The 55,440-nt window shown below is 63.4% G+C and carries 55 protein-coding genes and 1 tRNA gene; 34 read left to right on the plus strand and 22 right to left on the minus strand.

Going from position 1 to position 55,440, the window contains the following annotated elements; all coding sequences use genetic code 11:
• Positions 1-117: 117 nt before the first annotated feature.
• The 3 genes from MU516_RS03110 to MU516_RS03120 form a co-directional block, all read right to left on the minus strand.
• Positions 118-600 (minus strand): hypothetical protein, encoded by a 483-nt coding sequence (locus tag MU516_RS03110; RefSeq protein ID WP_260275748.1) that lies wholly within the window; start codon positions 598-600, stop codon positions 118-120.
• 362 nt (positions 601-962) lie between these two features.
• The gene (locus MU516_RS03115; RefSeq protein WP_260275749.1) at positions 963-1,211 is read right to left on the minus strand and encodes a hypothetical protein; all 249 of its coding nucleotides are present in this window, start codon (positions 1,209-1,211) and stop codon (positions 963-965) included.
• Positions 1,208-3,460, minus strand: a complete 2,253-nt coding sequence (locus MU516_RS03120; protein WP_260275750.1) for an acyl-CoA dehydrogenase — start codon at positions 3,458-3,460, stop codon at positions 1,208-1,210. Before MU516_RS03120 ends, MU516_RS03115 begins: the two co-directional genes overlap by 4 nt.
• Before the next feature lie 1,048 nt (positions 3,461-4,508).
• On the opposite strand from MU516_RS03120, the gene MU516_RS03125 reads away from it, so the two are divergent.
• Positions 4,509-5,159 carry a prolipoprotein diacylglyceryl transferase gene (locus MU516_RS03125; RefSeq protein ID WP_260275751.1) on the plus strand — a complete coding sequence of 217 codons (651 nt, stop codon included), beginning with the start codon at positions 4,509-4,511 and terminating at the stop codon, positions 5,157-5,159.
• 633 nt (positions 5,160-5,792) lie between these two features.
• Here the strand turns inward: MU516_RS03125 and MU516_RS03130 are convergent.
• Both MU516_RS03130 and MU516_RS03135 read right to left on the minus strand, forming a co-directional pair.
• A complete protein-coding gene (locus tag MU516_RS03130) occupies positions 5,793-5,978 on the minus strand; it encodes a site-specific integrase (protein ID WP_260275752.1) in 186 nt (61 codons plus the stop codon).
• 1,318 nt (positions 5,979-7,296) lie between these two features.
• Positions 7,297-8,199, minus strand: a complete 903-nt coding sequence (locus MU516_RS03135) for a LysR family transcriptional regulator (RefSeq protein ID WP_260275753.1) — start codon at positions 8,197-8,199, stop codon at positions 7,297-7,299.
• 110 nt (positions 8,200-8,309) lie between these two features.
• Between MU516_RS03135 and MU516_RS03140 the strand changes: the two genes are divergently transcribed.
• From MU516_RS03140 to MU516_RS03170, 7 genes are all read left to right on the plus strand, one after another.
• Complete coding sequence (locus MU516_RS03140; protein ID WP_260275754.1) at positions 8,310-8,540, plus strand: hypothetical protein; 231 nt, start codon at positions 8,310-8,312, stop codon at positions 8,538-8,540.
• A gap of 20 nt (positions 8,541-8,560) precedes the next feature.
• Positions 8,561-9,100: a GNAT family N-acetyltransferase gene (locus MU516_RS03145; protein WP_260275755.1), complete on the plus strand. Its 540-nt coding sequence runs from the start codon at positions 8,561-8,563 to the stop codon at positions 9,098-9,100.
• Positions 9,093-9,851, plus strand: coding sequence for a gamma-glutamylcyclotransferase (locus MU516_RS03150; protein ID WP_260275756.1), 759 nt, complete (start codon positions 9,093-9,095; stop codon positions 9,849-9,851). The genes MU516_RS03145 and MU516_RS03150 overlap by 8 nt, the downstream gene beginning before the upstream one ends.
• Positions 9,848-10,912 (plus strand): dipeptidase, encoded by a 1,065-nt coding sequence (locus tag MU516_RS03155; RefSeq protein WP_260275757.1) that lies wholly within the window; start codon positions 9,848-9,850, stop codon positions 10,910-10,912. Before MU516_RS03150 ends, MU516_RS03155 begins: the two co-directional genes overlap by 4 nt.
• Entirely contained in the window at positions 10,912-11,658 is a 747-nt protein-coding gene (locus tag MU516_RS03160; protein ID WP_260275758.1) for a gamma-glutamylcyclotransferase, read from the plus strand. Before MU516_RS03155 ends, MU516_RS03160 begins: the two co-directional genes overlap by 1 nt.
• A gap of 608 nt (positions 11,659-12,266) precedes the next feature.
• Entirely contained in the window at positions 12,267-13,256 is a 990-nt protein-coding gene (dusA, locus tag MU516_RS03165; protein WP_260275759.1) for a tRNA dihydrouridine(20/20a) synthase DusA, read from the plus strand.
• A 48-nt stretch (positions 13,257-13,304) separates the two neighbouring features.
• Complete coding sequence (locus MU516_RS03170) at positions 13,305-14,114, plus strand: sulfite exporter TauE/SafE family protein (RefSeq protein ID WP_260275760.1); 810 nt, start codon at positions 13,305-13,307, stop codon at positions 14,112-14,114.
• Positions 14,115-14,130: 16 nt separating this feature from the next.
• On the opposite strand, the gene mazG is transcribed toward MU516_RS03170, so the two are convergent.
• Positions 14,131-14,946, minus strand: coding sequence for a nucleoside triphosphate pyrophosphohydrolase (gene mazG, locus MU516_RS03175; protein WP_260275761.1), 816 nt, complete (start codon positions 14,944-14,946; stop codon positions 14,131-14,133).
• A 64-nt stretch (positions 14,947-15,010) separates the two neighbouring features.
• Here mazG and MU516_RS03180 point away from each other — a divergent pair, with 64 nt between their 5' ends.
• The 11 genes from MU516_RS03180 to ggt all read left to right on the plus strand — a co-directional run bounded on the left by MU516_RS03180 (position 15,011) and on the right by ggt (position 24,611).
• On the plus strand, positions 15,011-16,177 hold the full coding sequence (locus tag MU516_RS03180; protein ID WP_260276240.1) for a M20 aminoacylase family protein: 1,167 nt from the start codon (positions 15,011-15,013) through the stop codon (positions 16,175-16,177).
• A gap of 136 nt (positions 16,178-16,313) precedes the next feature.
• Positions 16,314-16,646 (plus strand): preprotein translocase subunit YajC, encoded by a 333-nt coding sequence (gene yajC, locus MU516_RS03185; RefSeq protein WP_260275762.1) that lies wholly within the window; start codon positions 16,314-16,316, stop codon positions 16,644-16,646.
• Positions 16,647-16,676: 30 nt separating this feature from the next.
• Positions 16,677-18,341, plus strand: coding sequence for a protein translocase subunit SecD (gene secD, locus MU516_RS03190; protein ID WP_260275763.1), 1,665 nt, complete (start codon positions 16,677-16,679; stop codon positions 18,339-18,341).
• A gap of 1 nt (position 18,342) precedes the next feature.
• Positions 18,343-19,323: a protein translocase subunit SecF gene (secF, locus tag MU516_RS03195; RefSeq protein WP_209056342.1), complete on the plus strand. Its 981-nt coding sequence runs from the start codon at positions 18,343-18,345 to the stop codon at positions 19,321-19,323.
• Complete coding sequence (locus MU516_RS03200; protein WP_260275764.1) at positions 19,323-19,676, plus strand: Mth938-like domain-containing protein; 354 nt, start codon at positions 19,323-19,325, stop codon at positions 19,674-19,676. The genes secF and MU516_RS03200 overlap by 1 nt, the downstream gene beginning before the upstream one ends.
• Positions 19,673-20,302, plus strand: coding sequence for a heme ABC exporter ATP-binding protein CcmA (gene ccmA, locus MU516_RS03205; RefSeq protein WP_260275765.1), 630 nt, complete (start codon positions 19,673-19,675; stop codon positions 20,300-20,302). The genes MU516_RS03200 and ccmA overlap by 4 nt, the downstream gene beginning before the upstream one ends.
• Before the next feature lie 163 nt (positions 20,303-20,465).
• Positions 20,466-21,122 (plus strand): heme exporter protein CcmB, encoded by a 657-nt coding sequence (ccmB, locus tag MU516_RS03210; RefSeq protein ID WP_260275766.1) that lies wholly within the window; start codon positions 20,466-20,468, stop codon positions 21,120-21,122.
• A gap of 41 nt (positions 21,123-21,163) precedes the next feature.
• On the plus strand, positions 21,164-21,889 hold the full coding sequence (ccmC, locus tag MU516_RS03215) for a heme ABC transporter permease CcmC (RefSeq protein WP_260275767.1): 726 nt from the start codon (positions 21,164-21,166) through the stop codon (positions 21,887-21,889).
• Positions 21,886-22,035, plus strand: coding sequence for a heme exporter protein CcmD (ccmD, locus tag MU516_RS03220; RefSeq protein WP_209056347.1), 150 nt, complete (start codon positions 21,886-21,888; stop codon positions 22,033-22,035). The genes ccmC and ccmD overlap by 4 nt, the downstream gene beginning before the upstream one ends.
• Entirely contained in the window at positions 22,028-22,570 is a 543-nt protein-coding gene (locus MU516_RS03225; protein WP_209056348.1) for a DsbE family thiol:disulfide interchange protein, read from the plus strand. The genes ccmD and MU516_RS03225 overlap by 8 nt, the downstream gene beginning before the upstream one ends.
• Positions 22,571-22,799: 229 nt before the next feature.
• Positions 22,800-24,611 carry a gamma-glutamyltransferase gene (gene ggt / locus MU516_RS03230; protein WP_260275768.1) on the plus strand — a complete coding sequence of 604 codons (1,812 nt, stop codon included), beginning with the start codon at positions 22,800-22,802 and terminating at the stop codon, positions 24,609-24,611.
• A 320-nt stretch (positions 24,612-24,931) separates the two neighbouring features.
• Here ggt and MU516_RS03235 read toward each other — a convergent pair.
• Positions 24,932-25,021 (minus strand) — tRNA-Ser (locus MU516_RS03235).
• 99 nt (positions 25,022-25,120) lie between these two features.
• On the opposite strand from MU516_RS03235, the gene MU516_RS03240 reads away from it, so the two are divergent.
• The 4 genes from MU516_RS03240 to MU516_RS03255 all read left to right on the plus strand — a co-directional run bounded on the left by MU516_RS03240 (position 25,121) and on the right by MU516_RS03255 (position 30,737).
• Entirely contained in the window at positions 25,121-25,993 is an 873-nt protein-coding gene (locus MU516_RS03240) for a hypothetical protein (protein WP_260275769.1), read from the plus strand.
• Positions 25,990-27,081 carry an NUDIX domain-containing protein gene (locus MU516_RS03245; protein WP_260275770.1) on the plus strand — a complete coding sequence of 364 codons (1,092 nt, stop codon included), beginning with the start codon at positions 25,990-25,992 and terminating at the stop codon, positions 27,079-27,081. Before MU516_RS03240 ends, MU516_RS03245 begins: the two co-directional genes overlap by 4 nt.
• Before the next feature lie 94 nt (positions 27,082-27,175).
• Positions 27,176-28,207 carry a cysteine synthase A gene (locus MU516_RS03250; protein WP_260275771.1) on the plus strand — a complete coding sequence of 344 codons (1,032 nt, stop codon included), beginning with the start codon at positions 27,176-27,178 and terminating at the stop codon, positions 28,205-28,207.
• Positions 28,208-28,220: 13 nt separating this feature from the next.
• Positions 28,221-30,737 carry a DUF3772 domain-containing protein gene (locus MU516_RS03255; RefSeq protein ID WP_260275772.1) on the plus strand — a complete coding sequence of 839 codons (2,517 nt, stop codon included), beginning with the start codon at positions 28,221-28,223 and terminating at the stop codon, positions 30,735-30,737.
• Between the two features lie 33 nt (positions 30,738-30,770).
• On the opposite strand, the gene MU516_RS03260 is transcribed toward MU516_RS03255, so the two are convergent.
• From MU516_RS03260 to MU516_RS03280, 5 genes are all read right to left on the minus strand, one after another.
• The gene (locus tag MU516_RS03260) at positions 30,771-31,283 is read right to left on the minus strand and encodes a cell wall hydrolase (RefSeq protein WP_260275773.1); all 513 of its coding nucleotides are present in this window, start codon (positions 31,281-31,283) and stop codon (positions 30,771-30,773) included.
• Positions 31,284-31,383: 100 nt separating this feature from the next.
• On the minus strand, positions 31,384-32,487 hold the full coding sequence (locus MU516_RS03265; protein ID WP_260275774.1) for an AI-2E family transporter: 1,104 nt from the start codon (positions 32,485-32,487) through the stop codon (positions 31,384-31,386).
• A 70-nt stretch (positions 32,488-32,557) separates the two neighbouring features.
• Positions 32,558-35,254: a DNA gyrase subunit A gene (gene gyrA, locus MU516_RS03270; RefSeq protein ID WP_260276242.1), complete on the minus strand. Its 2,697-nt coding sequence runs from the start codon at positions 35,252-35,254 to the stop codon at positions 32,558-32,560.
• A 170-nt stretch (positions 35,255-35,424) separates the two neighbouring features.
• The gene (locus MU516_RS03275) at positions 35,425-35,892 is read right to left on the minus strand and encodes a disulfide bond formation protein B (RefSeq protein ID WP_260275775.1); all 468 of its coding nucleotides are present in this window, start codon (positions 35,890-35,892) and stop codon (positions 35,425-35,427) included.
• Positions 35,889-36,467: a YqaA family protein gene (locus MU516_RS03280; RefSeq protein ID WP_260275776.1), complete on the minus strand. Its 579-nt coding sequence runs from the start codon at positions 36,465-36,467 to the stop codon at positions 35,889-35,891. Before MU516_RS03280 ends, MU516_RS03275 begins: the two co-directional genes overlap by 4 nt.
• A gap of 195 nt (positions 36,468-36,662) precedes the next feature.
• Between MU516_RS03280 and ypfJ the strand changes: the two genes are divergently transcribed.
• Complete coding sequence (ypfJ, locus tag MU516_RS03285) at positions 36,663-37,508, plus strand: KPN_02809 family neutral zinc metallopeptidase (RefSeq protein WP_260275777.1); 846 nt, start codon at positions 36,663-36,665, stop codon at positions 37,506-37,508.
• Between the two features lie 148 nt (positions 37,509-37,656).
• Here the strand turns inward: ypfJ and MU516_RS03290 are convergent, their stop codons facing one another.
• A complete protein-coding gene (locus tag MU516_RS03290) occupies positions 37,657-37,842 on the minus strand; it encodes a hypothetical protein (protein WP_260275778.1) in 186 nt (61 codons plus the stop codon).
• A 69-nt stretch (positions 37,843-37,911) separates the two neighbouring features.
• Here MU516_RS03290 and MU516_RS03295 point away from each other — a divergent pair, with 69 nt between their 5' ends.
• Together MU516_RS03295 and MU516_RS03300 are read left to right on the plus strand one after the other, a co-directional pair.
• A complete protein-coding gene (locus tag MU516_RS03295; protein WP_209056358.1) occupies positions 37,912-38,382 on the plus strand; it encodes a type II toxin-antitoxin system RatA family toxin in 471 nt (156 codons plus the stop codon).
• 18 nt (positions 38,383-38,400) lie between these two features.
• On the plus strand, positions 38,401-38,757 hold the full coding sequence (locus MU516_RS03300) for a DUF4870 family protein (protein ID WP_260275779.1): 357 nt from the start codon (positions 38,401-38,403) through the stop codon (positions 38,755-38,757).
• 14 nt (positions 38,758-38,771) lie between these two features.
• On the opposite strand, the gene MU516_RS03305 is transcribed toward MU516_RS03300, so the two are convergent.
• Positions 38,772-39,362: a TetR/AcrR family transcriptional regulator gene (locus tag MU516_RS03305; RefSeq protein WP_260275780.1), complete on the minus strand. Its 591-nt coding sequence runs from the start codon at positions 39,360-39,362 to the stop codon at positions 38,772-38,774.
• A gap of 120 nt (positions 39,363-39,482) precedes the next feature.
• Here MU516_RS03305 and MU516_RS03310 point away from each other — a divergent pair, with 120 nt between their 5' ends.
• Complete coding sequence (locus tag MU516_RS03310; RefSeq protein ID WP_260275781.1) at positions 39,483-40,673, plus strand: efflux RND transporter periplasmic adaptor subunit; 1,191 nt, start codon at positions 39,483-39,485, stop codon at positions 40,671-40,673.
• A 6-nt stretch (positions 40,674-40,679) separates the two neighbouring features.
• A complete protein-coding gene (locus MU516_RS03315) occupies positions 40,680-43,787 on the plus strand; it encodes an efflux RND transporter permease subunit (protein ID WP_260275782.1) in 3,108 nt (1,035 codons plus the stop codon).
• A 77-nt stretch (positions 43,788-43,864) separates the two neighbouring features.
• On the opposite strand, the gene MU516_RS03320 is transcribed toward MU516_RS03315, so the two are convergent.
• Positions 43,865-44,293 carry an OsmC family protein gene (locus MU516_RS03320; RefSeq protein WP_260275783.1) on the minus strand — a complete coding sequence of 143 codons (429 nt, stop codon included), beginning with the start codon at positions 44,291-44,293 and terminating at the stop codon, positions 43,865-43,867.
• 97 nt (positions 44,294-44,390) lie between these two features.
• Complete coding sequence (locus MU516_RS03325; protein WP_260276243.1) at positions 44,391-45,554, minus strand: deoxyguanosinetriphosphate triphosphohydrolase; 1,164 nt, start codon at positions 45,552-45,554, stop codon at positions 44,391-44,393.
• Positions 45,555-45,635: 81 nt separating this feature from the next.
• On the opposite strand from MU516_RS03325, the gene MU516_RS03330 reads away from it, so the two are divergent.
• Positions 45,636-45,959: a HesB/IscA family protein gene (locus MU516_RS03330; RefSeq protein WP_209056365.1), complete on the plus strand. Its 324-nt coding sequence runs from the start codon at positions 45,636-45,638 to the stop codon at positions 45,957-45,959.
• A 1-nt stretch (position 45,960) separates the two neighbouring features.
• Here MU516_RS03330 and MU516_RS03335 read toward each other — a convergent pair whose 3' ends face one another.
• Positions 45,961-46,557, minus strand: coding sequence for a hypothetical protein (locus MU516_RS03335; protein ID WP_260275784.1), 597 nt, complete (start codon positions 46,555-46,557; stop codon positions 45,961-45,963).
• Positions 46,558-46,624: 67 nt separating this feature from the next.
• On the opposite strand from MU516_RS03335, the gene xth reads away from it, so the two are divergent.
• From xth to MU516_RS03350, 3 genes are all read left to right on the plus strand, one after another.
• Positions 46,625-47,410 carry an exodeoxyribonuclease III gene (gene xth, locus MU516_RS03340; RefSeq protein WP_260275785.1) on the plus strand — a complete coding sequence of 262 codons (786 nt, stop codon included), beginning with the start codon at positions 46,625-46,627 and terminating at the stop codon, positions 47,408-47,410.
• 77 nt (positions 47,411-47,487) lie between these two features.
• Positions 47,488-47,823 carry a hypothetical protein gene (locus MU516_RS03345; protein WP_260275786.1) on the plus strand — a complete coding sequence of 112 codons (336 nt, stop codon included), beginning with the start codon at positions 47,488-47,490 and terminating at the stop codon, positions 47,821-47,823.
• Positions 47,824-47,883: 60 nt separating this feature from the next.
• Positions 47,884-48,573, plus strand: a complete 690-nt coding sequence (locus MU516_RS03350) for a L,D-transpeptidase (protein WP_260275787.1) — start codon at positions 47,884-47,886, stop codon at positions 48,571-48,573.
• Between the two features lie 16 nt (positions 48,574-48,589).
• On the opposite strand, the gene MU516_RS03355 is transcribed toward MU516_RS03350, so the two are convergent.
• The 3 genes from MU516_RS03355 to MU516_RS03370 form a co-directional block, all read right to left on the minus strand.
• Positions 48,590-49,477, minus strand: coding sequence for a cation diffusion facilitator family transporter (locus MU516_RS03355; RefSeq protein ID WP_260275788.1), 888 nt, complete (start codon positions 49,475-49,477; stop codon positions 48,590-48,592).
• A 97-nt stretch (positions 49,478-49,574) separates the two neighbouring features.
• Positions 49,575-49,913, minus strand: a complete 339-nt coding sequence (locus MU516_RS03360; RefSeq protein ID WP_260275789.1) for a hypothetical protein — start codon at positions 49,911-49,913, stop codon at positions 49,575-49,577.
• 125 nt (positions 49,914-50,038) lie between these two features.
• A complete protein-coding gene (locus MU516_RS03370; RefSeq protein WP_425606802.1) occupies positions 50,039-51,898 on the minus strand; it encodes an extracellular solute-binding protein in 1,860 nt (619 codons plus the stop codon).
• A gap of 348 nt (positions 51,899-52,246) precedes the next feature.
• On the opposite strand from MU516_RS03370, the gene MU516_RS03375 reads away from it, so the two are divergent.
• Positions 52,247-53,029, plus strand: coding sequence for a 3-hydroxybutyrate dehydrogenase (locus MU516_RS03375; RefSeq protein WP_260275791.1), 783 nt, complete (start codon positions 52,247-52,249; stop codon positions 53,027-53,029).
• Between the two features lie 186 nt (positions 53,030-53,215).
• Here MU516_RS03375 and MU516_RS03380 read toward each other — a convergent pair whose 3' ends face one another.
• Entirely contained in the window at positions 53,216-53,587 is a 372-nt protein-coding gene (locus tag MU516_RS03380; protein ID WP_260275792.1) for a baeRF12 domain-containing protein, read from the minus strand.
• Positions 53,588-53,636: 49 nt separating this feature from the next.
• Entirely contained in the window at positions 53,637-54,839 is a 1,203-nt protein-coding gene (locus tag MU516_RS03385) for a pyridoxal phosphate-dependent aminotransferase (RefSeq protein WP_260275793.1), read from the minus strand.
• Between the two features lie 177 nt (positions 54,840-55,016).
• Here MU516_RS03385 and MU516_RS03390 point away from each other — a divergent pair, with 177 nt between their 5' ends.
• Positions 55,017-55,322 carry an FAD assembly factor SdhE gene (locus MU516_RS03390; protein WP_260275794.1) on the plus strand — a complete coding sequence of 102 codons (306 nt, stop codon included), beginning with the start codon at positions 55,017-55,019 and terminating at the stop codon, positions 55,320-55,322.
• The last annotated feature ends 118 nt before the right edge of the window (positions 55,323-55,440 follow it).

The raw sequence follows: 55,440 nt of genomic DNA on the forward strand, positions 1-55,440 counted from the left end.
CGATCTGGAAAAAGAGCCGTCTGTTCCCGCACAGTGCCTTCGATGAAACCCGACATGCCGATCTCCCACCACCATGTCTAAGTCTACCATAAGGCCGAGTTTCCACACAGCCTCGGCTCATCTGGAACACCGTGTTCGCCGCATGATTGCCATCGCAGGTTTCGAAGGATGACCGGCGAGGCTGGTCCAATGGACCAGATGGAAGCTGCGATCGATCCCACGCCGCATGGAGGGTTTGGCGGACGAGGCCGGCAGGATGAAGGCGACGATATCGGCGAAGCTCATGGCGTGACGCAGGAAGGCGCGGGCGAGGGGGCCGTTGCGGCCGAAGGGCGGATCGCCGATCACGACGCGACGGCCGGGATGATCGGGTGCCGTGAAGCCGAGGAAAGCCCCGATCGCGATGCCCGGGCCCTCGGGCATGATGTCGATGGCGATCAGGCGTTCCGCCGGAAGATGGGGGCAAAACGCACCGGCACCGGCAGAAGGCTTGATGAACAGGTCGTCAGGCCGCATGCCGTGCACCCGCCACAAGTCGCCGACATATTTTCGGGCCATCGGGCCGGGGGTGTAGAACTTGTCGTGAGCGATCGCCGGCATGTGATGGAGGTTCCTGTTTCTGCCCGCCGATCGAAATATGCAGACATGAAAGTAGAAATCGTTCGGCAGTTTCTTGTTGTGGATTTCTCGGAACCTGAGGAAGGGCAGGGTGGATCACCTGGCGTTCGCGGCCGCCTGGCGGCTGTCTTCACCTTTGGACCGCGCTCCTGGGCTGCAGACGATTCATGTGGGGAACTGCGCCCGACCCGAAGATTGTCTTGCAAGGGCGCGGTCAGTAAGCAGAACTCGACTTCTCATCTGCTGCCGAGATGCCCAGTGCGTGCCGCTGGCGACCGATCTGCGTCCCAATGCGCCCCCTGCGTTGCCAAAATCCATTTCGCCCAGAATGGGAAGCGGTGATGTCATCCTGTGGACGGGCCGGATGTTCCAAGGGTGGTGACGGCCGACAGACAATCGGCGAGAACCTTGACGCAGACAGGCAGCACCACGTCGAAGACGGTGCGATCGAAGGGCCGGCAAACCAGCAGAGGGCAACCAGATTCCACCGCCAGGTCGACGGAAGTGATGGGGGGCGGCCCGCTCTGAATCCTGCGAAAGGGCGGACGCGCGCCATCGACGATAAAGGCGCGCTGGGTGGTATGTCCGCTCATTCCGCGGCCGCCCGTGGGGCGGGGCCGCGATTTGGCGTTCGAACCGGGTACAGCTCGGCCAGCGCCTCGGGCGTGAAGTTATCGACCGCGACCACCTCATTCACCAGCGCCTGCATCGCCTCAATCTGGGCCAACTCGGGCTCGCTGAGGATGCCCGCCTCGACCGCCTCCCGTGGCGGCATCCTCGCATCGCGCAGGCGTTTCATTACCGGGGCCAACTCGACGACCTTGGCGTAGCACTGGTTGAGCACTTGCACGCCGTCGCGGTTGCAACCCTCGAAGACGCGACCGGTGATCCGGTTCCGGGCCTCGGAGGGCTCATAGATCAGCGCGCTCACTGCCTCGGTCAGGCGGTCGTCAGCGCCGCGGCGGGTGGTGCCGGGCAGGGTGAAAAAGCGCAGCACCCATGCGGCCCAACGGGCAGGCAGGTTGGCGATCACCTCGTCCAGCGCGGTCTGGATGCGTTTGAATCCCTCGGCGGCGGCAAAGCGCAGCACCGGCAGGTCGGTCTGCTGGCGGCCCTCATCTTCCCACCGCTTGAGTGCGGCTGAGAGGATGTACATTTCCGACAGGATGTCGCCCATCCGGCCCGAGATCATCTCCTTGCGCTTGAGCTCGCCGCCCAGGGTGAGGAAAGCGAAATCGGCGGTAAGCGCATAAGCCGCCGACCAGCGCGACAGCTCGCGGTAGATCGGCACGGCTGCCCCGGCATCCGGAGCAGGCGCAAATCGACCACCGGTCAGTGCGCGGCTCCAGGCGCGGAATATCGTTTTGGTCGTGTGGCCGACATGGGCCCAGAAGCTCTTGTCAAACGCGTTTAGCGATGTCTCCGGGTCGTCCTCCTGGAGGGCCATCATGTTGTCGAGCATGTGCGGATGGGCGCGGATCGAGCCCTGTCCAAAGATGATCAGCGAGCGGGTGACGATATTGGCGCCTTCCACGGTAATGCCGATGGGCACGGCGCGGTAGAGCGGCTGGAGGTAGTTCGAAGGGCCGTCAATGACCGCCTTGCCGGAGTGCACATCCATCGCATGGTTGAGCGCATCGCGCATCCTGTAGGTGGCATGAGCCTTCATGATCGCCGAGATCACCGACAGCGCGCGTCCCTCGTCCAGTCCGGCGCAGGTGAGGTGGCGCGCGGCATCCATGGCGTAGGCGTCCGAGGCGAGTTGAGCCATGGGGGTCTGGATGCCGCCGAACTTGCCGATCGGCAGGTTGAACTGTTCGCGTATGCGCGCGTAGGCTCCGGTGGTGTGGGCCGAGAGCGCGATGGCCGCGCAGCCCATCGAGGGCAGAGAGATGCCGCGTCCGGCGGCTAGTGCCGACATTAGCATCATCCAGCCGCGCCCGGCATATTCCGGCCCGCCGATGATATTCTCGAGCGGGATGAAAACATCGGTGCCTGTGGTCGGCCCGTTCATGAACATTGTCGAGGAGGGCAGGTGGCGGTTGCCGGTCTCGACGCCCTCGAGGTCGGTGGGAACCAACGCGCAGGTAATGCCGATGTCTTCGATATCGCCGAGCAGCCCGGCGGGGTCGCGTAGCTTGAAGGCGAGGCCAAGAACGGTGCAGACCGGAGCGAGCGTAATATATCGCTTGGCCCAGTTGAGGCGAATGCCCAACACCTCTTCACCGTCCCAACTGCCCTTGCAGATCACGCCCTCGTCGACCATCGCTGAGGCATCCGAGCCGGCCTCTGCACTGGTCAGCCCGAAGGCGGGCAGATCGCGCCCATCGGCCAGGCGGGGCAGCCAGTGGCTCTTCTGATCGTCGGTGCCGAACTGGTGGATCAGTTCGCCGGGACCGAGCGAGTTGGGCACCATCACGGTGACGGCGGCGGCCACCGAGCGGGTCGAGATGTAGCGGATGATCTCGGAATGGGCGAAGGCAGAAAAGCCGAGGCCGCCATGCGACTTGGGAATGATCATGCCGAAGAACTTGTGCCGGCGCAGGAAACTCCAGACCTCGGCGGGCAGGTCGGCGGCCACGTGGTTAATCTGCCAGTCGTCGATCATGTGGCAGAGTTCGCGGCAGGGCCCGTCGAGAAAGCCCTGCTCCTCTGCACTGAGCTGCGGTGCCTTGACGGCGCGGAGTTTCGACCAGTCCGGGTTGCCCGAAAACAGTTCGGCCTCCCACCAGACTTCACCGGCCGTCAATGCTTCGCTTTCGGTCTGGGAAAGGGCGGGCAGCGCCCTCTTGGCCCAACCGTGAATCGGCTTGGTGAAAATCCGAGCGCGCAGTCTTGTCATGCAAGCCCCTCCACTGATCGAACGTCAGTCGACCGGATGGGGTTCCGACGGGCAGGATGACAAGCAAAGCTGTCAAGACTAGCCCGTCAAGGGCAAGAGTATCTGGTCCTTCCTGGCCGGTTCAGATGCCGTGCCACGAGACCGCAACCAGCGAAGGGCGACGGCGAGGTGCCCCAGCGAAACCAGCACCAGCAAGCGGTCGCGAGTGAGCAGGCTCACGGCGAAGATCGCGATTCCGTCTTGCCGGCAGATCTTAGCAAAGCTCTCCTCGCCGCTAAGCCCTTCAGGCACGATCCTGATCTTCCGAATGGTGCTTCCATCTACGCCTGCGGATGAACTTCACAATCAACTTTGCCGTCGGCTACATTTTTCCGAGTTGGCGTCTCAGCTCCACTTCCTGGCGGTTGCGATGAGCCTGATACCCTTGGCTACGAAATCAACTCACACGTTCCAAGAGGTGCTGACCGGGTACATCTGAACCGAATTTCCGCGGTCGTTTTCTTTGGGCTGGCAATCAGGGCTTGGTTGACGCCGCGATAGAACAGGCTGTGATTTCGGGTGCGCTGCTTTGCAAACCCAAATGGTTTGGCCGGGCTTGCGAGATTGGTGTCATCATCGTCTTGCGCACTGACGTCTGCAACCATCTTGGCATCGCGGGCCCCCGGTCCCAAATAGCTGCCAAGGCTAGGAGCCCTTCGCTGGCGGCGCCGATGATCTTGAAGCGCTGGAGTGCCGGCACTGCGAGCCAGCGCCGTTTCACCTCTTTGCAGCAGAATACTTTATCGAAAAGGCGAGTGCGGACAGACACCAGCCGGTTCTCGAACACCGCAGCTAGACCTGCGGACCCGACATAGGTGTCGCCGATCTCGCGGCGCGCGGTCTGGGGGGCGCAAGTTCCGGTCTGGAAAAAGGCGCTAGCAGTCCTGAGGCCTGATCGACCGGCTCTCGACCGGCCGCCGAGGCACGACTGATCTTTGTCTGCTGACGGAACAGATCGGTTCAGCTCGCCGTTTCCCGGGCATCAACTGACATTTCGGGAGGAAATGACATGAAGATGCACACGACATTGATGGCAAGTTGCGCCCTGGCGATCATGGGGTCGGGGGTCTATGCCGACTGCGCCGAGGAACTGGCCTCGCTGACCGAAGACGGCGCCGCTGGCGCCGCGACCCAGGGCATCTCGAAGGACGGATCGCTGGCGCCCCTTGAACAGCCCGCCGAGTCCGAAGATTCTGCGGAAACGGACGCTGCACCTGCAGCGGATCCGAGCGATACGACCGCAAGCGACGGAACCTTGATGTCGAGCGATGGCGAGAGCGCGTCGGGCGAGACAATGGCCGCTACCGACGCTAGCGGCGCCGAGGCATCTGCCACTGGCGATGGAATCTCCAAGGACGGCACGCATACTCCTCTTGAAGGAGAAGCCTCCGGAAGCACGGAGATGAAGGCGATGTCGGGCGAGGACGCCGAGGCGCAGCAGGATGGCGAGCCAACGGCCGCGGAGGAAGCGCAGGCGGACTCAGGTCCAGAAAACCCGGCGATGTCGGAATCCGCTGACGCGGCCGATGCCGCCTCGCGGGGGCCCTCGATGAAGGTCGATGCCGATCGCGAGGCCCTCATGGCCCGCGCCAATCACGCCTTGGCATCGGGAGACGAAGAAGCCTGCATGGCGGCCGTGGAGGAACTCAAAGCCATGTAAGCTGATCCGAACGGGTCGGGTAACGGCCCGCTGGATTGCCGTTTCCATGCGCTGGGGGGGCGGGGGAGCGCAACGCGTGCCTCCAGCCCACCCGACCACGTTAGAGGGTGGGATTCTGGACGCTCTGCAGCACCTCTATCTGTGGCCGATCTTGCGACGAAGGATGGCTTGGTCCTCGACCGACAGCTGCTTTCAGCCGATGTCGATGCATACGTGCAGGCTGACAGTTTCAACACTGAAGGTGGTATCCCGAATCATGGGCATCGAATGGCGTGCTGAAGAACCTCTCGTTTTTCAGTCCAGTCTCAAACGATGTGATTTGTGAACCTCTCCCATCGGTGGCGGAGCTTGGAAGGGGCTTGTGGCGACGGTGTTGGTCAAGGAAGAGGGGCGAAACCTTCTTCCCACTCCACGAAAGCGCTGATGCATTCGTGAGCGCATGGGTCGGGCTTGTGGGCGCATGCCGCGAGGAGAACGAGAGAAAACATGAGAAATCTGGACATGTGGCTTACCTTTCAAACTGATTGAGAGGTAGCTTTCTACGTTGGCCTCTGGAACGTGTCTTTTTGTGCATGGATATCAGCCTTACGTTGAATCGCAGAGCAGATCGGACGCCCGGCGAACACTCTTTGCTCAGGCATCGAAGCCTGTGGCAGCGAAAATCGGAATACGCTGGTCGTTGCCGGTCTTGTTGCGCGGGTCCATTCTGTCGCGGATTATGAGCCTGCGGCGGACGACGTCTAAAGCGGTCCATTCGACGCGGCAGAACTCGTTGAGCCGCATGGCGGTGGACACCGCGAAAATCAGGACGCGTGTCATCGGCCTGGATCACTCCGATATCGATCCCCAGGGTCACCGGGCGCGCACCTTGTTTCGCGCGCATCCTGCCGCAGTCGATCAGCCTCGAGCGGTCGAGGTGTCCGATCTTCTCCTTGCCCAGATCGCGCTTGAGCGTCGTGAGCGAGGCGGCTTTGGCACGCGACGCGGCGGTTTCCCTACCTCGCACATATCGTCTATATGAAGGTCGATGAGGTCGGCAAAGGTCTGAAGACGGGAAACGGACGACTTGTTCGGCGCCAGCCCTTGATCGACCTGGGTCTTCGCCTGGCGGGCACGTCGATGGGCGTCGTCGCGGCTTTGGGCAGTCTCGCTCGCGTAGCGGCCCTTTCGTCTGATCTGGAGCCGGTAGGCACCGGAGGGGAGCTTGGTGATGAAGGCCATTTTCGTGTGCGCCGTGTGTGCAATGAGTCGTCGTAGAGGGGCAAATTCGGGGATATTGTGGCGTATTCCAGCGTAGCAGCATCCCCCGCCAACAGTTTGAAGATACGCAAAAAATGCAAATAAATCAGAATGCTAGATTGTCCACGGCCCCCATGATGGATGGAACGGGTAGTTCGAATTTCCCTTTTTATTCTGAAGGCTTTGCCAGGGCCTGATAGGGCATGTTGTAAAAAATGTTGTAACTTTCGGACGCCGGTTTGCCGGCCCGCTACTCTACTCAGACATGCGAGCGCTTTCGCCTCTGTATCCCTCGATCCTCCGGCCGCTGACCAAGGACGATATAGCGGCCACTTTTTCTGGTGATCGGACCCCAGTGCGCCGCTTCTTCTGGGGCGGTTCTGCACGAGAAGGTACATCAGGTTCCCTGAAGCCGTCGTTCGTTCAAACTGCGACGAATTCGTACTCTGAGCCCGAAGCGGACATGGGCGGTGTCGGGAGCCGTCATGCCTACCACGCAATGCTAGCCTGGTAGTCAGACCCGCACGAGCCCAACCGTTCACTTCTGGTGCGGGAGCTGAGGAAGACAGTGTTGGAAAGGCGACTACTGCCATGGCGATCTCCGAACCCTTCGATACCGCAACTCATCTGGAGCTTGGTCTTATGCAGGGGTTTCCGCCGCCTGCCGGTAAGCGGGTGGATCGCTTCAATGGTGTGTGGGAGCCGCCATTCAATCGGTGGGCCTAGCCATCTACACGACCGGCCGATCTTGCTGCCGTTCAGCCGTATCGACATTCTGCATTGTATTGCACCAGACTAGCTTGCCGCGGTGCTACCGGCAGAGCGATGCGTCGATACACGCGAGCCCCGACTTCCTGTCATTGAATCGTGACATGGTTTTCAGTGACCTGCCCGGACCTCAATTGCGGCTCTTGGGCAAGTTCTCGAGCAGGAAATCCAGCACCATCCGAACCGGGCTTGCGTCACCCACATTGGCTGGCCAGATCGCATAGGTTTCTATGGGACGAAGCGGCACATCTGGAAGAAGACGCACAAGCCTCCCGTCCCGCACATGGTCTTGGACCACATCTTTAGGGATCGCAAGAAAGCCAATCCCTTCGCGCGCGAGTTCTTCCGCCACCAACATGGAATCCAGCGTGGCCGCGATGCGGGGCTCGACACGCTGACCGGCAGGCCTCGGCTCGAGCAGAAAATCGTTCATGCGCAACCCGGGTGGAAACTCGATCCAGTCCCAGGCCGCCAGATCCTCGATTACCTTTGCGGGCGACCGGGCCGTCACATAGTCTGGTGATGCAGTCAGCCAGACTTCAAAGCGTCGAAACAGGCGGGATTTGTAGGTTGAATCCTTAAGACCGGACGTTCCACCCCGGATCGCGAGGTCGAACTGCGATCCCGAGAGATCGCTGAATGCGTCCGTGAAGGTGATCGAAAAGGTCAGTCCGGGAAATCTCTTCAGCAATTGGGCCCAGGCTGCCCCGAACGCGGGGTGTTGTGCGCCTGACGGCAGCGTCACCCGAATGTGGCCGACGGGTTGTGCCTTGCGCATTTGCATCGCCGCCATGCCCTTATCGGCCGCCTGAGTCATCAGACGCGTGCTACGCAGCAGTTCGGCCCCCGCATCGGTTAACGAGATGTTCCGCGTCGACCGATAGAACAAGGGCAGATCGAGCTGCATCTCGAGCTGGCTGACATGGTGGCTGACAACCGATGGCGAAATGCCGAGCCGCTTCGCCGCACCGCGAAACGATCCCGCATCCGCCACGGCCTGAAAAACCGCCATCCGGGCAAGGTGATCCATCATTGTTCGATCATATCGAACACAGAAACCAAAATCACCCGGATAGTGCGCGGCAGATTTCCGTCAGAGGATCAAGCCGGATCAAACACTGCAAGCCTTGAAGGATCCCGATCATGGCCGCCATCGACACCAACCTCGCCTTCGCCCTCCGCCCCGCTGCCTCGCTGCGCCGCGCCGCTGCCCTGCTACGCAGCCTTGCCACGCGGATGTCCGCGCCCGCCGATCCGGACGACGCGCGCACGCGCCGGGACTTCGTTCGTGAGATGACCGCACGCAACCCCGACGCCTTTTCCGGTGATTTGGACGTACAGGCCGTTATGCTGCACTATTCTGGACAGTTCTGATGACGGTGCGGAGTGCTGCCGTGACCCTGACCATCACTCGCGCCGAGACGCCCGAAGACCTCGACGCCGTGCGGGCGTTGTTCCGCGACTTCTTCGCCTGGGCGATGGAGAATTTGGCCAAGGGCGAGAAAGACCCGAACCCGTCGGTCTTCGCCAACCTCGAAGCCGAGCTTGCCGGCCTGCCGGGACGCTTCGGTCCGCCCTCGGGCTGTCTGCTGCTGGCGCGGCTCGACGCGGCGCCGGTAGGTTGTGTCGCCTTCTACGGGCAGGACGCGACGACGATGGAGATCAAGCGCATGTTCGTGCGTCCCGATGGATGGGGTCACGGGATCGGCGCGCAGATGCTGAAAGTGTTGCTGACCGAGGCCGAGGCCGCCGGATACGTCCGCTACCGTTTGTCCACCCATCACGAACTGCATGCCGCGCAGTCGCTTTACCGGCGCGCCGGATTTCGTGACGTGCCCGGCTCACCGGATTTTCCGGGCATCGTCGAAGGCGTCGACATCTGCATGGAAATGATACCGGTCCGCGAGACCAAAGAGGAGAGCCGCCTTGCCTGAACTGACCGACCCTTTTGCCCATCACCCTGAATTGCGCGACCGGATCGCGGACACCGAGACGTCCTACTTTCGAACATTCAACGTTGAGGCGATCATGGCAGCAGACCCCCAACAGGAGGCGTTACGCGACTGGGTCCATTCCGACGCGCAGCGCGAGGCGATCCGGGCCGAGGCGCTGGCCGACCATTCGGGCGATCTGTGGATCTTCGGCTATGGGTCGCTGATGTGGGATCCGGCCTTGCGCTTTGCCGAGGTGCGGCGTGCCCATGTCGCGGGCCATGCCCGCCGCCTGATCCTGGTAGACACCAGGGGCGGCCGCGGCACCGAAGAGGCGCCGGGCCTGTTCGCGACGCTGGATGCCGTCGAAGGGTGCGACGGGTGCGAGGGGCTGGCCTTTCGAATCGCGGCGGCGGATGTCGAAGCAGAGACCGAGATCCTGTTCCGACGCGAGATGATCGCGCCCGGCTACCTCGCCCGGTTTGTCCCGGCCCGGATCGGCGATGCGGATATTCGCGTGTTGACCTTTGTCGCGGACCACGAAGTGCCGGACGTGCGCCCCGACCTGACCTACGCGGAACAGGTCCGCTATATCGCCCATGGGGCGGGCGATCTTGGCACCAGCCGAGATTATCTGGCCAATATCGTCGGGCATTTCACGCATCTCGGGATAACCGATGCGCATTGCAGCGACCTGTTATGCGCGGTGGATGCCCACCTCGCTGCGCTCACAAACAAGGAATCTGCCCAATGACCGCGCCCACTCCCTTTTTCGACGGCCATAACGACTTTCTGCTGCGATTACTGAAAACACCGACCCCACGTGAAGAGACCTGGCTGGGCACAGCTGGCCGCGGTCATCTGGACCTCGCTCGTATGAAGGATGCGAGCTTTGCGGGAGGGCTTTTTGCAATCTTCGTGCCACCCGCGTCCAGCGGCCCACCGCCCGACTTTAAGGTACTGATGGCCGATCCGCCCTACGCCCTGCCGATGCCGCCCGAAATGAAACATCCCCAGGCCCAGCCTGACGCGCTTGCCATGGCGGGGCTGTTGCACTGGATGGAACGCTCGGCACCCAATGACTTCCGCGTTTGCCGATCGGTGGCCGACATCCGCACAGCCATGAAGGCCGGCATCATCGCGGGCGTGATGCATATGGAAGGGGCCGAGGCGATCAGCCCCGACCTTGACGCGCTCTACCTGTTCTACGACATGGGCCTGCGCTCACTTGGCCCAGTCTGGAGCCGGCCGACGATCTTTGGCCACGGCGTGCCGATGGCCTTTCCGGGCAGCCCCGACACCGGGCCGGGCCTCACTGAGGCAGGCCTTGATCTGGTGCGCCTGTGCGATGAATTGGGCATCGTGATCGATCTGTCGCATCTGAACGAAAAGGGTTTCGACGATGTGGCCCGCGTCTCCTCAGCCCCACTGGTGGCCACGCATTCCAACGCTCATGCGCTGTGTGACAGCCCGCGCAACCTGACCGACCGGCAATTGCACATGATCCGCGAGCGCGGTGGCATGGTTGGGTTCAACTTTGCTACCTTCTACTTGAACGCCAATGGCACGGCGGACACAGGCACCGGCTGGGACGTGATGCTGCGCCACCTCGACCATCTGATCGCGCAGGCGGGCGAGGATCATGTCGGGCTGGGGTCGGACTTCGACGGTTGCGTCCTGCCCGACCTGATCGGCGACGTCACCGGCGTACAGCACCTGTTCGAGGCGATGGCCGCGCATGGCTACGACGCCCCGCTGATCGCGAAACTTGCACGCAAGAACTGGCTCGCCTGTCTCGACCGGTGCCTGAACTGATGTCCGGCCTGAAGCATCCGCCCATCGTCCCGACCCTGCGCCTCACGCGCACCCTTGTCGATCGGCTGCCGCCGCGCTTCGATGAACGCGGGCCCGTGATGCTCGAAGATCCCCCGCCGGAGTTCTACCACCGGACCGCTGCCGGGCTCCTTGAGCGGCTCGACACGCAAGGCGCGGTCTGGGTCTTCGCTGCAGGATCCCTGATCTGGAACCCGCGCATGGAGGTTGCCGAACGCCGGGCCGCGCAAGTGACCGGGTGGCGGCGGGCGTTCTGCCTGACCGACCGGCGCTTCCGTGGCTGCCCGTCAACGCCGGGGTTGATGATGTCGCTCGATCGGGGCGGAGCCTGTTCCGGTGTGGTCCTGCGGATGGACACCGGCGACGACCCGCTGAGCGCGCTGGTGAGCCTTCTGCAGAAAGAGCCCCCGGTACCGCCCGAACACGCGACCGCCGAAACCGAGACCGGCCTGGTCGAGGCGATACTCTTCGCCGCCGACCCCGGCTTTCCGCTGTACCGGCCCGAGCCTGCGATGGATGAGCTGGCCGACATGCTCGCCTCGGCCGTGGGGCACATCGGCACGATGGCTGAATACCTGCTGAATACTGTCACCGAACTGGAGCGGGCCGGCGTCCATGACCTGCATCTTTGGCAACTGCAGGAGATGGTGGCGGAGCGTCTGGAACGGCTGCCGGACCCTGTGTGTGCCGCTCTTGACGCTGTTCACGACGTTCACGCTGCAGGCTGAAGCACTTGCCCACCCGAGTAGGCCCGGATGAATATCGCTTTGTCCTGCACCAAACGCTCCGCCCCATCGATATCGACCCACTGTTGACCGCCTATAGCGGCGAGGTTTCGCCCAGAGTGAACGCGCTGGACGAAGCCTTTGGGAAGTGCAGTGCGCGCCGCTGCCGCCTGAGCCATCTGCAGCCTCACCGAGTTCGGCAGGATGGTAACGAGTGTCCGCCTTTAGTGAGGCCGTCGCAAATTTCCGCACCTGCAACATGTTTCGCATCTGCTCCGACCGTCCGCATAGGGGCTGGCTCCGGCCACCTGCTGCTCCGGGCGTGGAAGTCCGTTGAGGGCCGAAAACGCCTAGTATGGTCATTCAAGTGACGGTCTGGAAAGTCTCGCATTCTGACAGTTCACGCGCGGCGCAGCGAATGGCGGCAAACTTGCTCGCACGGATTGGAACCTATCACCCAAAGACGAACGGAGAGGGGTAGGGCCGAGCTACAACATCGCGATTCAGGCGCAACATTTGTTGTAACTTGATCGAAAACGGGCTCGGACGAGCAATAAACGGTCCTGAAACATGCTCTGGCGGGACTGCCCAAGCTGCGATAAACGTCAGCAATGAAAAGAAAATCGCACAATATCGTACCTTGGCGTATGTCGTGCGCACCTATGATGGACTGGACGGATCGGCATTGCCGGTCTTTTCACAGACTGATGTCGCGTCATGCGTTGCTTTACACCGAGATGGTGACCGCACCTGCGATCATTCACGGGGATCGCGCGCGTTTGCTTGACCATGATGCGATTGAGCATCCTTTGGCCCTGCAGATCGGCGGCTCGGATCCGGCAGAGCTTCGGCAGGCGACGCGGATCGCCAGCGAATGGGGCTATGATGAGATCAATCTGAATGTGGGCTGTCCCAGCGATCGGGTGCAGTCGGGCTGCTTCGGGGCCGTGCTGATGAAGCAGCCGGATCTGGTCGTCGATTGCGTGTCGGCGATGCAGGAGGTCAGCCCGGTCGAGGTCACTGTCAAATGCCGCATCGGGGTTGACGATCAGAACCCTGCGACGGTTCTTCCCGACTTCATCTCGCGGCTGCGTGCGGCGGGGACCCGCCGTATCGCCATACATGCCCGCAAGGCGTGGCTGCAGGGTCTTAGCCCGCGCGAGAACCGCGACGTGCCGCCTCTGGACTACCCGCTGGTTCATGCGATGAAGAAGGCGTTTCCCGATCTTCATCTTTCGGTGAATGGTGGGATCACCAGCCTGGACGAGGTGCGCGAGCATCTTGAGGTCATGGATGGCGTGATGGTGGGGCGTGCCGCCTATCATCAGCCATGGGACATACTAGGCAAGGCCGATACGCTTTGGGGGGCGCCGCCGCCGTTCGGGTCGGCCGCCGAGGTCGCCCTTGCGATGCGACCCCGGATTGAGGCGCATCTGCGGGCCGGCGGCCGGATGCACCAGATTACCCGACACATGCTGGGACTGTTTCACGGCCAGCCGGGCGCGCGCGGCTGGAAGCGGACCCTGTCCGAAGGCGCAAGCACGGGCGGGATCGAGGTTTATGATGCGGCCCTGTCGCAGGTGACGCGGCTTGCGGCGTGATCAGGTTGGCACTGGTCAGAAGACCGACATCGCGCTAGTGGCTGCGCCATGAGCGATCTTCTCCTTCCGACCCTGACGCTGCTGGCCACCGGTGCGTTCGCGGGCATTCTTGCCGGGCTTCTTGGCGTCGGCGGCGGCATCGTGCTGGTGCCGGCGTTCCTGTTCGTCTTCACGCAGGCCGGTTTTGGTGGCCCGGATGTCATGCAAATGTGTCTGGCGACGTCGCTGGCCACGATCATCGTGACTTCGCTTCGTTCGGTCATGGCCCATCATCGCAAGGCGGCGGTGGACTGGCAGATCCTGAAGGGCTGGGCGCCGGGGATCGGGCTTGGGGCGCTGGTCGGCGTGCTGACGGTGGGCGCGCTGCGGACCGCGACACTGCAGGTGATCTTTGCCGTGCTGGTGGTGATCATCGCCAGCTATATGGCGATCTCTCGGTCGCATTGGCGGCTGTCGGACCAGATGCCGGCGGGCTGGCGCCGGATCGTGATCTCGCCGTTCATCGGCTTCTTTTCGGTTCTGCTGGGGATCGGCGGTGGCAGTATCGGCGTGCCGCTGATGACCCTGCACGGCCGACCGATCCATCGCGCCGTCGCGACCTCGGCGGGGTTTGGCGTGCTGATTGCGGTGCCTTCGGTCGCTGCCTTTCTGTTGCTGCCGGTCACGAACGCGCCCCCCTGGACGGTCGGGTCCGTCAATTTTCCGGCGTTTCTGGTCACGATCTGCATGACGCTGATCACCGCACCGATGGGCGCGGCGTTGGCCCATCGCACCGATGCGGCCCGTCTGAAGCGCTATTTCGCGATCTTTCTGTTCCTTGTCGCGCTGAATATGCTGCGCAAGGCGCTGATGGGCTGAGATCGGGCGTTGCCGGCTATTCGGCGGCCTTTTCCGCGGCCTTGGCACGATCCCACAGTCGATCCATCTCGGCCAGGTCGCTGTCTTCGGGGCGGCGGCCCTCGGTCGCCAGTGCGGCCTCGATGGCCTGAAATCGGCGGGTGAACTTCGCATTCGCGCGCCGCAGCGCCAGTTCGGGGTCGATCTTCAGATGCCGGGCCAGATTGGCCATCACGAACATCAGGTCACCAAATTCCTCTTCCAGCGCGTCCGGACCAAGCTGGTCCCGCGCCTCGACCAGTTCGGCGGTCTCTTCGGTGATCTTGTCCAGAACGTCGTCCGCGCCTGGCCAGTCAAATCCTACCCGTGCCGCGCGGTTCTGCAGCTTGATCGCGCGCGTCAGCGCCGGCAGTCCCAGCGCAACGCCGTCCAGCGTGCCGCGTTCGGCCTTGCCGGCACGTTCGACCGCCTTGATCGCCTCCCAGTCACGGACCTGCTGTTCTGCCGACTTGTCACGGGATTCGTCGCCGAACACATGCGGATGCCGAAAGATCAGCTTGTCGGCAATCGCCGCGGCGCAGTCGGCGAAATCGAACATTCCGGCCTCGCGCGCCATCTGGGCGTGGAAGACCACCTGCAACAGCAGATCGCCCAGTTCACCGGGCAGCTCGTCCCATGCACGACGCTGGATCGCGTCTTCGACCTCGTGCGCTTCCTCGATCGTATAGGGTGCGATCGACGCGAAATCCTGTTCGATATCCCATGGGCAGCCCGTCGAGGGATCGCGCAGCGCGGCCATGATGTCGATCAGTCGGCTGATTTCGGCGGCCGGATCGCGGGTCGGATTGGTCATTGCAACTTCCCCGTGCAGGGTCCAGATGCAGAACCGAGTGCCACAGCCCGAGGCCCGAGTCCACATGCCCGTCCTGAACCGAATCGCCGATTTCGCCGATGACATGACCGCATGGCGCCGCCATCTGCACCAGCATCCCGAACTGGGATTCGAGTGTCATCGGACGGCGGCCTTCGTGGCAGACCGGCTTCGCGATTTCGGCGTGGACGAGATACACGAGGGTATCGGCCGGACCGGGATCGTCGCGATCGTGCAGGGGCAGGGCGACGGCCCGACCATCGGGCTGCGTGCCGACATGGACGCGCTGCCGCTGGAGGAAACAAGCGGGGTGGAATGGACCTCGACCGTGCCGGGCCGGATGCATGCCTGCGGGCATGACGGGCATACGACGATGCTGCTGGGGGCGGCGAGATACCTGGCCGAGACACGCAATTTTGCAGGTAGTGTGGCCCTGATTTTTCAGCCTGCGGAGGAAGATGGCGGCGGCGGTGACGCGATGGTTCGCGACGGCATGCTGGAGCGTTTCGGCATCACGCGCGTGTTTGCGGTGCACAACAATCCGGGCCAACCGACGGGCAGTTTCCGAACGACTCCGGGGCCGATCATGGCGGCCGTTGACGGGTTCGAGATCCATGTCACTGGTCGCGGAGGACACGGCGCAATGCCGCATCTGACAGCCGATCCGATTGTGGCGACGGTGTCGATCGTCAGCGCGATCCAGACCATTTCCAGCCGCAATCACTATGCGCTGGACGACTTGGCGCTGTCGGTCACGCAGATCCACACCGGCAGCGCCGACAATATCGTGCCGGATACCGCGTGGATCTGCGGCACGGTCCGCACCTTCGATCCCGAGGTGCGCGACATGGTTCGCCGCCGGATGACGCAGATCTGCGCGGGGCAGGGGACGGCCTATGACGTGACCGCCCGGCTGGACTGGCTTGAAGGCTATCCCGCGACGGTCAACGACCCCGAACAGACCGCCTTCGCGGCATCGGTCGCGCGCGAGATCGCCGGCGAGGCGCTGGTCTGTGACGATGCGGGACGAGAGATGGGGGCAGAGGATTTCAGTTTCATGCTGAACGCACGGCCCGGCTGCTATCTGTTCCTGGGGCAGGGCGACGGGCCGGGGGTCCACAACCCAGGTTACGATTTCAACGACGAGATCGCACCTGTCGGGGCCAGTTTCTTTGCCCGCCTTGTCGAACACGCGCAGCCGGTGGACCGTTAGGCCCGTTCACGAACCCGTTTCTGCATCTTGCAGGATGTCGTGTCCGGCCTTTCTTGCCAATGATCGGCGGCGCGGATAGGTTGCGCGCCAATTCGAGGGGCCGGTTTCTCCGGTCCGGACACCGAAAGGAAGATTGATGTTCGCAACCCCCGCCTTTGCCCAGGCTGCCGGCGGCGCCGGAACCGGTGCCGCTTTCGCCCAATTCATCCCGCTGATCCTGATCTTCGCGATCATGTATTTCCTGATGATCCGGCCGCAGCAAAAGCGGGTCAAGCAGCATCGCGCGATGGTAGAGGCGCTGAAAAAGGGCGATCACGTCATCACCCAGGGCGGCATTCTGGGCAAGGTCACCTCGGTTCGTGATGACGAGCTGGAAGTCGAGATCGCGCAGGGCGTCAAGGTCCGCATCGTCCGCTCGACCGTGTCGCAGGTGCTGAGCAAGACCGAACCGGCCGCCGCCAATTCCTGAGCCGCCACAACCTGAAAGGCGCAAGCCGAGATGCTTCAGATCGACCGATGGAAGCGCATCCTGATCATCGGGATATGCCTTCTGGGTCTGGCCTATGCCATGCCCAACCTGTTCTACAATCGGGTCGAGGCGCATAACGACGCCGTGGCCAGTATCGAGAAAACCGGCGTGACGACACCGGAACTGGTGGCGGCGCGGGATGCCTGGCCCGGCTGGCTGCCAAGCGGGCTGGTTAATCTTGGACTGGACCTGCGCGGTGGGGCGCATCTTCTTGGCGAAGTGCAGGTCGATCAGGTTTACAAGGCGCGCATGGATTCGCTGTGGCCGGAGCTGCGCCGCGCGTTGGCCGATGAACGTGCCACGATCGGCGCGGTGCGGCGTGTCGCGGCCCCCGACGGCACGCTGAAGATCGAGATCGGCAACCCCGACCAGCTGTCACGCGCGGTCGAGATCGTGCGCGGTTTTTCCGAACCCGTCACCTCGCTGACCGGGGCAGGGCAGTCCAGCCTTGCGATCGACGCGCAGGGCGGCGCGATCACCATTCAGCTGTCCGAGGCCGAAAAGGCGATCACCGACGACCGCACCATCCAGCAATCCCTGGAAATCATCCGTCGTCGCGTGGACGAGGTCGGCACGCGAGAGCCCACGATCATGCGTCAGGGCACCGACCGCATTCTGATTCAGGTACCGGGCATCGGGTCGGCCGCCGAACTGAAGGCGCTGATCGGCACGACCGCCAAGCTGACCTTCAATTCCGTCGTCGGCACCTCTGCCGATCCGGATGCGCGCGCAGGGATCGGGCAGGTCGTGCTGCCCGCAGCCGATCAGGAAGGCGTGTATTACACGATCGAGGAAACGCCCGTCGTCACCGGCGAAGAACTGACCGATGCACTGCCATCGACAGATCAGAACGGCATGCCCTCGGTCGATTTCCGGTTCAACCCGACCGGGGCGCGCAAGTTCGGTGCCTATACAAGCGCCAATGTCGGCCAGCCCTTCGCGATCGTGCTGGACAATCAGGTGATTTCGGCGCCGGTGATCCGGCAGGCCATCACCACAGGCTCGGGGCAGATCTCGGGCTCGATGGACTATGAAGAGGCGAACCGCCTGGCCGTGCTGCTGCGTGCGGGTGCCTTGCCGGCGGAACTGACCTTCCTCGAGGAACGGACCGTCGGTCCCGAACTGGGACAGGACAGCATCGACGCGGGCAAGATCGCGGCCAGCGTCGGCTTCGTCGCGGTGATCGTCCTGATGTGCCTGTCCTACGGGCTGCTTGGCGTGTTTGCCTCGGTCGCGCTCGCGGTGAACATGGGCATGATCTTCGGCGTGCTGTCGATGATCGGGGCGACGCTGACGCTGCCCGGTATCGCGGGCATCGTTCTGACCATCGGCATGGCGGTTGACGCCAACGTGCTTGTGTTCGAACGGATACGCGAAGAGCTGAAGACCGCGCGCGGCCCGGCCCGTGCCATCGAACTGGGCTACGAGAAGGCGATGTCCGCCATCGTGGACGCCAATATCACCACGCTGATCATCGCCGCGATCCTGTTCGTTCTGGGCTCGGGGCCGGTCAAGGGGTTTGCCGTGACACTGACCATCGGTATCGTCACGTCTGTCTTCACCGCGCTGTATGTGACGCGGCTGATGACGGTGGCGTGGTTCGAACGTTCCCGCCCGCGCAAGATCGAGGTTTGACATGGCATTTCGTCTGAAACTTGTCCCCGACGAAACGCGGATCGATTTCTTCCGCTGGCAGGCCCTGACCTTCGGCATCTCGTCGGTTCTGGCCGTGCTGTCGGTGGTGGCGCTGTTCATGTTTGGCCTGAATTTCGGGATCGATTTCAAGGGCGGCACCACGATCCGGACCGAATCCGTACAGCAGGTGGATGTCGGTGAATACCGCGCCGCGCTGCAGCCGCTGAATCTTGGCGATGTCGCGATCACGCAGGTCTATGACCCGACCTTCCGCGAGGATCAGCATGTCGCGCAGGTTCGCATCAGCGCGCAGGAAGGCACCGAATCCGTCACCCCCGAAACCATCGCTGCGGTCGAGACGGCGCTGCAGCAGGTCGATCCGTCGATCACCTTCCCGTCGGTCGAATCGGTCGGCCCGAAGGTGTCGGGTGAGCTGATCCAGACCGCGGTCTATGCGGTTCTGGCGTCGCTTGTGGCGATCTCCTTCTATATCTGGCTGCGCTTCGAATGGCAGTTCTCGATGGGCGCGATCGTGTCGCTGGTTCACGACGTGCTGATCACCATGGGCGTGTTTGCGGTGTTCCAGATCAAGTTCGACCTGACCACCATCGCAGCCCTTCTGACCATCGTCGGGTATTCGATCAACGATACCGTGGTTGTCTTCGACCGGCTGCGCGAAAACCTGATGAAATACAAGAAACGTCCGCTGCGCGATCTGATGAACCTGTCGGTGAACGAAACACTGTCGCGCACGGTGATGACCTCGGGGACGACGCTGGTCGCCCTGATCGCGCTGTTGGTTCTGGGCGGGGATGTGATCCGCGGCTTTGTCTTCGCCATCACTTTCGGCATCATCATCGGCACCTATTCGTCGATCTACGTGGCCAAGAACGTGGTGCTATGGCTGGGCGTCAAGCGCGACTGGTCGAAAAAGGACCCCAAGCAGGACGGCTCGCCCTTCTCGGGCGCCGAGGCGCCCTGATGGCGATGAAGCCCACCGATTTCGACGGGGCGGTGCCGGTCGACGGCTATGGTCCCGGCTTTTTCCGGGTGGGGGGCAAGGTGTTCCAGGGGGCCGTGCTGGTGACCGAGGGCGGCGGCCGCGGCTGGGGCGGTTTGTCCGATCAGTCGGCACTGCTGTCCCTGGCAGGCCGGATCGACGTCTTGTTCGTTGGCATGGGCGCCGACATCTCGCATCTGCCGCCGGACCTGGCGCAGGCGCTGCAGGACGCGGGGATCGCCGTCGAGGCGATGGCCTCTCCGACCGCCGCGCGGACCTACAACGTGACGCTGTCGGAAGGCCGCCGCGTCGCCTGCGCCCTTCTTCCCGTATGAGTCTGCTGACCGTCCAGGATCTTGCCGTCGCGCGCGGCGGGATGCGGGCGGTCGAAGGGGTGACTTTTTCTCTGGCGGCCGGGCAGGCGCTGATCCTGCGCGGCCCGAATGGCATCGGCAAGACGACATTGCTGCGCACCATCGCCGGATTGCAGCCGCCGGTTCAGGGCCGGATCGCGATGCCAGACGACGCCGTGGCCTACGCGGCCCATGCCGACGGGCTGAAGACCGCGCTGACAGTGACTGAAAACCTGCGCTTCTGGGCGGAAATCTTTGGCGGTGGCGGGCTGGATGCCGCGATGTCTGCAATGGACCTGCGGGGGCTTGCCGATCGCCCGGCGGCGGCGTTGTCGGCGGGTCAGAAACGTAGATTGGGGTTGGCGCGTCTGCTGGTCACCGGTCGGAAGCTGTGGATCCTTGACGAGCCGACCGTGTCGTTGGACACGGCGTCGGTGGCACGCTTCGCGACAGCGGTGCGGGATCATCTGGCGGCGGGCGGCGCAGCGCTGATGGCCACGCATATCGATCTGGGTCTGGACGAGGTCGAGGTGCTGGACCTGACGCCGCGTCGCGCCAAGCCCGGGGTGCCGACGCGGCCCGCAGGCTTCAACGAGGCGTTCGCATGATCGTCCGGCCCCGCTGCCGCATCCGCCCGACGCGACGCGCCGGGCAGCGCCCGGCCTTCCGGGCCCAAATCGTGCCCAGTTCTGGCAGCGCGGGCCGCGGGCGCGATCCAGGGCGCTTCGCCACCGCCGGCAACGCAGTGCCGGCAAGCGTGGGGGGGCAGTGGTGCTGGCGCTTCTGAAACGCGATCTCGCGCTTGCCACGCGGGCGGGCGGCGGGTTCGGACTGGCCGTCGCGTTCTTCCTGATCCTCTGCGCGCTGGTGCCGTTCGGCGTCGGACCCGATACCGGCGCCTTGCGTCCGATCGGACCCGGTATTCTCTGGGTCGGTGCGCTTCTGGCCTGTCTTCTGTCGCTGGACCGGATCTTTGCGCTGGATCACGAGGATGGCAGCATGGATCTTCTGGCCACCGCGCCGATCCCGCTGGAAGGCGTCGTCGCGGTCAAGGCACTTGCCCACTGGATCACCTCGGGTCTGCCGCTGATCGTGGCCGCGCCGGTCTTCGGATTGCTGCTGCACCTGCCCGGTGCGGCGACGCCGTGGCTGATCGCCTCGCTGCTGGTCGGCACGCCGGCACTGTCTATGCTCGGCGCGTTTGGCGCGGCCATTACCGTCGGCCTCCGGCGCGGTGGCCTGCTGCTGTCGCTACTGGTGCTGCCCTTGTATATTCCGACCCTGATCTTCGGGACCGAGGTCGTTCGTCGCGGGGCCGAAGGCGGCGATCCTGCGACGCCGATGCTGTTTCTGGCAGGCATCACCGCGGGCGTGATCGCGCTGGTTCCCTTTGCCGCCGCCGCCGCGTTGCGCGTGAACCTGCGCTGATGTGACTTGAGCCTTGCCCGCGCCACCGCTAGGGAACACATATGTCGATCTGGGAATACGCAAACCCCGTCAAGTTCATGCGCCTGTCCGGCGCGATCCTGCCGTGGGTCGTTGTCGGGGCCGTGCTGTGTACGGTCGGTGGTGTCGTCTGGGGCTTCCTGACGCCGCTGGACTACAAGCAGGGCGCGACCGTCAAGATCGTCTTCCTGCATGTGCCGGCGGCGATGATGGCGATCAATATCTGGGTGATGATGCTGGTCACCTCCCTGATCTGGCTGATCCGTCGTCATCATGTCAGCGCCCTGGCGGCCAAGGCCGCAGCGCCGGTCGGCGCTGTGATGACGCTAATCGCGCTGGCGACCGGCGCGATCTGGGGCCAGCCGATGTGGGGCAGCTGGTGGGAATGGGATCCGCGGCTGACCAGCTTCCTGATCCTGTTCCTGTTCTATGTCGGCTATATTGCGCTGTGGTCCGCAATCGAGGATCCTGACAGCGCCGCGGACCTGACCGGTGTTTTGTGCCTTGTCGGGTCGGTCTTCGCGCTGCTTAGCCGATATGCGGTGCTGTTCTGGAACCAGGGGCTGCATCAGGGCGCCAGCCTGTCCGTCGCCCCCGGCGAACGGATGAGCGCGGTCTATCGCTATCCGCTATACCTGTCGATGCTGGGCTTCCTGCTGCTGTTCCTGGCGCTGCTGCTGATCCGGACCCGGACAGAAATTCGCAGGCGGCGCCTGGCCGCGCTGCAGGCTAGGGAGATTCGCGGATGATCGAACTTGGGAAATACGCTGGCACCGTGCTGGCGGCTTATGGCGTATCGGTATTGCTGCTGGCGGGAATCGTCTGGCACAGCGTCGCCGCCAACGCGCGCGCGCGAAACGATCTGCACCGGCAGGAGGGCAGGACGAATGGCTAGGCTTTCGCCGCTTGTCGCGCTGCCGCCGCTGGCTTTTGCCGCGATTGCCGGGATGTTTCTGTGGGGCATGGGGCGTGATGATCCCGATGCGCTGCCCTCGGCGCTGATCGGGCGCGAGGCGCCGACCGTGCCGGCGACGACCTTGCCCGGCCGGACCCAGCTGACCGACGACATGCTGCGTGCACCCGGTGTGAAGCTGGTCAATTTCTGGGCCAGCTGGTGTCCGCCCTGCCGAGCCGAACATCCGACGCTGACAAGCTTGTCGCACGAAATGCCGGTCTATGGCATCGATCTGAAGGACCCGCCGTCGAACGCGACCGAATTCCTCGACGAACACGGCGATCCGTTCCGGGCACTGGCCACGGATCCAAGTGGTCGTGCTGCCATCGACTGGGGCGTGACCGCCCCGCCCGAGACCTTCATCATTGATGGCGAAGGTCGGATCCTGCATCGCCATGCGGGCCCGCTGATCCGCGAAGACTATACCAACCGCTTCCTGCCCGAGCTTGAGAAGGCACGAGAGGCGGCCCGCTAGGCGGGGCTGTTCACGGGTTGCCGGGCGCCTTGCGCCCGGCGGTGCAAGCGCCCGACATTGTGCCCGTTGCGCCGTTCCGCGCGATGACCCGTCACCGGGCACCCGGATTGCCGGGCGCTGCCCGACGCCGTGCGTCGGGCGGGTCGCTTCATCTGCATCGCGTTGCGCGCTTGCGCGTTTTGGTTGCAGGGGACAGACTGACCTCATTTGAGCATCAATGGAGGTTACGATGAAACGGAAAAGCGTTGCGGTTGCGTTGCTGGCGGGCGGCGCGTGGGCCGCGCCGGTGGTGGCACAACAGGCCACCGATGACATCGCCCCCGAGATTTCCAGCGAGGCCGCGGGCGAAACCGCGTTCGCCGGACTAAGCCAGGGTGCCCGCGATGCGCTGACATCGAAATCCGAGGGCAAGCCGGTCACCGCGCAGAACTGGATGGTCGCGGCGGCCAATCCGCTGGCGGTCGAAGCGGGCGCAAGGATTCTGGAACAGGGCGGCAGTGCAGCCGATGCGATGGTGGCGGTGCAGACCGTTCTTGGCCTGGTTGAACCGCAAAGCTCGGGCCTCGGCGGTGGAGCGTTTCTGGTCTGGTACGATGCCAAAAGCGGCAAGCTGACGACGCTGGATGCCCGCGAGACCGCACCATTGGCGGCGACACCGACCTATTTCCAGGATGAGAATGGCGAGCCGCTGGAGTTCTTTGATGCGGTCGTCGGCGGGCGTTCCGTCGGTACGCCTGGCACGCCCGCGTTGCTGGAAGCGGCGCATCGGCGTTGGGGGAAAGCGAACTGGGGCAGCCTGTTCGAGGACGCGATCAAGCTGGCCGAGGATGGATTCGAGGTGTCTCCGCGTCTTGCCGGGCTTGTGGCAGAGGACAGCGACAGGCTGGGCCGGTTCCCGGCGACCAAGGCTTATTTCTTTCCGGACGGCACTGCCATTGCCTCTGGCGCCACACTGCGCAATTCCGACTATGCCCATGTGTTGCGGCGGCTTGCGGCCGAAGGAAGCGACGCGTTCTACAAGGGCGAGATCGCCGAGGGGATCGTCGACACAGTGCGCAGCGCCGAGGGCAATCCCGGTCTGCTGTCGGCCGAGGATCTGGCGCGATATCGCGTCATCGAACGGCCAGCCGTCTGTGCCGAGTATCGCGACCACGACATTTGCGGTATGGGGCCGCCGTCCTCGGGGGCGCTGACCGTGGGGCAGATTCTGGGCATGCTGGGCGGGTATGACCTTGCCGCGCTTGGCGCCGAGAGCCCCGAAAGCTGGCGGCTGATCGGCGATGCCTCGCGGCTGGCCTTCGCGGATCGCGGCCGCTACATGGCCGACAGCGATTTCGTTCCCGTGCCGACCGAGGGGTTGGTTGCGCCTGACTATCTCTCCGAACGTGGCAAGCTGCTGTCGGGTGACGACGCGCTGCCCGAGGTCAGTGCCGGATCGCCGGGTTGGAGCCACGCGATGCTGTGGGGCCAGGACAGCGCGATCGAATTCCCTTCGACCTCGCATATCTCGATCGTGGATGCTGACGGAAACGCGCTGTCGATGACGACAACCATCGAGAACGGCTTTGGTTCGCGCCTGTTCACGCAGGGCTTTCTGCTAAACAACGAACTGACCGATTTCAGCTTCGAGACCCATGACGCTGCGGGCTATCCCATCGCCAACCGGTTGGAGCCGGGCAAGCGGCCGCGGTCTTCGATGGCCCCTAGCATCGTGATGAAGGATGATCGCCCGGTTCTGGTCATCGGTTCGCCCGGCGGCAGCCGGATCATCGGCTATGTCGCCAAGGCAATCATCGGCCATCTCGACTGGGGGCTGGATGTTCAGCAGGCGATCGCATTGCCGAATGTCGTGAACCGCTTTGGCCCGATGGATGTCGAGGCCGGCACGGACGCGGCGGCCCTGACGCAGCCGCTGACCGATCTGGGCTTCGAGGTCAACGAAACCGACCTGACATCAGGGCTGCACGGAATCGCGATCACACCCGAGGGGCTGTCCGGCGGAGCCGACCCTCGCCGCGAGGGCATCGCTTTGGGAGGCTGAACACAAGCCTCCGAATTGGCCGCGCATATTGCGTGTCGCGGTCTCATATACGGCAACCGAAGAACCCGGCATTCGCCGGGTTCATCACCTCTACCGGATCGGAGCAGGCGAGAGCATCGGCGGATGCGGCCAGCAGGGTCAGCATTCATGGCTTCCGGACGTCGGAACGTACCCAATCACAGAATCTGCGGGACGCTATTTTCGCTTGAAGCCCCGCAACCCGCTAAAAGCCTGATGTCGTCTCGCCATCCCTGTAAGGGGCGAGCCATCCATCAACGGCAGGAGGCGCATAAGGCAATTTTTGCAGATCAATGGATGAATGGCGGAGAGGGTGGGATTCGAACCCACGGAACCCTTGCAGGCTCAACGGTTTTCGAGACCGCCCCGTTCGACCACTCCGGCACCTCTCCGCGCTTTTGGGTGGTGAGGCGGGGATTTAGAAGGGTAGGGGTTGAAGTGCAAGGGGGGTTGATCGAAAAAAAACCATTCCCTTGGTGAAAGGCCCGGCCATGTCACGCATGTTTTTTCTGATCGCGGCGCTGCTGGCGTCCCAGGTCGCCCTCGTCCCGGCCATCGCGGCGCCGACCGCCAACGCCGATGCTGCGCGAGGCCGACAGCAAGTTGTGTCTCAGCTGTGGGACGTGATGGGGATGGAGGCGTTGATGCCGTTGCTACGCGACGAGGCGCTGATCGAGGCCGAATCGATGCGGAGCGAGATGTTCGCGCACGGGCGCGAGGCCGGATGGCGTGATCGCGTGGCGCAGATCCATGATCCTGCCCGCCTCGAGTCCCTGTTTCGTCGTGGCGTGCAGGGGGACCTGTCCGATTTGCCCGATCCGCAGATCTCGATGGCACTGGATTTCTATCGCACCACGCTTGGTCAGCGGTTGATCCGGCTTGAGACATCGGCACGGCTTGCGATGCTTGATCCGGCGGTCGAAGAGGATGCGCGCCAGGCGTTCTCGAAGGCGGCCAGCCACAGCGATCCGAGGGTCGAACAGATCGGCCGGCTGATCGAGGATGCCGATCTGGTCGGACCCAACGTCGCCGCTGGGATGAACGCGGCAGTGGCGTTCTCGCAGGGCTTCGCGCAGGCTGGCGGGTTCGACATGGCGATGACAGAGGAACAGATGCTGGCCGACGCCTGGTCTCAGGAACCCAGCCTGCGGGCCGAGACGCTTGGCTGGATGGAGGCCTATCTGATGCTGGCGTATTCGCCGCTGAGCGATGATGAGCTAGAGCGTTACATCGAATTTGCGGGCTCTGACGCGGGGCAGTCGCTGTCGGCGGTCTTGTTCGCGGGTTTCGACGCGCTGTTTTTGCAGACCTCTCGCGATCTGGGGACCGCTGCGGCGGCGCAGATGCAGGGGCGCGACCTTTGAGCCGGGCTGTACAGCTTGCCGGTCCGCTGGCCACCCCGAAGATGCTGGCTGCGCTGGGGCTGACGGCTGAGGGGCCGCCCGAGACGGTGCTGGGAACACTGATCGGCGGCCAGCGCGCGGGGATTGACGCGGAAGATTGGCCGGTATTGCGATCCGATGGCGGTGCGGTGCCAGTGCTGCGGGCGGTTCCGACCCGCGAACTGCGGTTCTACGCCGATGTCATGGGACTGCCTGCGGTCGATCATCCGGACGGACAGATCAGGGGAGTTCGTTCCGGGCAGAACGAGGCAGCGCCATGGTCGGATCAGGATTGGCCGGACGATCTGGCTGCGGCGATCGCGCGCGAAATCGTGTCACTGCAGGATCTTCTGCCTGCGGCACAGATCGCGGCGCGGCTGCCGATGATCGCGGTCTGGGCCGAAAGCCGTTTGCGGGCGGCAGAGGGGCCGCGTTCGGGGGGCACTCTCGTTCCGCCGCGCATGGGCGATGATCTGCGGTTGATCGAACGTCGCCAGCCCTATGCGGGATTCTTTGCCGTGGATGTCTGGGATCTGTCGCATCGCACCCATGCGGGCGGGTTCACGCCTGCCATCACGCGCGAAGGGTTCGTGATGGGGGACGCCGTCGTCGTGCTGCCCTGGGATCCAGTGCGCGACCGCCTGCTGGTGATCGAACAGTTCCGCGTCGGCCCGGCGCTGCGCCACGATCCCCAGCCCTGGCTGCTGGAACCGATCGCTGGTCGTATCGACGCGGGCGAAAGCGTCGAGGATGCTGCCCGGCGCGAGGCGCTGGAAGAAGCGGATCTGCGGCTCGGCCGTTTGTTTCCGGCGGTCCACCACTATCCCAGTCCGGGCGCCGTGACGGAGTTCCTGTATCTGTATCTCGGCATTGCCGATCTGCCGGACGGCTCTGCAGGTGTGAACGGGCTTGATGCCGAGGTCGAGGATATTCGCGGTCATCTGATCGACCGGTCCGATCTGTCCGCGATGGTCCGGGATGGTCAGATCACCAACGGACCGCTGGCGATGCTGTCGCTTTGGCTGGACCGGCAGCACCGGGATCTGATGAAGGAATTGTCGACTTCGTGACGTGGCCCCGCAGGCGGCGCGGGGTTGCCCAATGATGGCCGCCATGTGTAGGTATTCCGAACATTGAACCCGTCCCCACAGAAGGTCGATCGCCATGCGAATCTGTTCTGATCTGTCCGATGCGATCGGCAACACGCCACTGATCCGCCTGAACCGCGCCAGCGAAGAGACGGGCTGTGAAATTCTGGGCAAGGCGGAGTTCCTGAATCCCGGGCAATCGGTCAAGGATCGCGCGGCGCTGTACATCATCCGCGACGCCGTGGCGCGCGGCGAACTGAAGCCCGGCGGCACCATTGTCGAGGGTACGGCCGGCAACACCGGGATCGGGCTGGCGCTGGTCGGCGCGTCGCTGGGGTTTCGCAGCGTCATCGTGATCCCGGAAACGCAGAGTCAGGAAAAAAAGGACATGCTGCGTCTTGCCGGCGCGACGCTGGTCGAGGTACCCGCGGCGCCCTATCGCAACCCTAACAACTATGTCCGCTATTCCGGACGACTGGCCGAGGCGCTGGCGATGACCGAACCCAACGGTGCGATCTGGGCGAACCAGTTCGACAACACCGCCAACCGCCAAGCGCATCTGGAAACCACCGGTCCCGAGATCTGGGACCAGACCGCCGGGAAGGTGGACGGGTTTACCTGCGCAGTCGGCTCGGGCGGCACATTGGCGGGCGTGGCGATGGCGCTGCAGCCGCGCGGGGTCAAGATCGGCCTGGCCGACCCCGAGGGTGCGGCGCTTTACAGCTTTTACACGACCGGAGAGTTTGACAGCCCCGGGAGTTCGATCACCGAGGGGATCGGCCAGGGCCGGATCACCGCCAATCTGGAAGGCTTCACGCCGGACATGGCATGGCGCATTCCCGACAGCGAGGCGTTGCCGATCGTGTTCGATCTGCTGGAGCACGAGGGGCTGTGCCTTGGCGGATCGTCGGGCATCAATGTCGCCGGCGCTATCCGGATGGCGCGTGAGATGGGGCCGGGCCACACCATCGTCACGATCCTGTGCGACTACGGCAATCGGTATCAGACCAAGCTGTTCAATCCCGAATTCCTGCGTGCCAAGGGGCTGCCTGTTCCGGGCTGGATGACCGGCGCTGCGCCCGAGCTGCCCGAGGTTTTCGAAGACTAGAAAGGACCAATGCATGTCGCGCGCATTGCTTGCCGTCTGGTTGACGGTCCTGTTTCTGGTTGCTTCGCCGCTGGCGGCTCAGGTCGAAGGCGGACCGGACTACGCGGCATGGGAGAAGCTCGCCACACAGGCCGAAGAACTGACGGGCGACGAAGAGACGACGGACGAACAATTGGCGACCACGCGTGCCGCCGTCGTGGATTGGCGCGGCAAGTTCCAGCAGGCGCAGAACACCAATTCGGGCCGGATTTCGACCGTCAAGGAACAGCTGGACGCCTTGGGACCGGCACCGGCCGAAGGCAAAAGCGAGGACGAAGACGTCGCCGCGCGACGCAGCGAATTGCAGGAGCAGCTTTCGACGCTGCAGGCCCCACGGCTGAAGGCGGTCGAGGCATTCAGCCGCGCCGATGCGCTGGTCAAGCAGATCGATGAGATCACCGACGCCCGGCAGGCGATCGAACTTGCCACGCTGTCGCCATCGCCGCTTGCCCCCTCAAGCTGGGGCGTGGCGATGACCGATGCGCTGAAACTGGGCGAGGGTGTCGGTGGCGAGGTCGGTCAACTGGCCGACAGCGAGGTTTGGCCGCGGCTGCGTCCCCGACTGCCGCAGGCGGTTGCCTATCTGGTCGTTGCGCTGTTCCTGCTGACCTATGGCCGTTCATGGGTGCAGTCGCTGCCATCGCGCATGTCTGCGCGCGCGTCCGAACACTCGCGTGCGGTGGTGGCCTTCATCGTGTCGCTGGGGCAGATCATTCTGCCGATGGTCGGGCTATATCTTGCCATCCGCGCGATCAAGGCCACCGGTTTGCCGGGCGAATGGACGCTGCCGTTTCTGGATGCGCTGCCTGCCGCGGGGGTGATCCTGTTCGGTGGTGGCTGGCTGGCGCGGCAACTGTTTCCGGCCAGGGTGATCAACTACGAAACCCTGAACATGGAAGACCGGCCGCGGCAGCGGGCGCGGCGGATGACGACATCGCTGGCTGCCGTGTTTGCAATCCATCACGTTCTGTCCCGCGGCGTCCTGCCGCTTTCGGGTATCTACGAGCGGATCGGCGATCCGGTCATGCGGGTGCCGCTGGAGATCAACCAGGGGGCGGTCTCGGTCTGGCACTATGTGCTGCTTGTCGGCGCGGCGGTGGCGCTGTTCCGGTTGGGCAAGGCGCTGCGCACGCTGAAGCACGGTGCCGCGGGGGCCAATCAGACCTATCGCCACAAGACCCTGTCGGTGGCCGGGTTGCTGACCCGTATCGTCGTGGTGATCGCCGTGCTGATCGGTGCGCTGGGGTTCATCAACCTCGCGAACATGCTGGTCTGGCCTTGGACGCTGACACTGGCACTGATCGGCCTTCTGATCCTGCTTCAGGATTTCATTGCCGACTTCTTCAACATGGTAAAGCGCGGCGAAGAGGGCGCGCGCGACGGGCTGGGCCCGCTGCTGATCGGCTTTGCGCTGGTGATCCTGTCGATCCCGCTCTTCATGGTGATCTGGGGCGCGCGGCGCACCGATCTGGCCGAATACTGGGGCACGTTCGAACGCGGTTTCAGCGTCAGTGGCATCACCATCTCGCCGGGTGGTGTGCTGGCGTTCCTGCTGGTTTTCGGCATCGGCTACATGGTGACACGGGGCGTGCAGAGCGCCTTGCGCAGTTCGGTTCTGCCCAAGACGCGGCTGGATGCGGGCGGGCAGAACGCGGTGGTGTCGGGGCTTGGATATGTGGGGATCTTTCTGGCCGGTCTTCTGGCGATCACTTCGGCGGGGATCGACCTGTCGTCGCTGGCATTCATTGCCGGTGCTCTGGGTGTCGGCATCGGCTTTGGCATGCAGAACATCGTCTCGAACTTCGTTTCGGGCATCATCCTGCTGATCGAACGCCCGATCAGTGTCGGCGACTGGATCAGCGCGGGCGGTCAGCAGGGCATCGTCAAGCGCATCTCGGTTCGTTCGACGCAGGTGGAAACCTTCGACAAGACCGAGGTGATCGTTCCCAACAGCGATCTGATCAGCCAGCCGGTCACCAACTGGACCCGCCACAATCAGACAGGTCGGATCATCATTCCGATCGGCGTGGCCTATGGGTCGGACACCCGCAAGGTGGAACGCATCCTGACCGAGATCATCGAAGACCAGCCGATCGTGACCATCGACCCGCCGCCCGCGGTGCTGTTTCGCGGTTTCGGCGCGGACAGCCTTGATTTCGAGATCCGCGCAGTCCTGTCGGACGTGACCGCAGGCCTGGGCGTCACGTCAGAGGTCTGTCACCAGATCGCCGAGAGGTTCGCAGCCGAGGGGGTCGAGATCCCGTTCGCTCAGCGTGATATCTGGTTGCGCAACCCCGAAGCTTTGCGCGGCGAAAAGGCCGGGCCGAAGTCCGGACCGGAGGATGATACCGAAAACCAGCCAGTTGCGTTCGAGAAGCGGCCTGCCGGTGAGCCTGCGACCGTGAAAGATCCGCGGATCGCCTTCGACGACGCGGATGGCGGCGATGCCGGGCCCGACAGTGGCGGCGGTGAAGGTGGCGGGGACCGGTAGGCCGGTCCCGCCATTTTGCGCGAGCCCGAGGTGTCAGCGCCCCCGCGTCAGCCCCTCGATCGCGCGGGGCGGCACAGGACGAGTGACAAGATGGCTTTTGCGTTTTTCGTAGAAGGCGTTTCCGCCGGTCACCAGAACATAGTGCATGTTGTCATAGGGGAAGCTGTAGCCCGCCGTATGAAAGAAGGTGGCGTTGCCGACCAACGGATGACGCTCTCCTCGCATGACGGCGGTCGCTGCCTCGCGGACCAGAGGCACGGAACGGTCGTTCATCTTTCGACGCATCACGCCCGGCGCGAACTGGTTTTTCTGGGCAACGACGCCGCAGACCGTGTCGGGAAACTGAGAAGACCTGACGCGGTTCATCACCACGCTGCCGACGGCGATCATGCCATCCCGGCTTGATCGGTTGGATTCGAAATACATCGCCCGTTGCATGCATTCGACTTCGGAATGCCGCCCCGGCATGCCGCAGCCTGTCAGCACGGTGGTGGCGACGCAGCCAAGCAGCACAGCGCTGCGCAGCGCAGGATATGGAAAACTCATCTGCCCGTTCCTTCCGCCGATCGCGGATTATCGGTTATCTATCTGCATTGGATAGCAAGCCGGGACATGGCGCATCAACCGCCTATTTGGACGCCGGCGCTCAGGCCGCCAGCGACGAGGGCGGGGCGGGCGGTGCATCGTCGCTGCTGCCGTCATCGGGCAAGCCTTCGCGCGACAACAGGACCGCGACCGGCCTTAGCCACGGGATATGCGCGCAGACGATCATCAGCGCGACCATGATCGGCACCGCCAGAAACATTCCCGGCACCCCCCATACGGCCCCCCAGAACGCCAGGCTGAGGATGATGCCGAAGCTGGACAGCCGCAGCGTCTGCCCCAGAAGCATCGGGTCCAGCACATTGCCGATGATGAACTGCACCAGCGTGCAGGCGACCGCGACCAGCAAGGTCAGCGTCGTATCGCCGCTTAGGACGAAGGCAAGTATCGCTGTGATGACGGTGGCGATGATCGAGCCGACCGACGGGATGAAGTTGAGAATGAAGGTCAGCAGCGCGACAGCGCCCGCTAGTTCCAGCCCGGAAAACCGGAAAATCGCCCAGACCGCGCTGGCCGTGACCGCGCTGACCGCCGTCTTGACCACAAGATAGCGGTTTACCCTGTGCATGATCGACGCGATGATCCTTCGAACCTGCAACGCCTTTTCGGGGTCGCCCGTCAGACGTTCGATCTTGGTGGGGAACCAGACTTGTTCGGCGAACATGAAGCCGACGAACAGGATCACCAGCACGCTGCCCGACAGCAGTCCGGATGCCTGCCCGGCAAGCGATCTGATCCAGCCGGTGATGTTGAAATTTGCAATCGCCGTCAGAATCCGTTCCTGGACCTCGGGGCCCAGACGTTCGGTCAGGCTGGGCAATGCGGCCTGTGCCTGTTCGGCGTAGGTGATCGAGATGATGACTACTTCGTTGATCTGCGTGACGATGGTCGTGGACAGCCACAGCAAGGCCAGCGTGATGCCGATCAGCGCCAGCGTCGTGCCCAGCCATTTCGGCACCTTCAGCCGTGACGAGATGGCAAAGATCGCGTCCGATGTCAGTGAGAACAGGATGATCGCGATGGCCAGCGAGATCAGGATGAAGCGCGCCTGAACCAGCATGAACAGCAGCAGTCCAAAGGCGATAAGTCCGAGAAACCCGGTCTGAAGTCGCTCACGCAGTACCGCCTCGCCCGAACTCTTATCCAATCCGTTCCCCGTTCTTCACCTCATCCCCGTGGTCGGCATCGCCTGCTGGCCCGCCGACCGCAGGGATATCCTAGTCGTTCGCCTCGTCGTCGTCTCCGATTTCGGCATCACCCTGTTCGGCGATCCGTGCGACCGATACGACGACCTCGCCGGTGGCGGTGTTGAACACACGCACCCCGCCGGCGCTGCGCGATCGGAAGCTGATCCCTTCCACCGGCACCCGGATCGATTGCCCGGTCGATGTCGCCAGCATGATCTGGTCGTCCGTCTCGACCGGGAAGCTTGCGACCAGAGCGCCGCCGCGCATCGCCTTGTCCATCGCCATCACGCCCTGACCGCCGCGTCCGCGCACCGGGTAGCCATGGCTGGAACTGATCTTGCCCGCGCCTTTCGCGGTGATGGTCAGGATCAGATCCTCGGCCGCCGACATCTGGGCATAGCGTTCCTGGGTGATGCTGCCTTCCGCAACGGCCTCTTCGTCCTCGTCGGGCTCGGCGCCATCGTCCAGCGCGCCCGCAACGGCCCGACGCATCTTTAGATAGGCGACGCGTTCCGCGGGATCGGATTCGAAATGCCTTATCACCGACATGCTGACGACGTTATCGCCCTGCGTCAGGCGGATGCCGCGCACGCCGGTCGAATCGCGGCCCTTGAACACCCGGACCGCCGTTGTCGGAAAGCGGATCGCACGACCACCCGAGGTTACCAGCATCACATCGTCATCCTCGGTCGCCATGCGCACGCCCACAAGGCTGACGCCTTCGGGCAGTTTCATAGCGATCTTGCCGTTGGATTTGACGTTGGTGAAGTCCGACAGCGCATTCCGCCGCACATCGCCCTGATCTGTCGCGAAAACGACCTGATATCTGTCCCATTCCGCCTCGGGTGCATCCATGGGCAGCAATGCCGCGATGGACACGCCCGGTTCGATCGGCAGGATGTTGACGATCGCCTTGCCCTTGGATGTGCGCCCGCCAAGCGGCAGCCGCCAGGTCTTCATGCGATAGACCATGCCGTCGGTGGTGAAGAACAGAAGTTCGGTATGGGTGTTGGCGACGAACAGCGTGGTCACCACGTCGTCTTCCTTGGTGGCCATGCCGGACAGGCCCTTGCCGCCGCGCCGTTGCGACCGGAATTCGGCCAGCGCGGTCCGCTTGATATAGCCGCCCGAGGTGATCGTGACGACCATGTCCTCACGCTCGATCAGATCCTCGTCCAGCATGTCGCCGGACCATTCGGTGATCTCGGTGCGACGCGGCACGGCGAAAAGTTCCTTCACCTCGCGCAGCTCGTCACTGATAATCGCCATGATCCGTTCGCGCGAGGCCAGGATGGCAAGGTAATCGCGGATCGCCTCGGCCAGCGACTGCAATTCGTCCGTGACTTCCTTGACGCCGATCTGCGTCAGGCGCTGAAGGCGCAGGTCCAGGATGGCGCGGGCTTGGGTTTCTGACAGGTTATAGGTGCCGTCCTCGTTCACCGGGTGCCGAGGATCGTCGATCAGGCGCAGATATTCGACGATGGCGTGTGCGGGCCAGCGACGCTGCATCAGGCGTTCGCGCGCCTCGGCGGCGTCGGCGCTGCTGCGGATCGTCGCGACGACTTCGTCCACATTGCTGACCGCGACGGCGAGGCCGCACAGAACATGGCTGCGTTCGCGTGCCTTGCGCAACTCGTGCGCCGTCCGGCGGGCCACCACTTCTTCACGGAAGCTGATGAAGTGGGTCAGAAAGTCGCGCAGCGGCAGTTGTTCCGGCTTGCCACCGTTCAGCGCCAGCATGTTGCAGCCGAAGGTGGTCTGCATCTGGGTAAACCGGAACAGCTGGTTCAGCACCACGTCCGGTGTCGCGTCGCGTTTCAGTTCGACGACAACGCGCACACCCTGCCGGTCGGATTCGTCCTGCACGCTGGCAATGCCTTCGATCCGCTTTTCCTTGGCCAGTTCCGCGATCCGTTCGATCATGCTGGATTTGTTGACCTGATAGGGAATCTCGTCGATGACGATGGCGAAACGGTCCTTGCGCGGCTCCTCGATATGGGTACGAGAACGGATGATGACGCTGCCGCGGCCTTCAAGATATGCTTTGCGCGCGCCGGATCGGCCCAGGATCATCGCGCCGGTCGGAAAGTCGGGGCCGGGAATGATCTCCATGATCCGTTCGGTCGGCAGATCCGGATTTTCGATCAGTGCCAGAGTGGCATCCACGACCTCGCCCAGGTTGTGCGGCGGGATGTTGGTCGCCATGCCGACGGCGATGCCGCCAGCGCCGTTGACCAGCATGTTCGGGAACCGCGCCGGCAGCACGGTCGGTTCGCTGTCCTTGCCGTCATAATTGTCCTGAAAATCGACCGTTTCCTTGTCGATATCGGCCATCAGGAAATTCGCCGGCTTGTCCATGCGCACTTCGGTATAGCGCATCGCAGCGGGCGGGTCGCCGTCCATCGAGCCGAAATTCCCCTGGCCGTCCAGCAGCGGCAGCGACATCGAAAAATCCTGCGCCATCCGCACCAGCGCGTCATAGATCGCGGCGTCGCCATGGGGGTGATACTTCCCCATCACGTCGCCGACCGGACGGGCCGATTTGCGATAGGGCTTGTCGGCGGTGTTGCCGGTCTCGTTCATCGCATACAGGATACGGCGATGGACGGGTTTCAGACCGTCGCGAAGATCGGGGATCGCACGGCTGACGATCACCGACATCGCATAGTCCAGATACGATGTCCGCATCTCGGACGAAATGTCGATCACCGGCCCGTCATGAGCCATCACGACGCGCTCGGTCGCGCCGTTTTCTTCGCCCGAGTCGGGGGTTTCCGGAAGATCGTCTTCGGGGGTGTCGGCCACGGGAATTCCTCAACATCTTGTTGGGTTTCGGTATAGCCGACACGGATGCTGGGGGCAATCTTGCCCGGGCCTTTTTGCGGCCGGACGCGGGCCTAGCGGCCCAAGCCCGCCGCGCGCGCCCAGATCAGCGTCAACCCGGCCGAGAACAGCGCGTTCCAGCCTGCCATCGACAGGCCAAGAAACGACCACGCGATCTCGTCGCAGCGCACCACGGGCGCGGCTTGCAGCTTGGCCATCAGATCCTGGGTGGACAGGCGGGCGATGTCGCCCACGCCGCCGGAACAATGGGCCGGTCCCGGCCACCAGCCGATCTCGACCCCGGTGTGATAGATTGCAAGTCCCGTCGCGACCGCCGCGGCGGCCATGCCAAGGATCGCGAACAGCCGGACGCGCCCGGTCAGCCATAGCAGGGCCGCGACGATCACCGCCGCCAGATGCGGCCAGCGTTGCAGGATGCACAACTCGCACGGTGCATAACCCGCCGCCTGAAAGCCCAGTGCCGCGATCAGCAGCGCGGCCGAACCCGCACCAGCCATCAAGCCAAGACGAAGACCCCTCATAGATACCTCAACGCGACGAAACCGCCGATCAGCGCGATCATGAACAGCGTGAAGACCAGCCCCAGCCGGTTCTCGATGAAGGTGCGGATCGGCGGGCCGAACCGCCAAAGCAGCCCGGCCACGACGAAGAACCGTGCAGCCCGTCCGATGACCGAGGTCAGCAGGAACAGCGGCAGCGGCAGTCCGACGGCACCGGAAAAGATCGTGATGACCTTGAAGGGAAACGGCGTCAGCGCAGCGAACAGCACCGCCCATCCGCCATACTCGGCGAAACGCGCGGCCAGATGGTGATACGCCTCTTCCTTGCCATACACGGTCAGCACCCATTGCCCGACCGATTCCATCAGTGCCGCGCCGATCCAGTATCCCAGCAGCGCGCCCAGAACGGATCCGGCGGTCGCCACCAGCGCGATCGCCCAGGCCTTGGTGCGATCGGCCAGAACCATCGGGATCATCAGCACGTCCGGCGGGATCGGAAAGACCGAGCTTTCGATGAAGCTGACCCCGAAAAGGGACGGCATCGCATGACGATGCGCCGCCAGGCCCATGGTCCAGTCGTAAAGCCTGCGCAGCATCACGGTCCCTTCCTGTTATCGGCGCTGTGGATGGACCGATGGCGGGATGCGGTCAAGCATCTTGCGTCCGTTTCGCGCTGCTGTGATCTTGGCGTTGCCCTTGGACGGAAAGCGCACGGACCGCTTGGGGCAGTTTGATCGGGTGAACAGGTCGCGCCGCACGCGGCGGGGACATCAGCAAAGGGCGGTTACGCGATGAGATGGCAGGGCAGACGCGGCAGCGGCAATATCGAAGATCGGCGCGGCATGGGCCGCGCGGGGGCAGGGGGGATCGGCATCGTCGGCATGCTGGCGGTGCTGGCCTTCGGATATTTCTTCGGCATCGACATCTCGCCGGTGGTGCGGGAACTGGATCAGGGGCAGCCTCAGGCCAACGCGCCGCTGTCCGAGCGTGATCAGCAATACGGCCAGTTCGTCTCGGTCGTTCTGGCGGACACGGAAGAGGTCTGGGCTGCCATTCTGCCCCAGCAGGCAGGGCGCGACTATGCCGACCCCAGGCTGGTTCTGTATAGCGGCGTCGTGCAGTCGGCCTGCGGCGGGGCGTCCGCGGCGATGGGGCCCTTCTACTGCCCGAACGATCAGAAGATCTATCTGGATACCGATTTCTTCGACCTGATGGCGCAGAAGATGGGCGCGGGCGGCGACTTCGCCTATGCCTACGTGATCGCGCACGAGGTTGGCCATCATGTCCAGAACCTTGTCGGGACGCTGGGGCAGGTGAATGCCGCGCGCGGCCGCATGGACGAGGCGCGGTCGAACAGGCTGTCGGTGCTGACCGAATTGCAGGCCGATTGCTATGCCGGAATCTGGGCGCGGCAGGCGGATCAGCGTTTCGGCACCCTGGAAGAGGGCGACCTGCAAGAGGCTGCGCGTGCCGCCCACGCGGTCGGCGACGATGTGATTCAGTCGAATGCCGGGCGCACGCCGATGCCCGACAGCTTTACCCATGGCAGCGCCGAGCAGCGCCAGGAATGGTTGATGCGTGGCTATCGTTCGGGCGACATGAGACAATGCGACACATTCAGCCAGGCCGGGCTGTAGCCCATATCCCTGATACGGAACCGGAGGATCACATGACCATTCACGCCCTTGCCCCGATCTCGGCCTTTTGCGCCATTCTGTTGCTGTCGGCCTGCGCGGCCTCGCGTCCCCGCGCGCGGGCGACTGCGCGGTCGCGCCGCTAGGGCAATCAGCGCGGCAGGCGGACGCCCCGCCCGTGTTCAAGCCTTGCCCAGTCGGGCCACCAGCCCAGCTTTTCCAGCACGACCAGCGCCGCGGCCAGTGCGACAATCGCCAACACCAGCTTGACCATGCGCGGGCTGGGCGGATTGCGGGCCCATTTCGAAGCCCTTAACAGCCAGATCAGGTTGTTCATTGCCCGCTTGCCCTGCTATTGCGTGGCTCGCACCACACGACGCGACGCCCCGAAACTCAAGAGCCTCCCTTGCCGCATCATCAGGACAGCCGCAACCTTCCCTACTCGGCGCAGCAGATGTTCGACCTCGTCGCCGATGTCGAACGCTATCCCGAATTCCTGCCGTGGAACAGCGCCGCCCGCATCCGGTCCCGCCAGACCCGCGATGACGGCAGCGAGGAAATCGCGGCCGATCTTGTCATCAGTTTCAAGGTGTTTCGCGAGCGTTTCGGCAGCCGGGTCGTCCTGTTTCCGGCCGATCCCTCGACCGGGGCGTTGCGGATCGACACGGAATATCTGGATGGCCCGTTCAAATACATGCGCAGCGGCTGGACCTTTACGGACCTTGCGGATGGCGGCTGTCATGTCGATTTCTTCGTTGATTTCGAATTCCGCAATGCCATTCTGCAAAAGCTGATCGGCGTCGTCTTTCACGAGGCCATGTCGCGTATCGTACGGGCCTTCGAAGAGCGTGCGCGCGCTCTTTACGGCCAGCCCTGATCGCCCAAGGAGACTGCCATGACCGTGACCGATCCGCAGACCGCCCCTGACCTGACCCCGGCAAAGATAGTCTATGGTCTTTATGCGGTGGGCTACGCGGTCGCCATCACCGCGCTGGCCGGCGTGATCTATGCCTATTTCTCGCGGGGCAGGGACGAATTGCTGGACAGCCATCTGACGTTCCAGATCCGCACCTTCTGGATCAGCCTGGCGATCGGTCTGCTGGCGCTGGTCACCATGATCGTCGGGATCGGTTTCCTGATCTGGGCGTTCCTTGCCGTCTGGGGGCTGATCCGGGTGATCTCGGGATTTCTGCTGGCCAATGACGGCAAGCCGATCACCGGCACAAAATATCTTGGCATGATGGCGTTCTGAACCGGATTGCCGCGTCAGCGTTGCAAAAGCGCCTGAATCCGGCGGATCTGCGTTGCGAGGATGGACGTGATATCGTCGATTTTCATGTCCGTATCCGACGCCCATGCCCGAAACCCGTTTGCCAGCGCATGGGCAAATATCTCGGCCACCAGCTCGGCTTCGGGAGCATGGTCGGGTCCCGTCCGGGTCAGGATCAACTGCGACAGCTGTTGTGACAATCGTTGCAACGATGCGTGAAACGCCGGCATGAGTTCGGGAGATCGGGCCAGAAGCCTGTCGATCATCCGTGCCGTGTCGCGGTGCAGATCGATGGCATGCATATGACGGCGCAGGACTTCGCAAAGATCGTCTATCAGGGTGCCGTCCGCGTTGCGAAACCAGTCCGCCAGATCCTGCTCGATCACCGGCTGCCGGCCCACCAGGGCTGACTGCTTGTTCGGGAAGTAATTGAAGAAGGTGCGCAGGCTGATCCCTGCCTCGGACGCGATCATTTCGGTCGTGATCGAATCATGTCCGTCGCGCAGGGCCAGCCGCAACGCAGCGGCCTGAATTTCGCTGGCCGTCTGGCGGCGACGGCGATCGCGAAGTGTCGCGGTCTCGGTCATGGGCAGGCTCTCGAATATTTCATCAGATGCAAATATTGCACGGCGCGCAAGTTCATGCAACAACACCCGCGCCGGGATCGTCAATGTCCGGCCGGTTTGCTCCTGCAAGAGGATAGGATGATGCCAAGTCCAAGACACGCGATCCGGCTCGCGATACTTGCCTTGCTGACGTTTTCGGGGATCGCCCTTGCGCAGGAAGCGCCTCCGAAACAGGTCGGCGTCGTCACGTTGCAGCGTCAGGACGTGCCGCGGATCGTGACCGTTCCGGGCCGTGCGGTAGCGGCTGCCAGGGCCGGAATACGGCCGCGGGTGGGCGGAATCATCACCGGCATCCTGTATGACGAGGGGCGGCCCCTGAAGGTGGGCGACCCGATGTTCAGCATCGACGACACCACCTATGCCGCCAATCTCAGCAGTGCGGAAGCGCAGGTCGCCTCGGCCCGCGCAACGCTGACCGAGGCCGAAACCTCCTTCAACCGGACCCAGCAGCTTGTGGGATCCGGGACGACGCAGGCGCAGGTCGATGCGGCGCGGGCAACGCTGGAACAGGCGCGCGCCGGTCTGCAGTCGGCGCAGGCGGCGCAGCGGCTGGCGCAAGCCGATCTGGACTGGACGACCGTCACCAGCCCGATCGACGGGATGGCCAGCGTGTCCGAGGTGTCGGTCGGCGATCTGGTCACGGCGGGCCAGGCTGACGCGCTGGCGACAGTCACGCAGCTGGACCCGATCGAGGTGGACATGTATGAGCCGTCGGCCCGGATGCTGCGTGTCTTCGAGGATATCTCCGAGGGTCGGTTGCAGATGCGCGACAAGTTGCAAGCGACCCTGACGCTGGAGACCGGCCAGACCTACGAGGCCACAGGCGAACTGGTCGCACCGGGTTTCAGCGTCTCGACCTCGACCGGTTCGGTGGACACGCGGTTTCGTTTCGACAATCCACGCCGGTTGTTGCTGCCGGGCATGTTCGTACGCGGTCAGGTCGATCTGGGCACCGTATCGGCGTTTCTGGTGTCGCAGTCCGCCGCCAGTCGCGACAAGACCGGAACCTTGACCGCGTGGGTGATCAAGGACGGCAAGGCGACCCAGCGCCGCCTGACCGAAGACGGAACGTGGCAGAACAACTGGATCGTGACGAAGGGCATAGAGCCGGGCGACATGTTGGCCGTGGATGGGCTGAGCGGGCTGACCGAGGGGGCCGAGGTGCAGACCGTCGCGGTGGAATTTGACGACGATGGCGTAGTGCGCGAGGTCGCGCCGGAACCCAAGGCGGGGACGCAGGACGCGACCGGCGCCGACCAGCCGGCGGAGTGATCGCAGATGGCCCGTTTTTTCATTCACCGCCCTGTCTTCGCATGGGTTCTGGCCCTCGTGACCATGCTGGTCGGCGGGCTTGGCCTGCAAAGCCTGGCGATCGAGCAGTATCCGCAGATCGCGCCGACGACCATCCGCATCAGCGCCGGCTATAACGGTGCATCTGCCGAGATCGTCGAGGATTCGGTGACCGCCGTGATCGAGGACGGCATGACCGGACTTGATGGTCTGATCTACATGACCTCGAATTCGTCGCCCGGATCGGCTTCGGTCTCGCTGACCTTCGACGACAGTGTCGATCCCGACATCGCGCAGGTGCAGGTGCAGAACAAGTTGCAGCTTGTGACAAGTCAGCTTCCCGATCTGGTCCAGCAGTCCGGGGTGAACGTCTCGCGTTCGACCAGTTCGATCCTGCTGGTCGGTGCGTTGACCAGCAGCGACGGGCGCTATTCCACGGTCGAACTGGGCGATCTGGTGTCGCAGCGGGTCGAGGAGCTGGTTCAGCGCACGCCGGGGGTCGGATCGATCAACCTGTTCGGTTCGGGTTACGCGATGCGGATCTGGTTGGATCCGATGAAGATGACCCAGTATCAGGTGACGCCAGCAGACATCACCGCAGCCGTGTCCGAACAGAACAGCAATGTGACCGTCGGCACGCTTGGCGGCCAGCCGTCGCCCCAAGGACAGCGTCTGACGATCCCGCTGTCGGCACAGTCGCAGCTTTCCACGGTCAGTGAATTCGAACGCATTCTTCTGCGCGTCGATCCGGACGGCTCGACCGTATTTCTGGGGGACGTCGCCCGGATCGAGATCGGGCAGGAAAGCTATGGCGGGGCATCGCGCTATAACGGTCAGCCTGCGGCCGGGTTCGGGGTGAACCTCGCCTCGGGGGCGAACGCGGTGGATACCGCCTCTGCCGTGCGCGAGGTGCTGGCCGGCATCGCCCCATCGCTGCCCGAGGGCGTGGATATCGTCTATCCTTACGACACGTCGCCCTTTGTCGAGGAATCGATCAATCAGGTCTATCACACACTGGCCGAAGCGGTCGTACTGGTGTTCCTGGTGATCCTGGCGTTCCTGCAAAGCTGGCGGGCGACGATCATTCCGGTTGTTGCGATCCCGGTGGTCCTGCTGGGAACCTTTGGGGTTCTGGCTGCCGCTGGCTTCTCGATCAACACCCTGACCATGTTCGCGCTGGTGCTGGCGATCGGTCTGTTGGTCGATGATGCCATCGTGGTCGTCGAGAATGTCGAGCGCGTGATGGAGGAAGAGGGGCTGGGCCCCGTCGAGGCGACCGAGAAAAGCATGACCGAGATCAGTTCGGCCCTGATCGGGATCGTGCTGGTCCTGTCGGCGGTCTTTCTGCCGATGGCGTTCATGTCAGGATCGACCGGCGTAATCTATCGTCAGTTCTCGATCACCATCATTACCGCGATGGTCCTGTCGCTTGGTGTCGCGCTGATCCTGACGCCGGCGATGTGCGCCAGCCTGCTACGGCCACGCAAACACGGCGACGGCATTGCGCCTGCGCGCTGGTTCAACCGCAATCTCGACCGGGCCACCTCGGGGTATGGCAGTGCCGTGACGCGGATGGTGCGGCGTCCGTTCCGGACGCTGATCCTGCTGGTGGCGATCGGGGCAGGGGCGTTCCTTCTGTATGAACGCCTGCCCGGATCGTTCCTGCCGGACGAGGATCAGGGCGTGATGTTGGTGATGGTGCAGGGCCCGGACGGGTCAACCACCGCCCAGACCCGCGCGCAGGTCGAGAAGGTCGAGGATTATTTGCTGAACCAGGAATCCGAGGCGGTCGAGTCGGTCTTTGCCGCGCTGGGCTTCAGCTTCGGCGGGTCCGGGCAGAACAACGCCATGGTCTTCGCCAAGCTGCGCGACTACGACCAGCGCGAGGGGCAGGACGTGGCGGCGTTGGTCGAGCGGGCGAACGCGCATTTCTTCATGACCAACCGGTCGGGCCAGGTCTATTTCCTGCAACCGCCGGCGATTCAGGGCATGGGTGCGTCCTCGGGCTTCTCGATGTATCTGGTCGATCAGGCCGGGAACGGGCAGGAGGCGCTGTCTAAGGCCGCCGACGAACTGGTCCAGACGGCACAGCAGGACGGGCGGGTCGTGAACCTGCGCGGCAACGAATCGCCCACGCAGACAACCTTGCGGCTGGACATAGATCAGCAGAAGGCGGCCGCGTTCGGCCTGTCGATCTCCGAGGTCAACGCGATGTTGTCGGTCATCTTCGCGGGTCGTGATGTCAATGACTTCGCCCTGGGCAGCGAGCTGCGTCCGGTGATCGTGCAGGGCGACGCCGAGGCGCGCGCCCAACCCGCCGACATCGAACGCTGGTATGCGCGCAACGATCAGGGCGAGATGGTGTCTTTCGCGGCCTTCGCCACGCAATCATGGGAACAGGAACCGCAATCGCTGGCACGTTATGGCGGCAGCCGGGCGCTGGAACTTAGCGGTGCAGCCGCGCAGGGTCTGTCATCTGGGGCTGCGATGCAGGCGATGGAACAGATGGTCGGTGAACTGGATGGCGGGTATGGCACAGCCTGGACCGGCCTCAGCTATCAGGAACGGCTGTCGGGCAATCAGGCGCCGGTGCTGTTTGCATTGTCCGCGCTGGTCGTGTTCCTGGCTCTGGCGGCGCTATATGAAAGCTGGACGGTGCCGCTGGCGGTGCTGCTGACAGTGCCGGTGGGCATTCTTGGCGCACTGGCGGCGGCACTGATCTTCGGGCAGTCGAACGACGTCTATTTCAAGGTCGGGCTTCTGACCACGATCGGGCTTGCGTCGCGCAACGCCATCCTGATCGTGGAGTTTGCGCAATCGCTGATGGCGCAGGGCAAATCACTTCTGGACGCCGCGATCGAGGCATCCAGGATGCGGCTGCGCCCGATCCTGATGACGACATTTGCCTTCATGCTGGGTGTCTTGCCGCTGGCCATCGCAAGCGGCGCTGGGGCAGGGGCACAGAACTCGATCGGTATCGGTGTTCTGGGCGGCATGGCGTCGTCGGCGGCAATCGGCATCTTCCTTGTCCCGGTCTTCTATGTCGCCGTTCGGAAGGCGGTCGAGATGCTGGGACGAAAACGTGCGGCCGACTGATCGTCAAACAGAAAATCGCCGCGCGGAACCGGATTCCGCGCGGCGAAGCATTCGGGTTCGTGAAGCCTGTTGGGGCGTCAAGAGACGGTGGCGTCCATCGTCACGTCTGCATTGAACAGCTTCGAGATCGGGCAACCGGCCTTGGCCTGCTGCGCCAGTTCCTCGATCTTCGCCTTGTCGCCGTCGCCCGAGATGGTCGTGGTCAGGTGCGCCTTGGTGATGGTGAAACCCTCACCGTCCTGTTCCAGCGTGATCTTCGAGGTGGTCTCGATGCTGACGCCGCCGACGCCCGCCTCTTCCAGCATCTTCGACAGCGCCATCGAAAAGCAGGATGCGTGTGCTGCGCCAACCAGTTCCTCGGGGTTTGTGCCTGGCTTGTCTTCGAAGCGCGTGTTGAAGCCGTAGGGCTGATCCGAAAGGGCGCCCGATTGTGTCGAAACCGTCGCCTTGCCGTCTTTTAGCCCGCCTTGCCACTTTGCCGATCCGCTGCGCGTGAACTTGACCATCTTCTGGCCTCCTTTGTGCCGTTGAGGTTTCGCGGCACCAACGCGATGCCGCGCCGACAGGTTCACATCACAGGGAAAAAGAATCCTTGTCGCGAACTCAGCCCGTGCCCTTCTGGCTGCAAAGCCGCTGATGTTCGGCGATGGCGTAACGGTCGGTCATGCCGGCCACATAGTCCAGCACGATCCGCGCGCGATGCGTCATGTCGGGTGCCGATCCCGCCATCGTGGCCCAGTGATCGGGCATCTGCGCCGGATCGTCCAGAAACAGCGGGAACAGATCGTTCAGCATCGCCGTCACGCTGGTCCGTTCGACGACCACCGAGGGCGCGCGATACATGCGTGTGAACAGGAACGACTTGATCGCCTTGATGTTCTGGTAGAGTGGTTTCGAGAACCGGATGATCGGCCCGTCCATGTCGCGGATTTCCTGCGCGGATTGCGGCTGCAGGCCTGTCAGGCGGTTCTGCGCCACCGCGATCACATCCTCGACCATCACCCCAAACACACGCCGCAGCGCCTCGTGCCGACGCCGCATGCGGTCCAGGCCAGGGTGAAGCTGGTCGACCTCGGCGAAGGCCGGGCCGATCACCGGCAGTTCGGCCAGCTCGTCCTCGGTGAACAGCTGCGCCCGCAGCCCGTCATGCAGGTCGTGATGGTTATAGGCCACGTCGTCCGCAACCGCCGCCACCTGCGCCTCGGCGCTGGCATTGGTCGTCAGTTCCAGATCCCATTCGGCGTTCACCTCGGCCAGCGCATAGGGTAGATCGCCCGTGACCGGACCATTATGCTTCGCGATCCCCTCAAGCGCTTCCCATGTCAGGTTGAGACCGTCGAAATCGGCATAATGCCGTTCCAGCCTGGTCACGATCCGCAGGGCCTGCGCGTTGTGATCGAACCCGCCATAAGGCGCCATCAGGGATGCCAGCGCGTCCTCGCCGGTATGTCCGAAGGGTGGATGGCCAAGATCATGCGCCAATGCCACCGTCTCGGCCAGATCGGCATTCAGCCCCAGCGCGCCCGCGATGGTTCGCGCCACCTGCGCCACTTCGATCGTGTGGGTCAGCCGGGTGCGGAAATAGTCGCCGCGATAGGCGTCGCCATCATGCTCGACGAAGACCTGGGTCTTGTGTTTCAGCCGCCTGAACGCGCTGGAATGGATGATCCGGTCCCGGTCGCGCTGCCAGGGCGAACGGAAGGTAGACATCCGTTCAGGCCACAGGCGGCCCCGGCTGTCCTCGGGCTGGCAGGCGTAGGGGGCGATGTTCACGGATGCGGGCCTTCCTTGCGAGAGATGCGGGGAAACCCTATATTCTGCACCCAAGGACGAAAACGGGAACGCCCCATGAACCTGCCTCCGAAAGTCACCGAACGCGCCTTTGCCCGCCTGGCCGAGATCAATGACGGCAGCGAGATCCGCCCCTTGCGGGTCGCGGTTGCCGGGGGCGGATGTTCCGGTTTCCAGTATGATATCCGTCTTGACCGGGCCGAGGACGACGACCTTGTGCTGGAAAGCGCGGGTCAGCGCGTCGTGGTCGATCCGGTATCGCTGCCCTATCTGGCCGGTGCCGTCATCGATTTCGAGGACGAGCTGATCGGCGCACGCTTCGTGATCGAGAATCCGAACGCCACCTCGAGCTGTGGCTGCGGCACGTCCTTTTCAATGTGATCTAGTCGCAGACGCGCGAGCGAAGTTCGAGTTCCTGTTCCAGATAGCGCAACGGCGGATGGTCCGGCGCATCCGGGCCGCCCAGAAGCCGCGCGATTCGCGCGGCTTCTTCCAGTTCCATGACCGAGCTATCAAATGTCGCGATCTGGCACTGGTCCTGCGGTCGCGCCTCGGCCAGTTTCACGGTTCCATCAGTTTGGATCAGCGTGACTAGATAGCCGCTGCGCCGACCGATTCCGATGATGCGGAACTCCAGAGGCGACGTGGTTTCGGTCCATTCTGTTTCAGCGCCGAACAGGGTTTCCTGATTATGCCATTCGGTGCCGTGCGCAAAGCGCAGGTCATATTCACCGGGGGGGACAAGAATGCGAAACAGATCGCCGCCATGGATGTAGCCCGCCATCACCCGTCGATCCTGATCCGGTTCGACCAGAAATACGACATAATCCCGACCGGGCGGCGTTCGGATATGCAGGGGAAATGTCGCGGGCAGCCCGCTTTGGTTCCACATCAGCCCCGCGCGCGGCCGATCCGATGCCGACGCAACGGATGCGGGCAGGATCAGGCACAGGATCAGGGCAAGCAGGCGACAGGACATCCTTCCATCACAGTGACACGGCTTGGTGCAGGTTGCCAATCACGGTGCCGCTGATAAAGATGCCGCCATGAAGATCGCTAGTTTCAACATCAATGGCGTCAAGGCGCGGATCGGGGCGCTGACCGACTGGCTGGCCGGCGCAGATGCCGATGTCGTGGTCCTGCAGGAAATCAAATCCGTGGACGAGGGCTTTCCGCGCGAACATTTCGGCGATCTGGGCTGGAATGTCGAAACCCACGGGCAGAAAGGCTTCAACGGGGTCGCGATCCTGTCGAAGCTGCCGCTGGAGGACGTGACGCGTGGCCTGCCGGGTGACGAGACGGACGATCAGTCCCGCTATATCGAGGCGACCGTGGTCGGTGATCGCGCAGTTCGTATCGCGGGATTGTATCTGCCCAACGGCAACCCGGCGCCCGGCCCGAAATACGACTACAAGCTGGCCTGGATGGAACGTCTGCGAGTCCATGCGGCGTCGCTGCTGGCCAGCGAGATGCTGGTCGTGATGCTGGGCGACTATAACGTGATCCCAGAGCCTCGCGACGCGGCAAAACCCGAGAAATGGGCCGAGGACGCGTTGTTCCTGCCCGCAAGCCGTGCGGCGCTTCGGTCGATCCTGTGGCAGGGCTGGATCGACGCGGTGCGCATCCGCGATCCTTGGGCCGGGCGCGGCCCGTTTACATTCTGGGATTACCAGGGCGGTGCCTGGAACCGAGATGACGGCATCCGGATCGATCACCTGCTGCTGTCGCCGCAGGCTGCGGATTTGATGGTCGAGACAGGCGTGGACCGCGAGGCGCGGGCAGGCGAGAAACCCAGCGATCACGTTCCGGTCTGGGTGCGGCTGGCCGCCTAGGGGACTTCACCGGGACGTGAATCGTCGTGTGGGTTCGGCGTCTCGACGCGGGCGGCTGCATCTGGAAGATGAGTGGCATGAAGAACCTGTCCGCGGCGATTTTGTCACTGTTTGTCCTGGCGCTGCTGCCGTGGGGCGCGTTCGGCCACGCATATCCGGCGCGTGCGAGCGACATGGCACAGATGGCCATGGAGGAACGCGCCGCGCAAACGAGCGTTGCCGAGGCGACCCCGCAACGCCGCTGTCACGGTCCGGCCTTGCCGGGCTATCCATGCCAGCACGATCATGCGGTGCCACCTGCGGGGATCGATGTGCCTACAGGTGGACGGGCAAGCCTGTCCTGGCCGCGCGGAACCCCGGCCTTGCAGGGGATCGAGCCGCCGGGGCTGCTGGACCCGCCGCGCAAGGGCTGACCCATTATCGTGGCGCCCGCGTGGGCGCATGTCAGTTCAGACCGCATTCAAGGAAATATCATGAAACGCCGCATTTTTCTGACGGGTGGTTCGGCCGCCGTTCTGGCCGCATGCGCCAAGTCCGAACCCAAGCCCGTTGCCACGCTGCCATCGCCGGCGATGCAGATGCTGCCGGCGCGCTATGGCGCCATCAATGACGAACCGTTCCCGATCCCGGCCGTCCCGCAAGGCGTCGTTCCGCCCGATCTGTGGCGGCAAGAGGTCAAGAACCCGTATCCCGACCAGTCGCCCGGCACCGTCGTCGTCGATCCCGATCGCGCGTTGCTGCACCTGATCCAAAAAGACGGCATGGCGCTGCGCTATGGTGTGGGGGTGGGTGCTGCCGGTTTTGCCTGGAACGGCGCGGCACGCATGCAGTTCAAGCGCAAATGGCCCCGCTGGACACCACCGGACGAGATGGTGGCCCGGCGTCCCGATCTGGAACCCTATTCGATCGCCAATGGCGGCATGGATGGCGGTCCGGGCAATCCGCTGGGATCGCGCGCGCTGTATCTGTTCCAGAACGGTCAGGACACCTTGTATCGCATCCATGGCGGGTGCGAGCCGCAATACCTGGGCCAGGCGGTGTCGTCGGGCTGTATCCGGCTGCTGGATCAGGACGCCATCGACATCTATGAACGCGTCCCGCACGGCGCGGCGGTGGTCGTCTTGCCCTCTGTCTGGAAAGAAGGTGCGCGCGGGATCTATTGAACCCGGTCCTGTCAGGTCACAACACCAGAATGCCGGAATGCTTGGCCTTGTATTCCGGCTCGACATGAATGGTGATGCGCGCGTCGGTCAGGCGCGCGCGCAGGGACTGTTCGATCCGGTCGCAGATGTCATGCGCCTCATCGACCGTAGTCTGACCGTCGATGACAAGGTGAAAATCGATGAAGGTCACGCTGCCGGCGTGACGGGTGCGCAGGTCATGCGCCTCGAGCGCGCCGGTGGCCTTGTCCGAGATGATCGCCCGGATATCCGCCAGGGTGTCGTCGGACACCGCCTCGTCCATCAATCCGCTGAGCGAGGACGCGGTGACCTTCCATCCCGACCAGAGGATGTTCAGCCCCACCAGACCGGCAAGCAGCGGGTCCAGCACGGTCCAGCCGGTTGCCACGGCCAGCAGAACGCCCGACAGCACCCCGACGGACGAGATCACATCGGACAGAAGATGCTTGCCGTCCGCGACAAGCGCAGGCGATTCAAGACGCCGTCCCTGCCTGATCAGCACCCAGCACCAGATCGTGTTCAGCACACCCGCGGCAGCGTTGACCGCGATCCCGGCGAACGGCGCGTTCAGAGCGGGCGGATGCATCAGCCCCAGCCACGCCTCTCGCATGATCAGCAGCGCCGCGACGATGATCATCACGCCTTCCAGCACGGCGCTGAAAAACTCCGCCTTGTGATGGCCGTAGGGATGATCCGAATCCGCCGGGCGCGCGGCGACGCGTATGGCGATCAGCGCGGCGATCGCGGTGGCGACGTTGACGGTGCTTTCCAGCGCATCCGACAGCAGCGCGACAGATCCGGTCATCACCCATGCCAGCAGCTTCAGCCCCAGAACGGCTATGCCGACGACGATGCTTCCTGCGGCGATCTTCAGCGTGTTGGACATCGCATATCCCGTGATCTGGACCCTCGCCCTGCGGCGGCCGGCCGCAAGTGCCAGATCACCCGGTTGATCGCAACCCTTGTCGCGACGCAGGCGGCGATCAATCCCTGTCGTCGGGCTCTTCGTTGTCGTCGCCGAAGCGGGCGTCGTCGTCGTATTCGTCCTCACCCTCGTTCACATATTTGGAACTGAGCTTGATCGAATGATTGTCGTGGATCGGGTCCATGACGACATCGGACGGGATCTCACCGGCCAGCCACTCGCGCAGTTCGTCGCGAACCTCGGATGGTTCCTGCCCGGTGACCTCGGCCAGATAGGCGACGAAGGCGCGTTGTTCGCCGTCGATCTCGTCCAGTTCTGCCTCGTCAACCTCGGGCCACTTGTCCTGAATCGCCTCGTAGAAGGCCGGCCAGTTTTCCTGAACGTGGTGCCATTTCATCTAGTAACTCCTCGGTAGGCTTTGCTGGAACCAGCGGGCCGAGCCGGTGATATCCTCGCCAACACCGGCGACCGTATTGCATCCGGCCAGCAACGCGCAGGCCAGGATTATTGTTGCGACTGCTCTCATTTTTTTGCCTCCTGCCACCAGACCTCGGGAAGAAACCCGGGCCAGTCGCCGTAAAGGGGTGTCTTTTCAGGATAATGCAGGTCGGCGGAATGGGCCAGACGCGAGATCGGCGAGAAGCTGACCGGGATCACATATCTGCCGGCCGTCAGGACACGATCCAGTGCGCGCACGGCGGATGTGAACTCGTCCTCGGTCGTCGCTTCCAGCATCGCGCCGATCATTGCTTCGGCCGCCGGGCTGTTCATGCCCATCCAGTTGCGGCTGCCGGGCAGGGTGACGCCGTCATGGCCCCAATACAGCAGCTGTTCATTACCCGGCGACAGCGACAGCGCGCGTTCATACCACGTCATGTCGAAATCGTAGTTGTTGGTCCGCTGAACGAATTGGGCGGAATCAAGCAGCGTCACCCGCGGCGTGATGCCAAGATTGCCAAGAGCCTGCAGGAAGATGTCGTGGATCTGCTGGGTTTCGGATGCGGATCGCATCGCGCTGCCGGACTGGTTCAGCAGGATTTCGAAACTGAACGGACGGCCGTCGGCATTCTTCATCGCGCCGTCCTGAACGGTCCAGCCTGCTTCTTCCATCAGCTTCAGCGCGCGGCGCAGCGCGCCGCGGTCCAGGATCCGCTCGCTGCCTTCGGGAAAGCTGTAGCCTTCGATCGCGTCGGGCGGCAGCTTGTCCGCGAAGGGCTTTAGCAATTCAAGAACGCGCCCCTCGGCCGGTCCCGGCTGCATCGCCAGCACCGAGTTCGAGAAATACGAGGTGATCCGCGGATCGGCGCCGCCATTCAGCGTGTTGTTGATGAACTGAAAATTGAAGGCCTCGATCATCGCCTGCCGCACGCGCCAATCGGCGAAGATCGGATCGCGGGTATTCATGACCAGACCCATGATACCCGAAGGCCGTTCGTTCGGAATTTCTGATTTGACCACGCGGCCTTCGGTCATCAGCGGAAAATCGTATTCGTTCTGCCAACGCTGCGGCGACAATTCACGCCAGATGTTCACGTCGCCGGCCTTGAATGCCTCGAACATTGCGCTGGCATCGCCGAAATAATCATACCGGATCTCGTTGAAATTGTTCAGGCCGCGATTGATCGGCAGATCCTTGCCCCAGTAATCGGGATTCAGCCGAAAGCTGATCGACCGGCCGGGATCGACCTTGTCGATCACATAGGCACCCGAGCCGATTGGCGGTTCCAGACCGGATTCCGCAAAATTCTGATCCTGCCACTGGGACTTTTTGAGGATCGGCCGCATCCCCATCAGCATTGCCAGTTCGCGGTCGCTTTCCTTGAACGTGAACCGGATGCTGCGGTCGCCGGTCTTCTGCATCTTGGCGACCTTGGCCCAGGCGCCCAGATATCGCGGATGACCGACGGTCCCCAGCGTCTTGTAGGACCACATCACGTCTTCGACAGTCACGGGCGAGCCATCCGAAAATTCAGCCTCGGGGCGCAGGGTGAACTCGACCCATGTCCGGTCGGGATCGGTTTCGACCGACTCGGCCAGCAGCCCGTACAGCGTGAACGGCTCGTCGATCGACCGCATCATCAACGTCTCGGCGACATGCACGCCGACGCCCCAGGCGGCATTTCCCTTCAGCACCCAGGGTTTCAGGGAATCGAAGCTGCCGGGTTCGGCCAGACGAATCGTCCCGCCTTTCGGGGCCTCCGGATTCGCATAGGGAAGGCTGGAAAAGCCTTTCTCCAGCGCAGGTTCTCCATACATTGCAATGCCATGGGTCGGCTCGGCGGGACTTGCCAGCGGCATTGCTGCAACACCGGCTGTCGCTAGAACCAAGATCGTGAATCCGCGTCTGATCGCGCATTTGTTAAGGTTTTTGAAGATTCGCATCGCCGCCTGCCTCGTCGTTCTTTGTTTGCCCGCGATTTCAACAGGCTCGGTCCAGAGGCGTCAATGGCAGCGCGAACTTCACTGTTGGACTCGGGCGGGGAGTCGCGTATAAATAACTCACTGCTCGATAGGTTTCTTGCCTGTATGAAACCTGCCTCATGACTTGCGCCCGCCTTGTGCGGGCGCTTTTTTTTGCGCGCAGCGCATGGCAGCCATGAGGGAACGAGGCAGAATACCCGACGTTGTCATCGTGGCCGCTGCGATGCGGCGAATGCGCGGTTTTCCGGCTGCGCCGCCCCTGAGGGACAGTTAAGCTGCCGGCGAACGCGAAACTGATCGGGGAAACCAATGTTCGAGAAATTTCTGACAGGCAAGACGGCGGTGGTGACGGGATCGAATTCCGGGATCGGACTGGGCGTCGCACATCAGCTTGCCAACGCCGGCGCCGATCTGGTGCTGAACAGCTTTACCGACAATGACGAAGACCACGCCCTTGCCGAGGAAATGGCGCGTCAGCACGGGGTAAAGGTTCGCTATATCAAGGCCGACATGTCCAAGGGCGACGAATGCCGGGCGCTGGTCGAGCAGGCCGGCCAGTGCGATATTCTGGTCAACAACGCCGGGATCCAGCATGTTGCTCCGATCCCGGATTTCCCGGTCGAGAAATGGGATGCGATCATCGCGATCAACATGTCGTCGTCATTTCACACGACCGCCGCTGCCCTGCCGATGATGCGCAAGGCAGGCTGGGGCAGGGTGGTGAACATCGCCTCGGCCCACGGTCTGACCGCAAGCCCGTTCAAGTCCGCCTATGTCGCCGCCAAGCACGGGGTGGTCGGCCTGACCAAGGTCACGGCGCTGGAAACCGCGCAGGAAAAGATCACCTGCAACGCCATCTGTCCGGGCTATGTGCTGACGCCGCTGGTCGAAAAGCAGATCCCCGACACGATGAAGGAATACAACATGAGCCGCGAGGAGGTGGTGAAGAACGTCCTGTTGACGCGACAGCCGTCGAAGGAATTCGCAACCGTGGAAGAGATCGGCGACACGGCTGTGTTCCTGTGCAGCGATGCGGCTGCTCAGATCACCGGTACGACGATCAGCGTCGATGGCGGCTGGACGGCGCTGTGACGTCGTTTCGGCAGCTTGCCGCGCGAGCGGGCCGGATGATCGAGCGTTGGAGTAGCCGGCGCGCTGAAAAGAACCGTCGCTTCAAGATTCCCTATCATCTGGGGGTGAAACCCTACGACAAGCGCTGCAACGGCAAGTAGGCGGAAATGAGAAGGGGCCGAATATTCGGCCCCTTTTTCGCGTGGCTCAACTGAGCGCGTTCGCGACCGCTGTACGATCCGCGCCCGTCAGTGTTTTGGCCACCTCTTTCGCGATCCGCTGCTGCAACTGCTTGTGATATTTTTTGCGCAGCTGTCCCAATGTCGTGGGATCGGCGATCACTGCCAGTTCATCCGCCTTCTGACGCAACACCAGATCGTTCAGGAAATGCGCAAGCCCAGCGGCGAAGGCGGCTTCATCGACATCGCGCGTTGAATTGGCTTCCAGTTCGGCATCCGCGAAGTCCTGCTGGGTCAGATGGCGTGTCTGTTCCAGATCCAGCCCGTGACGGGCGCGGTTCCGGAACAGTGTTGCGGTATGGCCGTCGGCGACGACCACCAGCGCATTGCGAGACAGCATTGCATTCTCCTTCTGCCTGCTCGGGCTGGCCCAACGCGTGGTTTGCGGCTCAGTTGCATCCTTCGCAAAAGCGGCGGATTCGCGCCATGGCTTCGGTCAACTGTGCGTCGCTGGTCGCATAAGAGATGCGGAAATGCGGGCTGAGGCCGAATGCTGCGCCGAACACCACGGCCACGCCGGTCTCGTCGAGCAGCGCGTTGGCGAAGGCTTCGTCGTCGTCGATCCGCGTGCCCGCGGCGCTGGTCTTGCCGATCAGCGCGGCGATGGACGGGTACACATAGAACGCCCCCTGCGGAACCGGGCAGTCGATGCCCGGACAGGCATTCAACCCCGCAACGACCAAATCCCGCCGGCGCTGAAACACGTCGCGGCTTTCGGCCACATAATCCTGGGGCCCCGTCAGCGCCGTCTCGGCGGCATATTGGCTGATCGAGCAGGGGTTCGAGGTGGACTGTGACTGCAGCTTTGCCATCGCACGGATCAGGCTTTCGGGCCCGGCACCATAACCGATACGCCATCCGGTCATCGCATAGGCCTTGCTGACGCCGTTCATGGTCAACACGCGGTCCTTCAGCTGCGGTTCGACCTGCGCGGGCGTCACGAATTCGAACCCGTCGAAAACAAGATGTTCATAGATGTCATCCGACAGGATGTACACATCCGGATGGCGCAGCATCACATCGGTCAATGCCCGCATTTCATCACGCGAATAGCCCGCACCCGACGGGTTCGAGGGGGAATTCAGGATCAGCCATTTGGTTCTTGGCGTGATCGCGGCGTCCAGTGCCTGCGGGGTCAGACGGAAACCGTCGGCGATTCCGCATTCGACGATCACCGGCACGCCCCCGGCCAGCAGGACCATGTCGGGATAGCTGACCCAATATGGGGCAGGGATCACGACTTCGTCGCAATGATCCAGTGTTGCCAATAGCGCGTTGAACAGGATCTGCTTGCCGCCTGTCCCGACGCTGACCTGCGACGGCGCATAGTCCAGGCCGTTCTCGCGGGCGAACTTGTCGCAGATGGCCCGCTTCAGCGATGGGGTGCCATCCACCGGCGTATAGCGCGTATGGCCCGCGTCGATCGCGGCCTTGCCGGCGTCGCGAATATGTTCGGGCGTGTCGAAATCGGGCTCGCCCGCCGACAGGCTGATGATGTCGTGCCCTTGGGCCCGCATCTCGGACGCCCTTGTGGTCATCGCGATGGTCGGTGACGGCTTGATTCGCGCCAGCCGGTCGGCCAGAAAGCTCATGGGAACCTCGACGGTTTGAACTGCGTGCCAGCATGGCTTACGCTGCGATGCGCGGAGCCACAAGCAAGGCACGCCGATGGATGGCGGTCGCGATACAGGAGTATGGTCAATGCAGGATCGGTCAGCCGCTGATCGCGGACGCTTGGTGCGTGCCTGGGCCGCCGAAAGGGACCGGGCATGAGCGAGCCGGACGAGTTTCAGACGGTTCGGATGCGTCGCCTGCGGATGCGCAGCTGGCGTCGCGGCATGAAGGAAATGGATCTGATCCTGGGCCATTTCGCGGACGGTCCGCTGGCGGATCTGCCCGAGGACGATCTTTCGGCATACGAGGCGCTTTTGTCCGAGAATGATCAGGATCTGTATCTTTGGGTGACGCGGCGGGTGACGGGAAATCCCGATCCAGACCGCGGCCCGAAGCAGTTGTCCGCGATCCTGGACCGGATCGCCGATCACGCGGCTGGCCGACTGGCGGGACAAGACTGAAACCGGATCGCGGGTGCTTTTTCGAGGGTCAGCGCGATTAACTGAAGATTCGCTTTTCTGTTCTAGTCTGGGTCGCGGAATGATCCTGACGGGACAGAAATTCATGCTGAGTCACATG

This window comes from Paracoccus maritimus (assembly GCF_025195095.1).
GTDB lineage: Bacteria > Pseudomonadota > Alphaproteobacteria > Rhodobacterales > Rhodobacteraceae > Paracoccus > Paracoccus maritimus.

Excerpts from the sequence above, each read along its gene's own strand:
- MU516_RS03110 (WP_260275748.1), bottom strand. The coding sequence starts at position 600 with ATGCCGGCGATCGCTCACGACAAGTTCTACACCCCCGGCCCGATGGCC.
- MU516_RS03115 (WP_260275749.1), bottom strand. The coding sequence starts at position 1,211 with ATGAGCGGACATACCACCCAGCGCGCCTTTATCGTCGATGGCGCGCGT.
- MU516_RS03120 (WP_260275750.1), bottom strand. The coding sequence starts at position 3,460 with ATGACAAGACTGCGCGCTCGGATTTTCACCAAGCCGATTCACGGTTGG.
- MU516_RS03125 (WP_260275751.1), top strand. The coding sequence starts at position 4,509 with ATGAAGATGCACACGACATTGATGGCAAGTTGCGCCCTGGCGATCATG.
- MU516_RS03130 (WP_260275752.1), bottom strand. The coding sequence starts at position 5,978 with ATGACACGCGTCCTGATTTTCGCGGTGTCCACCGCCATGCGGCTCAAC.
- MU516_RS03135 (WP_260275753.1), bottom strand. The coding sequence starts at position 8,199 with ATGATGGATCACCTTGCCCGGATGGCGGTTTTTCAGGCCGTGGCGGAT.
- MU516_RS03140 (WP_260275754.1), top strand. The coding sequence starts at position 8,310 with ATGGCCGCCATCGACACCAACCTCGCCTTCGCCCTCCGCCCCGCTGCC.
- MU516_RS03155 (WP_260275757.1), top strand. The coding sequence starts at position 9,848 with ATGACCGCGCCCACTCCCTTTTTCGACGGCCATAACGACTTTCTGCTG.
- MU516_RS03160 (WP_260275758.1), top strand. The coding sequence starts at position 10,912 with ATGTCCGGCCTGAAGCATCCGCCCATCGTCCCGACCCTGCGCCTCACG.
- dusA (WP_260275759.1), top strand. The coding sequence starts at position 12,267 with ATGAAAAGAAAATCGCACAATATCGTACCTTGGCGTATGTCGTGCGCA.
- MU516_RS03170 (WP_260275760.1), top strand. The coding sequence starts at position 13,305 with ATGAGCGATCTTCTCCTTCCGACCCTGACGCTGCTGGCCACCGGTGCG.
- mazG (WP_260275761.1), bottom strand. The coding sequence starts at position 14,946 with ATGACCAATCCGACCCGCGATCCGGCCGCCGAAATCAGCCGACTGATC.
- MU516_RS03180 (WP_260276240.1), top strand. The coding sequence starts at position 15,011 with ATGCCCGTCCTGAACCGAATCGCCGATTTCGCCGATGACATGACCGCA.
- yajC (WP_260275762.1), top strand. The coding sequence starts at position 16,314 with ATGTTCGCAACCCCCGCCTTTGCCCAGGCTGCCGGCGGCGCCGGAACC.
- secD (WP_260275763.1), top strand. The coding sequence starts at position 16,677 with ATGCTTCAGATCGACCGATGGAAGCGCATCCTGATCATCGGGATATGC.
- secF (WP_209056342.1), top strand. The coding sequence starts at position 18,343 with ATGGCATTTCGTCTGAAACTTGTCCCCGACGAAACGCGGATCGATTTC.
- MU516_RS03200 (WP_260275764.1), top strand. The coding sequence starts at position 19,323 with ATGGCGATGAAGCCCACCGATTTCGACGGGGCGGTGCCGGTCGACGGC.
- ccmA (WP_260275765.1), top strand. The coding sequence starts at position 19,673 with ATGAGTCTGCTGACCGTCCAGGATCTTGCCGTCGCGCGCGGCGGGATG.
- ccmC (WP_260275767.1), top strand. The coding sequence starts at position 21,164 with ATGTCGATCTGGGAATACGCAAACCCCGTCAAGTTCATGCGCCTGTCC.
- ccmD (WP_209056347.1), top strand. The coding sequence starts at position 21,886 with ATGATCGAACTTGGGAAATACGCTGGCACCGTGCTGGCGGCTTATGGC.
- MU516_RS03225 (WP_209056348.1), top strand. The coding sequence starts at position 22,028 with ATGGCTAGGCTTTCGCCGCTTGTCGCGCTGCCGCCGCTGGCTTTTGCC.
- ggt (WP_260275768.1), top strand. The coding sequence starts at position 22,800 with ATGAAACGGAAAAGCGTTGCGGTTGCGTTGCTGGCGGGCGGCGCGTGG.
- MU516_RS03240 (WP_260275769.1), top strand. The coding sequence starts at position 25,121 with ATGTCACGCATGTTTTTTCTGATCGCGGCGCTGCTGGCGTCCCAGGTC.
- MU516_RS03250 (WP_260275771.1), top strand. The coding sequence starts at position 27,176 with ATGCGAATCTGTTCTGATCTGTCCGATGCGATCGGCAACACGCCACTG.
- MU516_RS03255 (WP_260275772.1), top strand. The coding sequence starts at position 28,221 with ATGTCGCGCGCATTGCTTGCCGTCTGGTTGACGGTCCTGTTTCTGGTT.
- MU516_RS03260 (WP_260275773.1), bottom strand. The coding sequence starts at position 31,283 with ATGAGTTTTCCATATCCTGCGCTGCGCAGCGCTGTGCTGCTTGGCTGC.
- gyrA (WP_260276242.1), bottom strand. The coding sequence starts at position 35,254 with ATGGCTCATGACGGGCCGGTGATCGACATTTCGTCCGAGATGCGGACA.
- MU516_RS03275 (WP_260275775.1), bottom strand. The coding sequence starts at position 35,892 with ATGAGGGGTCTTCGTCTTGGCTTGATGGCTGGTGCGGGTTCGGCCGCG.
- MU516_RS03280 (WP_260275776.1), bottom strand. The coding sequence starts at position 36,467 with ATGCTGCGCAGGCTTTACGACTGGACCATGGGCCTGGCGGCGCATCGT.
- ypfJ (WP_260275777.1), top strand. The coding sequence starts at position 36,663 with ATGAGATGGCAGGGCAGACGCGGCAGCGGCAATATCGAAGATCGGCGC.
- MU516_RS03290 (WP_260275778.1), bottom strand. The coding sequence starts at position 37,842 with ATGAACAACCTGATCTGGCTGTTAAGGGCTTCGAAATGGGCCCGCAAT.
- MU516_RS03300 (WP_260275779.1), top strand. The coding sequence starts at position 38,401 with ATGACCGTGACCGATCCGCAGACCGCCCCTGACCTGACCCCGGCAAAG.
- MU516_RS03305 (WP_260275780.1), bottom strand. The coding sequence starts at position 39,362 with ATGACCGAGACCGCGACACTTCGCGATCGCCGTCGCCGCCAGACGGCC.
- MU516_RS03310 (WP_260275781.1), top strand. The coding sequence starts at position 39,483 with ATGCCAAGTCCAAGACACGCGATCCGGCTCGCGATACTTGCCTTGCTG.
- MU516_RS03315 (WP_260275782.1), top strand. The coding sequence starts at position 40,680 with ATGGCCCGTTTTTTCATTCACCGCCCTGTCTTCGCATGGGTTCTGGCC.
- MU516_RS03320 (WP_260275783.1), bottom strand. The coding sequence starts at position 44,293 with ATGGTCAAGTTCACGCGCAGCGGATCGGCAAAGTGGCAAGGCGGGCTA.
- MU516_RS03330 (WP_209056365.1), top strand. The coding sequence starts at position 45,636 with ATGAACCTGCCTCCGAAAGTCACCGAACGCGCCTTTGCCCGCCTGGCC.
- MU516_RS03335 (WP_260275784.1), bottom strand. The coding sequence starts at position 46,557 with ATGTCCTGTCGCCTGCTTGCCCTGATCCTGTGCCTGATCCTGCCCGCA.
- xth (WP_260275785.1), top strand. The coding sequence starts at position 46,625 with ATGAAGATCGCTAGTTTCAACATCAATGGCGTCAAGGCGCGGATCGGG.
- MU516_RS03345 (WP_260275786.1), top strand. The coding sequence starts at position 47,488 with ATGAAGAACCTGTCCGCGGCGATTTTGTCACTGTTTGTCCTGGCGCTG.
- MU516_RS03350 (WP_260275787.1), top strand. The coding sequence starts at position 47,884 with ATGAAACGCCGCATTTTTCTGACGGGTGGTTCGGCCGCCGTTCTGGCC.
- MU516_RS03355 (WP_260275788.1), bottom strand. The coding sequence starts at position 49,477 with ATGTCCAACACGCTGAAGATCGCCGCAGGAAGCATCGTCGTCGGCATA.
- MU516_RS03360 (WP_260275789.1), bottom strand. The coding sequence starts at position 49,913 with ATGAAATGGCACCACGTTCAGGAAAACTGGCCGGCCTTCTACGAGGCG.
- MU516_RS03370 (WP_425606802.1), bottom strand. The coding sequence starts at position 51,898 with ATGCGAATCTTCAAAAACCTTAACAAATGCGCGATCAGACGCGGATTC.
- MU516_RS03375 (WP_260275791.1), top strand. The coding sequence starts at position 52,247 with ATGTTCGAGAAATTTCTGACAGGCAAGACGGCGGTGGTGACGGGATCG.
- MU516_RS03380 (WP_260275792.1), bottom strand. The coding sequence starts at position 53,587 with ATGCTGTCTCGCAATGCGCTGGTGGTCGTCGCCGACGGCCATACCGCA.
- MU516_RS03385 (WP_260275793.1), bottom strand. The coding sequence starts at position 54,839 with ATGAGCTTTCTGGCCGACCGGCTGGCGCGAATCAAGCCGTCACCGACC.
- MU516_RS03390 (WP_260275794.1), top strand. The coding sequence starts at position 55,017 with ATGAGCGAGCCGGACGAGTTTCAGACGGTTCGGATGCGTCGCCTGCGG.